The organism is Flavobacterium franklandianum (assembly GCF_007097365.1).
GTDB lineage: Bacteria > Bacteroidota > Bacteroidia > Flavobacteriales > Flavobacteriaceae > Flavobacterium > Flavobacterium franklandianum.
Genome location: NZ_VJZR01000001.1, coordinates 519,044 through 560,134 on the forward strand (window position 1 = coordinate 519,044; position 41,091 = coordinate 560,134).

Below are 41,091 nucleotides of genomic sequence, written 5' to 3' on the forward strand. Positions count from 1 at the left end.
GTTTTAAAGATCTCGTTTGGAGCTAATGAATATTCAGAAGCAAAAGGATTGATTCCGGCAATTAGTCTAAGATTTTTATTAGAATCTATTTCGAATTCAAGTTTAAAATTGCTACTCCAAGCCAATTGGCCTAACATTACTGAGCCTTCATTTTCTGATGCTGGTTTGCCAAAAGAAACCATAAAATTAGGAGATTGTGTAAGCATCGCCCGGGTTCCTAATTTTGTATCTAAAGATCTTATGCCCTGTACTAGTTTAGTTTCAACTGGTTGCATTTCTTTTAGATATTCTCCTTGAAAACTGGTGAGATAGAACTCTTTTCCTCCAAAAAATAGATTTGCTGAAGCATATTTTTGTAGTAAAACAGCTTTCTTCTCTTTGTGTATTATTTCGGTCCATTGCTCAATTACATTTTCTTTTACCCAAACTCTATAAAACAAAGTTACTTCAAACGGATAAATGGGATCTTTAAGAACGATACTGGTAGTTGAGCTATTAGCGTCGATTTTTTCAATTTTATGACTTACATATTTTAGTTCTAATGAAGTGTTTCCATCTGCATGTTTTACTTGTATTGCTGGTTCCGAAAGATTCCAAGTACCAGAGGGAGTGTATGCAGAATTATAAATTCCTTGATTAGAATAATCATAATTATATCCTGCTGAAACCGTTGCGAATTCATTTTCGTTTTCAAGGGGTTTGCCAAAATACACGTTCATTAACCGATTGTTACTGTCGGTTTGTAATAACAACATGCTATTTTCTGTAGTAACAGGTATAGTTATCGTTTGTGCCGATAAATGGGCTGTAATAATTAAACAAAAAAGGAATATGCTTTTTTTGTTAAAAAAACGGCTGATTTTTTGTTTCATATGTAAATATTTATTGTTTTTTATCGGTCATATGTAATTCGCATATCTTCATTGGTGGTTGCGACCAATATTAGGTCATGCTCATTTCATAATTTTATTTAATTTTTTATTTCTTAAGACTTATAACTGTTTTTATTCTACGGTAATCGTTTTGTTGTCAACTCCAAGTCCTATAATTTTTAGAGACTTCCATTGCTTAGGTAAAAGTCCTTTATTATATTTAAGACCCATATCTGTTTGTTCTACACCTCCAAAACCATAAATTACGGCTTGAAGCATTGCACCCGCACCAGTAGCAAAATAGGGGTTATTGCTATTAGCCGATTCTGAGAAAACCCCAAATGGAGGACGGCTGTTTGGTAAATATGATTTTACGAAATATTCGTATGCCTTTTCTCTATCTCCCAATCTTGAATACAAAACCGATAAAACTCCCGAAGCCATTGCAGGGCCATCTTTTTTATCAATTTTTTCCGCATAATAATCCAAGTCTTTTTCGATTTGAACTTTATCAGTTATAATATGTAAAGGATAAGCCAGTAAATTTACATCTGCTTGTTTTATAATCTGCCCTTTATAACCTTTATAATTCTGTGTAATTCCATTTTCTCTATGTATGACTAATTTCTCAGAAACATCCTTCCATTTAGGATCAATTGGTTCATTTAAAATAGTTGCTGCTTTAATGGTATTTTTCAAAGCTTCAATCGCTGACGCATTTGTAAATGCATTATCATCGACATGTTGGGCATATTCATCAGCTCCAACCACATTCAATATTGAATAACTACCGTCTGTATTTTTTACTACGCGACTTACCCAAAAATCGGCAGTTTCTTTTAATACTTTAAATTCACTTCGCAACCAAGATTTGTCTTGAGTTAAAGCATAATAATTCCAAAAAGCAATCGCTACGTCAGCTGTAATATGTTGTTCGAAAATACCAGTTAAAGCCCAAGTTGGTGTTGCTTCCTCTCCAGTGTCATCAGATTCCCAAGGATACATTGCGCCTTTATATCCATAAATTGATGCTTTTTGCTTGGCTTTTTGCAAACGATCAGAACGATAATCTAGACATGATTTTGCCATATCGGGTTGCAGAGCCAAAAGCGTTGGATACATCCAAAGTTCAGAATCCCAAAAAATATGACCGTTATACCCTTGAGATGACAATCCCATTGGAGCAATACTTTGTCTAGTTTCCGGACGGATGTAGGAATATAAATTATAAAGCGCAAAACGAACGCGTTGTTGGGCATCAAGATCGCCTTCGATTTGGATATCTCCTGTTTTCCATAATTCTGCCCACGCTTGTTTATGGCGACTTAACAAATTATCAATTCCTTGTTGAAGAGCATAAATAGGTTGTCTTTCGGATTCGTTCAAAGGATCAGTAAAATCTTTTGAAGTGCAAATTCCACCAGCAATGGCGAAACGATATTTTTTGCCTTTTAATAATTTTTTAGTGAAACCAACTTCATTCCCTGTATGTTTCAACTCTTCACTTGTTCCATCAAAAAGAAAAGTTGTTGCTGCAGAAACGGTATATTTTTCGTTTAGAGTTTTAGCTGTAGTTCCAAAAACAGGCATTAAATATTGATTGTCTTTTAAAACCCGAAACTGACTTTTTGCTTCTTTTAATTCGTCGGGAACAATCATATAATTGTTGGCAAGTATTTCGATATCTTTATTGGGTGTGATTTCGACAATCGCCATAGCAGAATAAGGAACTGCTCGATTTGCCAAAATGGTATAATTGATATTTGCCAAATCTTTGAATGAAAAAGTAGTGGTACTTGTTCCTTCTTTCATAGCAACAACTTGATTCCAGTTAGAAATATTGTCTGATTTTATTTCTTGGCCATCAATGTTTAAGTGCAAATTTAAAAATTCGATGCCACGAACGATTCGGCTAATTCCATTTTCAGGACTGCCTTCATAAACGCCATTTAAAATAATTTCTTTCGTTTTAAGGGGAGTGTCATCTGTGACGATTCCTATTTGACCATTAGCGATGGCTACACCAAAATAATTTTCACGAGAATTAGCCATTAAATGCCATTCGTCAGATTTTGATTGCCCAATAAAGGTAGTGCTCGTTAAGAGCAATAAAAACAATAATTTGAAATTTGAGTTCATAATATTTTAATTAATAAACCAAACCTATTCAAAATATTTCTTAATATTCATATTTATCTAATAATTATTAATAACGGGGAATCGAAATCGTTTTCGATACTTCAAAAGCTATTTAGCTAATGATTTTCAGAATAGTTTAAAAACGAATACTATTTTTATCAATCTATTCTGTTTTTAAAATGAAAATTGATAAAAAAATAACATTTCTTTTTTTACTTATTGCATTCTTTTTTTCTGTTTATACAAACGGACAAAATCTTAATTATCCTGTTATATCGAATGGAAAAATGGTTGCTGATTCAACAAGAATATATGCAGAACCATTTCGACCACAATTTCATTTTTCACCAGAAAAAAAATGGATGAACGATCCCAACGGTTTGGTGTTTTATAAAGGAATTTATCATTTATTTTATCAATATTATCCAGAAGATATTGTTTGGGGACCAATGCACTGGGGACATGCAACCAGTACTGATTTAATACATTGGAAACATCATAAAATCGCATTATTTCCTGATAAATTAGGATATATTTTCTCGGGAAGTGTGGTTATTGATGTCAATAATTCTTCAGGATTGGGTACTTTAAAAAATCCAGCAATGGTAGCGATTTTCACCTATCATAATATGGATAGTGAAAAAGCGGGAAAGATAAATACACAATCACAAGCTTTAGCATACAGTCTTGACGAAGGAGAAACTTGGTCGAAATATCAAGGAAATCCAATTATTGCGAACCTTGGTTTAAAAGATTTTAGAGATCCAAATGTCTTTTGGAACACGGAAACAAATACTTGGAATTTACTATTGGTAGCCGGTGATTACGCTCAAGTTTATACTTCGGAAAACTTGATTAATTGGAAATTGGAAAGCGAATTTGGGAAAGGAATTGGCGCTCACGGTGGTGTATGGGAATGTCCCAATCTTTTCAAAATTAAAGTTGAAAACTCGAACGAAGAAAAATGGGTTTTACTAATAAGTGTGAATCCAGGTGCGCCAAACGGAGGTTCTGGAACGCAATATTTTGTTGGAGATTTTGACGGTAAAAATTTCAAAACGAACCAAAAAGACACCAAATGGTTAGATAACGGTGCCGATAATTATGCAGGTATAACTTATAATGATGCACCGGAAAATAAGAGAATTTTTATTGGTTGGATGAGTAATTGGTTGTATGCGAGAAATACACCAACAAAAAATTGGAGAAGCGCAATGACGCTTCCTAGAGAAATTTTACTTTCTAAAATAAACAATAATTATATCTTGAAAAATGCCCCAGTTTCACAATTAAAATTACAATTTGAACACCATTTTTCTAAAGATTTAATTGTTTTAAAACCGAAACAAAAGACGACTTTGAATTATGATAATCTGAATCAATCGCAAATACAATTTAGAGCAGATGCTAAAAATTTAAAACTGGTTTTTTCAAATGATGTCAATGATACTCTAGTGCTAAATTATGATGGCAAACAAAAGACTTTTTCTATTGATCGACGACATTCTGGAATAGTGAATTTTGAACCTAGTTTTGGAAAATCAATTCATACAACTGCGACGCCAAATATCATTTCGGAAACCATAGATTACCAGATTATTTTAGATTGGTCGTCGATAGAAATTTTCTTGAATGGAGGTGTTTACAGTTTTACGGAACAAATTTTTCCTGAAAAACCATATACAAAACTTACGATTCAATCAGATGAAAATCAAGAAATAAAAAATATTTCAATATATAAAATCAAAGGAATCTGGTAACTCTTAAACTTAAAAGATGAATAACAAAAAAATACTTTATTGGTCAATTACTGTTGCTTTTGCAGGCTTTTTATTTGGTTTTGACACCGTTGTAATATCGGGAGCGGATAAACAATTGCAACAATTATGGGGTTCCTCAGATTTATTTCACGGATTAGTGGTGATGTCGTCTGCATTATGGGGAACAGTAATTGGCGCTATTTTCGGGTCTTTCCCAACGAATATATTGGGTAGGAAAAAGACATTAATTATCATTGGAATACTGTTTTTTGTATCTTCACTTGGTACCGCATTTGCAAATGATCCAATCTTCTTTTCGATTTTTCGATTTATTGGTGGAATTGGAATTGGAGCTTCAACGATTGCTGCTCCAACATATGTTTCTGAAATAGCTCCAGCTAAAGATAGAGGGAAATTAGTTGCTTTATACCAATTTAATATTGTTTTTGGGATTCTTATTGCCTTTACATCTAACTATTATTTGAGAGATGTAGGCGAAAATGCTTGGCGATGGATGCTAGGAATACAAGCTTTCCCTTCTTTTGTTTATATGCTTTTGGTATTTAAAATTCCAGAAAGTCCGCGTTGGATATTAGAATATAAAAAAGATAGAGAAAAAGCAATTTCTATATTAAAACAAATCCGTACAGAAGCCGAAATTGAGTCTGAAATTCACGCTATAGTCAATGAAATGTCTCATGAAGTGAAAGAGGAATCCATTTTTATGAAAAAGTATAGGAAACCATTATTGTTGGCTTTTTTCATTGCTTTTTTCAATCAACTTTCTGGAATTAATGCCTTTTTATATTATGCTCCGAGAATTTTTGAATTGGCTGGATTAGAGAAATCGGCCTCGTTTTTGAGTAGTATTGGCATTGGAATTATCAATCTAGTATTTACAATGATTGGGATTTCATTAATAGATAAATTTGGACGAAAAACTTTAATGTATATTGGTTCTGTAGGTTATATTATTTCTTTGGGATTAGTCACCACTGCATTTTATTTTGAATGGAAAGGTATAGCAATTCCCTTGTTTTTCTTCTTGTTTATTGCCTCTCACGCAATAGGTCAAGGAGCTGTAATTTGGGTATTTATTTCTGAATTATTCCCCAATAAACTTCGTGCGGCAGGAACTTCTTTCGGAACATCTGTTCATTGGGTTTTGGCGGCTTTAATTCCCTCATTTATCCCGTTTTTATTTAAACAAATTGGGACAACCACAGTTTTTAGCATTTTCTGTATTATGATGGTTTTTCAATTGCTTTGGGTTTACTTTAAAATGCCCGAGACTAAAGGAAGAACATTAGAAGAATTGTCAGAAAGTCTGTCGAATAATAAATAAATATGAAAACGAATATAGTCTGTTTTGGAGAAGTTTTATTTGATATTTTCCCAACTCATAGAAAAATTGGTGGGGCACCTTTGAACGTGGCTTTGCGATTAGCATCATTAGGAATTAATGCCCAAATTATCAGCCGAGTTGGGAATGATGAAATTGGAAAAGAATTAGTAGCATTTATTCAAGCAAATAATGTTCCTACTGATACAATTCAAATAGATGAAACCTATACTACAGGAGAAGTTCTAGTTCAATTAGACAAAAAAGGATCGGCAACTTTTACCATTAATTATCCGGTGGCATGGGATGAAATCGAAATTTCCGCTGATGCTAAAAAGGCTGTAAAAAATTCAGATGCTTTAGTTTTCGGAAGCTTAGTTTGCAGAGATGAGACTTCGTATAATACCTTGTTAAGCCTCATTAAAATTGCAAAATATAAAATATTTGATGTTAATTTGCGCGCGCCTTTTTATGGTATAGAATTGCTTAATAATCTAATGTTGAAGTCTGATTTTATTAAATTTAATGATGATGAATTATATGAAATAAGCGAATATCTTAATTCACCATTTCATTCATTGGAACAAAATATACTTTTTATTGCTAAACAAACTAAAACAGAAAGCATTTGTGTAACTAAAGGAAATCATGGAGCTGTTTTATATTATAAAGGCAAAATGTATTATAATAGTGGTTATAAAATTAATGTTGTCGATACGGTTGGAGCCGGAGATTCTTTTCTAGCAGGTTTATTAAGTAAATTATTGACTAATGAAAAACCCCAAAAAGCCATTGACTTTGCTTGTGCATTAGGTGCTTTGGTAGCAAGTAGTGAAGGTGCAAATCCAAAAATCACAAACGAAGAAATAGTAAAATTGATGAATTATCCGAGTTAAGGTTTAAAAGATTAATTCTCTAAAAATTTAGCAATTTTGCCCAAATAATGAATTTTAAAAACTTAACGGCTCTATGAAAGTTAGTTTTTGAATAACCTATAAATATGGAACTTGTAAAAGGTAATAATAAAAAATTGCGTTCCTATTTTACAATATAATTCAAACCCATTCAAAATTTCATTCAAAAATTAATTTGTTCTACAAGTTTGATAATAGGGAATCGAAAACGTTTTCGGGGCTTCAAATGCTTTTTCGACATCAAAAATTCAAGATATTAGAAAACGAATTCTATTTTTATAGCTAATTCTTTCTTAAAGAAATAAAAACAATAAAGGCAATAAAACCATCATAAAAAAGCACAAATGAAATATTTAAAAGCAAAAAACACAATTATTATTATAATTTTAATGATTATAACAAGTGACAGTTTGCTAATTGCTCAGGAAAAATTGGTGGAAAAAGATCCTAAAATTGAAAGAAAATGGTGGAAAGAAGCTGTTGTTTATCAAATTTATCCAAGAAGTTTCAAGGATACAGATGGTGATGGCGTAGGCGATTTAAAAGGGATTATTTCTAAACTGGATTACATCAAGAGTTTAGGAATTGAAGTGGTTTGGTTGAACCCAATTTATGGTTCTCCAAATGCGGATAACGGTTACGATATTTCGGATTATCAAGCTATTATGAATGAATTTGGAACCATGGAAGATTTTGATGTATTGCTAAAAGGAATGCATGAAAGAGGTTTGAAGTTAGTTATGGATTTAGTTGTCAATCACAGTTCTGATGAACATAAATGGTTTCAGGAAAGTAGAAAATCACGAGACAATCCGTACAGAGATTACTACCACTGGTGGCCAGCCGAAAAAGGAAAACCAGCTTTTCGTCCAGGTGCTTTTGAAGCTGATGGAAGCGGTTGGAGATACGATAAACAAACCGATTCATACTATTTGCATTATTTCAATTACAAGCAGCCCGATTTGAATTGGGAAAACCCAAAATTGCGTCAAGAAATTTTCAGTATGATGAATTGGTGGTTCCAAAAAGGAATTGATGGTTTCCGTATGGATGTAATTCCGTTTATCGCAAAAGACACAACTTTTCCGGTAATTACTCAAGAAGAATTGGATAAAAATTACCAAGGGCGTTGGGATATTTTTATGGCTAGTGGACCACATTTGCACGATTATTTGAAAGAAATGAACAAAGAAGTTTTGAGTAAATACGATTGTATGACACTAGCCGAAGGTGCAGGAATGACGCTGAAATCGGCTCTCGATTTTGTAGATGCTGACCGAAAAGAATTGGATATGGGCTATCATTTTGAAGGAACAAACTTGGGATATGTTCCTGGTTATTTTAAAAAAATGGGTAACTATTCATTAGTAGATTTCAAAAAAATATATTCAGATTGGGACAATGTATATGCCAAAAAAGGCTGGGGAACCATTTATTTAGGCAATCACGATCAACCCAGAATGACTTCGCGTTGGGGTAATGATGCACCAGAATTTAGAGTGTTATCCTCTAAAATGTTGACTACATTTTTGTTAACTATGGGCGGAACTCCTTATTATTACAATGGTGACGAGATCGGAATGATTAATGTTAAATTCAATAAAATTGAAGATTATCGCGACATCGAAACCCTAGCTGAATATGAAAAGGTAAAAATTGCTGGTGGCGATTTGAAACAATTTATTGAAGATCAGAAAACGGGAGGAGCTAGAGATAACGGAAGAACCCCTTTTCAATGGAACACTTCCAAAAATGGCGGATTTTCGTTGGGTGAGCCTTGGTTGAAAGTAAATGACAATCACATTTTTTTGAATGCTGAAGCACAAGAAAAAGATCCAAATTCTAACTTGAATTATTTCAGAAAAATGACCAAATTAAGAAAATCAAATCTTGCGTTGGTTTACGGAAAATATACGCTTTTAGACGTAGAAAACCCAAATGTTTATTCCTATACAAGAGAATTTGAAGGTAAAAAACTATTGGTTATGTTAAACTTTACTTCTAAAAAGGCAACTGCAAACATAGGAATTAACACTGCAAATGCTAAAGTATTAATTAACAATTATCCTACAGTTTCAAAAAGTCTGGAACTCAGACCTTACGAAGCTGTTGTTTTGGAATTAAAATAATTTTTATGTCTCTAAAATTAAAACATATTGCGATTGTTGTTAAAGACTACGATGAGGCAATATTGTATTATACTCAAAAGTTAAATTTTGTTATTATTGAAGACGCAAAAATATCCGAAGAAAAACGTTGGGTTGTAGTAGCTCCCTCTAATTCTTCTGAATGTTCTTTTTTACTTGCTAAAGCTGTAAATGAGAAACAAAAAAACAGCATTGGTAACCAAGCAGGTGGTCGTGTATTTTTATTTTTAAATACAAATAATTTTGAAAAGGAGTATCAAAATTTGATTAATAATGGTGTCAAAATTATTCGGGAACCAAAAAATGAAGTCTATGGGAAGGTTGCTGTTTTTGAAGACTTTTCTGGGAATTTATGGGATTTAATAGAGCCTATAACAAATAAATTATTTTACTCAACAGCTATCTTAAATATTATTGATAATAATAATGTCAGTTTTGCCATTACAGAGATAATAAAATTAAAAGTTGCAACAAGCAAAGAACAAGGAAATATGTTGTTTAATGTTCATCAATCTAAAGAAGATAATTTAAAAATAATTATATGGGAATGTTATAAAAATAAAGCAGCTTTTGAAGAACATTTAAGTTCCAAACATCTTCAAGATTTTCTGAATCTTAATGATGTAGAAATAGAAAATGGATATGTTACACAACTAATCGAATAATATATGAAAATTTTTAAATCACTAATTATAATACTATTATTAATGTTTATTACAGCCCAATCCCAAGAAACAAAAACTTCAACCGATAAAAAATGGTGGAAAGAAGCTGTTGTTTATCAAATTTATCCTCGAAGCTTTAAGGATAGCGATGGTGATGGAGTAGGCGATTTAAAAGGGATTATTTCAAAACTAGATTATTTAAGAAGTATTGGCATCGATGCGGTTTGGTTGAACCCAATTTACGAATCACCGAATGATGATAATGGTTATGATATTAGCAATTATCGGGAAATTATGAAGGATTTCGGAACGATGCAAGATTTCGATTTGCTTTTGAAAGGAATGCACGAACGTGGAATTAAATTGATTATGGACTTGGTAGTAAATCACAGTTCAGATGAAAATTATTGGTTTCAAGAAAGTAGGAAATCTAGAGATAATAAATATAGAAATTACTATTATTGGTGGCCTGCGGAAAAAGGAACACCTCCATATCGCTGGAGTTTCTTTGATGTGAATAGCAATGCCTGGAAATATGATGCTCAAACGGATTCGTACTATCTACACTATTTTTCTGTAAAGCAACCAGACCTTAATTGGAATAACCCAGAAGTTCGTAATGAAATTTACGATATGATGAAGTTTTGGTTAGATAAAGGTATTGATGGGTTTAGATTAGATGCTTTTCAATTTGCTTCAAAAGACCCAAGTTTTCCTGAATTGCCCAAAGAAATTGTTGGAAAACCACTTGAAATCATAAAATATTATGGGAATGGCTCACATTTGCACGATTATCTTCAAGAAATGAATCGCGAGGTTTTGAGCAAATATCCCAATGCAATGACGGTTGCAGAGGGTGCTGGAGATTCTCCAAAAGCAGCAATGAAATTTGTTGATCCCGACCGAAAAGAATTAAATATTGCCTATCATTTTGAAAGTGTAGATATTGGAAAACACCTTTCTGATTTTGGTTTGGTAAAATACAAAGATATTTTTTCTCGATACGACGAAACGTTTAAAGACAAAGGCTGGCTTTCTATTTTTATGGCTAATCACGATCAACCTCGGATGGTTTCTAAATTTGGAAATGACACCGAAAAATACAGAGAACTTTCGTCAAAGATGCTGACCACTTTTGTGATGACAATGCGTGGTACTACTTTTTATTATCAAGGGGATGAATTAGGAATGAGTAACATTCGATTTGACAATATTGAAGATTATAACGATGTTGACACCAGAAATAAACACCAATTTTTAAAAGAAAACAACGGCGACCTAAAAGCATTTTTAGAAGGTCAAAAACAAACTTCAAGAGAAAATGGAAGAACACCAATTCAATGGAATGCAGATGCGAATGCTGGATTTACAGTTGGAAAACCTTGGTTAAAAGTCAATCCAAACTATACTAAAGTGAATGTTGAAACATTAGAAAAAGATCCGAATTCTACGTTGAATTACTTTAGAAAATTAGTACAACTACGAAAAAACAATCCAGTTTTAATTTATGGAAAATATACGCTTTTAGATAAAGAAAATCCAAAAGTATTCGCATTTACTAGAGAATTAGAAGGTAAAAAAACACTTGTTTTGTTGAATTTTTCGGCTGATAATGCAACAGTTAACACCGGAATAAACTTAAATAATTCCAAAATTATAAGTAGTAATTATCAGGAAATGCGTTCCAACAAAAGTATATTGCGTCCTTATGAAGCTTTAATTATTGAAATAAATTAATTCAAAAAATAGTTACATTCGATTTTTTGAGTCAGATAATTGAGTATGAGAAAAAAGGTGTCTACATTATTACTCTTAATTATAACAACAACATTTTTATATAATGTTGTTGGTTTTCATTTGTTGTTTACACTTCAAAAAGAGCATTCTTGGGTAGTAGCGATGCAAAACATTCCAGATTCAGAATTTAAAGTAATAAAATTAAACGCTACTTTATATACTTTTACCGAAGATACCGAGATGGAATATGTTAATGAGAATATGACCATTAACAATAAAGTCTATCACATTTTTAAAAGAAAAATCCAAGATAATATTATTAGTTTGTATTATTTGCCAAACAAACAGCAATCTACCACAGATGTAAATCTAAAAAAAATAGTGGATAACGATGAACTTGATAATGCTCCTTTAAGTAAAAAACCAATGGAGAAATTACTCAAATCGGTTATAAAAGATTATTTTCCACACAGTTCAAATGCTTTTGTCTTTGTTTATAAATCAAAAGAATGTCCTTTAAAATTTGATTTTCATCCACAAGGAATTCTTCATTCAGGCTATTTATCTCTAGCCGATTCTCCTCCAGACTTAGTTTAGTTTTAATTTAGTTTTAAAAATTAGAAAACGATATTCGTCTTAAATAGTTATATACTTTTTAGGATGCTCTATATGTTTACTACTATTTAGAACATTGTATTTACCAATACGAGGCAATGATTCACTTGAATTTTTGTATAAAATTAATGACTAATCAAAGTATTATAAATGAAAAAAATATATATAATCTGCCTTTTAATGGCAGCTCAGCATTTTTATGCACAAACAGAAATAGATGGCATAATGATGGCTAAAAACAACTTTTGTGCTGGAGCTATTTATGAATATAGCAGCTGGAATAAGTATTGGGAAGGTACTTATAAACGTGAGAATTTAAATTTTGGAACAGTTTCTACCCAAAAAATCGCCTTTAACGGAAACTATGGAATAACGGATAATTTAAATGTTATTTTCAGTATTCCTTATGTTACTACTAATGCAACAGCAGGAACAATGGCAGGTCAAAAAGGATTTCAAGACCTATCATTAACCTTAAAAAGTTTAGTTTACGAAAAAGAGATTAAAGGGAATTGGCTTTCATTCTATGTTTTAGGAGGACTTTCGGTTCCAACATCAAATTACGTTGCCGATTATTTGCCTTTAAGTATTGGATTACATAGCAAAACCGCATCAGTCCGATTGATGAGTGATTATCAATATGGAAATTTATTTGCAACAGTTTCTGGAGCTTATGTAAAACGTTCTAATATAAAAATCGATAGAAATGTTTATTTTACAGATGTGATGCATTATACCAATGAAGTAGATATGCCAGATGGAATTTCTTTTAATGCAAGAGTAGGGTATCGTACTTCAAGATTAATTGCCGAAGCTGTTTTTGATAATTGGACTACACAAAAAGGAGGATTTGATATTACAACTAACAATATGCCTTTTCCAAGCAACACTATGAATATGACCAAAATTGGGTTTAACGGGAAGTATAATTTAAAACAAATTTCGGGTCTAGCCATTATTGGAGGCCTAAACCACGTAATTACAGGAAGGAATGTTGGGCAATCTGATTCATTTTATGGAGGTTTATTCTATGTTCTCGATTTTACTAAAAAAACTAAAACTACTACAACAGATGAAAAATAATATATATATCACTCTAGAAAAGTGTTGTTTGTTTGCACTTCTATTACTGAATTTTTCTTGTACTAATGATATTGAAGAAAGCAATCAACAATATCCACAATTAAATCCAGTAAATCCAGATCTATTGGCAGGAACTTGGAAACCAATTTTATTAACAGCCCCAGATGAATTTGCAATAGATGCTCCGCTAGCTGTGACAACAGCTGCTTATAAAGCTGAAATTAATGAAATTAAAAGTTATCAATCTAACATAACTGCTGACCAAGAAAGGATTATAAAGTATTGGAGTGTTGGAGGTGTTTTGCGTTGGAACGAAATTATGCAGACTTTGGTAGCTAGACATAATCGTCCTCCATATCAAAATCCTGATGGAACTTATCCAGCGCCTTCGGCTGCAAATCCTTTTGCAAATCCTCAATTTCCATTTTCAAATCCACCATTTGCAGCTCGAGCTTATGCTTATGTTAGTGCGGCTCAGTATGATGCAATGGTAGCGACTTGGCATTACAAACAATTATACAATCGGGCATCACCATTTGTTGTAGATAACAGTATTCAAGTTTTAGTGCCAAAAAGCACTTTGCCTTCCTATCCTTCAGAAGATGGAGCTTTGGCTGGTGTAACGGTTGAAATTTTAAAATTACTTTTCCCAACGGAAATTGCATACATCCAAGAAAAAGCAGACGAGCAAAAACTTTACAGAATAATTTCTGGTGCCAATGTTAGAAGTGATGTTGAAGCAGGAGTGGCATTAGGTAAAAAAATTGCAGCTAAATTCACAGTAAGAGCTACAACAGATGGTGCTGGAGCTGCAATAGGAAACCAAGCACTTTGGACACAATTAGAGACTAATGCCATTGCAAAGGGAGAAACTCCGTGGCGTTCTTTGGATTTACCTGCTAGACCTCCAATGTTACCTTTGTTTGGAAGTGTAAAATCATTTTTAATGACACCAGATAACGTTGTTGCCAATCGTCCTTTGCCTCCACCTTCAACAAACTCTCCACAATTTTTGACCGAATTGAATGAAGTAAAGCGATATAGTCAAGATGATTCAAAAGAGAATATGAAAATTGTTGCTTTTTGGGCCGATGGTGTTGGAACTTATACGCCCCCTGGACATTGGAATGCCATTGCCGATGCAGCATTTGTTGAACAAAATTATAGCGAAGTTCGTTGGGCTAGAAATTTGGCTCTACTAAATTTGGCTATGATGGATGCGGCAATTTGTTGCTGGGATGCAAAATATTTTTATTTCAATCCAAGACCTTGCCAAGCAGATGCGTCTATAAAAACATTGACAGGAGTTCCTAATTTTCCAGCTTATGTTTCGGGACATTCTACTTTTAGTGGAGCAGCATCGACCGTATTATCTCATTTAATACCTTCAAAAACATCAGAATTTAGTGCTATGGCAACTGAAGCTTCTAATTCAAGATTGTTTGGAGCAATTCATTACAGAAGTGATTGCGAAAATGGGTTGTTGCTAGGTAAAGCAGTGGGCAATTTTGCAGTAAATAGAGCCGCAACTGATGGTGCAAAATAACATTTGAAACTAATATCATGATAAAAAAATTCAATACTTTATATTTTAATTTTAGTAACTCAATAGAAAAACACAGCATATTAATTATGCGAATTTCTCTTGCCATTGTCTATATTTGGTTTGGAGCGCTAAAAATTTTCGGAATGAGCCCTGCAGGGGAATTGGTCGAAAAAACAGTTTATTGGCTTAGACCAGAAATATTTATTCCCATTCTTGGTATCTGCGAAGTTATAATTGGTCTTGGGTTACTTGTTAAACGGTTTATCCCAATTACAATTTTGTTGCTATTATTGCATATGATTGTAACATTTTTTCCTGTGTTTATTTTGCAAACTGCTTGTTTTGACTCGTTTCCATATTGTCCAACATTGGTAGGGCAATACATTATTAAAAACCTAGTTTTAATCTCGGGAGCACTAGTGATTGCTGGAAAATTTAATAAAAAATATTTTAATGAAGCAGTTTAGTTGCTTTAAAATTCGTCTGTCTAAGGGTTTTCGAATGTACTAGATTAGCTTTGAAACACAACTGTTTCTTGAAAATAAACACCTCATTAGAATTGTAAATTTTATTTTCAGAAACAGTTTTTTAATAGAATCAATTCCAGATAAAAAAACAATTTATATACCAAATTTCCAAAAAATGAAAGTCTCGAATTTTAATAATCTTAAATTCAAGTAAAAAATATAAATCTAGATTAGCATAGATGCTTTCGATACTTGTTTTGAAGAAATTTTGAGGCTAATAGTAAATAAAATGGAACGGAGAAATTGCCACAATGAAAGATCTAAGCCTTAATTATATAGAAATTTTAATTTTTTTGAAAATAAATAGAGATTTAACAATAAAAATGAATACTTTGGTAAAAAAAAATAGCTTTTTTTAAACTACTAAAATTTATATGAAAGCCACCACCCTCAAAGAAATTGCCAATTTGTTAGGGATTTCAATAACTACGGTTTCTAAAGCATTAAAAGATTATCCCGACGTTAGTGCCAAAACTAAAAAGGCAGTAATAGATTTGGCTGAGCAGCTTAATTTTACTCCTAATAGTTTTGCTGTAAATCTTAGAACCAAAGAGTCTAAAACCATTGGGTTAATTATACCCGAAGTAGTTCACCATTTTTTTTCGAATGTAATTAATGGAATAATTGAGGAGGCTGATAAATATGGTTATATGGTGATAATTCTTCAATCAAACGAATCATTGGAACTTGAAAAAAAACAGGTAAATCTTTTGTTTAACAAGCGTGTTGATGGGATTTTAATGTCTTTGTCCAATGAGTCTAATGATGATAATCATTTGAAAAATATAATTTCTAATGGCATACCTTTTGTTCAATTTGATAAGATTTCAAAGTTAATACCAAGTTCAAAAGTAATTATCAATGATCAAAAAGCTGCCTCTGAAGCAGTGCAACATTTGATAGATATTGGATGCAAAAAAATTGCCCATATAAGAGGTCCTGAAAATCCGCAAAATGCAATTGATCGTTTTCTTGGATATAAAAAAACACTTGAAAAAAACGGAATACTTTTCGATTCTAAATTGGTTTACACTTGTGAAAATGTAACTTTTGATGAAGGATTAGAATTCGCAAAACAAATTGTAAACGATCATCCAGATGTTGATGGTATTTTTGCCGTTACAGATTTAGTGGCCGTTGGAGTTTTAGCTTATTTTAATGAGAAAGGCATTCAAGTACCGGATCAAATTGCTGTTATTGGTTTTAGTAATTGGTTTATGGCGCAAGTAATAACGCCAAAATTAAGCACTGTAGATCAACCAAGTTATGAAATGGGAGTTGCTGCTTTTTCTTTATTAGTCGAAGAGATGATTTGCCATAAGGAAGGAAAAGTGTTCCACCCGAGAACAATCGAATTGGAGACGAGTATTATAGTAAGAGAATCAAGTGCCAAGACGAATTGAATTCTATCCTGTTTTAATAAAAATAAAATTTTGTTTATAGCAAAAAGCCTCCAAATCGTGTCAACTCTTTGAAGGCTTTTTATGTATTTGCAATGATTAATTTTTGCTGATATTTACCACCATCCTACAACATTATAAGTCACATTTTTTGGCTGGCCGTTACCATAGGAAACACCTACATCTCGATATGCTTTAATCAAATCTTTTTGCAAACCAACTTCTTTTTCATAGTTTAGACTCCATTCTCTTTTGTCAATTTCAAGAACCCTTTTCCCTATTTTATTGGAAAGTGTTTTTACTTCATTAAAACAAGCCGAGCTAGGATCAATTGAGTTTAAGATTTCACCAACTGAAACTGCCGTGTCATAACTTTGGTTTGCATTCCATAGATTATTTGCTTCGGCTAATTTTACAGTACAATTTCTATTAATTGTTTTTTTGTAAATAGCGGGTATTATAGCCATTGTTTTGTTGTAACAATCAGTACATTCAACAGGAACTGAAGTCAATTTGAAAATTGCTTCTTCGTACATGTTTTGCTTTTCAAGCATTTGAACTTCTTTGATCAATTGGTTACAAGTTGTGTTGTAATAGTCAATAATCTTGTTTTTTGCTTTGCTTACAAACGATTGAATTCCGGTATCGTTTTGATTAATAGATTTCATTGCGTCAATGTAGGCCTTCGCTTCATTTGTCCCTACACCTTTTACAGTCATCGATTTACTTGCAAATTTTTTGCCGTCAATTCCATCACCTATGTATAATGTAAGATCTAATGTCAAAGCTGTCATTGGAGGAGCAGATGCTAATAAATCTTTAGTTAAAACATTAGCATTTGCAGTGATGATAAACCTAGAATTAAAGCTAGAATTAGCGATGCCGTTTGTACTAATAATTTGGTCCAACTTATTGGCAAGCATATTTGTAGCATGTTCTGGCATACTTTCTTGTGATGGAATGTATGTTGCCAAAGCTATTTTTCCTAACTCACCTGATATAGCTGCTTCTTGAGCACTTGTAATAGTAGTGAAGCTAAGGATTGCTACAAAACTATATATGAATTTATTAATTGATTTTTTCATGTTTTATATTTTGATTATTTTTCACCTAAAACTATTACTGCCTGTCCTAATCCTTTCATCATTAATTTATTTGGAATGACATAAGGTGATTTTTTTAAAAAATCTTGTAAATTTTTGGCAAAACCTCTTGCATCTATAGCTTTTCCGTTTGCATCAAAAAGAGGAATTCTTACTTGTTCGAAAAGCATCATATTTTCTGTAGCATCACTAGTGTTGTAGCGTCCTTTTACTGAATTTGCAGCCATCCAATCTTCTAGAATAGTACTTAATTCTTTTCCATCATATTCTTTTTCTAAATCACCAGTCCAAGAATCGAATTTTTTCACTCTAATGATTATTTCTCTTCCATTTTCAAACATATCGTCAAAATGTTTTTGAATAGAAACATTAAAATTATCAATGTGTGCTAATACTGATTCCTCTAACAAAACAGGTAATTCAACTGAAAATGACGGAGCGCCTGTGCCTGTGGCTGTTGCGATTTGTTTGTCTGTGTAGGAATCAAGTCCTTGTAAGTTGAAAGTTATAGATTTTTTTGGCCCTGTCGAGTTTAGCGTCCATGTTAATTGAATAATAATATCAGCTTTAGCTACTTTTTTCAATTTGTCGATTGGGCTTTCTACAACTCCAGCTCCAGATTTTGAAGTTAGCATAGCATTTTCAGCACTTTCAGATTCTAACGTTTTTACAACAGATTCCATATTTTTTAATGGAAAACCTCTTTCTGCCATTAAACCGTTTATTTTACTTATAACAGCTAGTAAGTCGGAGTTTTCTTGAAATGCTCTTTTATAATCGGGTATTTTTACGGTTGTACCCTGATTGTCAAAAACCATCATATATCCATTTTGATTACACCAAACATCACTTGGAACAACCATAATTGTTGGTTTTTTTGCTTGAGCATATGATAAACTAACTATAAGTATAGCTAGTATAGCGAATATTTTTGTTGTTATTTTTCTCATTATTTTAATTTCTTTATTGTTTAATAATTCCGTCAGCAATTAATTTGCTTTTTAATTCAGAGCGTAGAACGCGTACCAATAATCCATAGGTAACACTTTCTCTGGCTTTCTTTCTATCACGGTCTATTTTTTGTCCAATTCTTTCATCTTTTAAAGAGATAAAATTATTGAATTCACCTCCGTCAGCGAAAAATTTATTGAAATAGGCTTCGTATTTTTCTTCAGCGTTTACTTCAGTTATCAGCGGTTTTTTAGCACAATCTTGTTTTCCTTCTAAAATGCTTTGAAAGATAACGTCACTAACTGCATTCTTTTTAGCTTGTGCAACAGCATCAAATCTGTTTCTTCCATTTCCCCATGCTTTTAAAGTCATTGAGCCGTCAAGTTCTAAACCCATACATTCTGTTTTGTAAATATAATTTCCAGCTATTTTTTTCTGGGCATTGATAGATGTCAAAGCTATAAGACAGATGATTATTATTAATTTAAGTTTCATTTTTTCATTTTTTTTTAAGGTTAAAAACCAGACGAAAGTCCTCTAATTATTCCTGCAGCTTCTAAGTCTCTTCTCAATGCATCTTTTGATACCGATACGATTACTCCAATTTTATATTCTTTGCCAACTTTCATTCTATCACTAGCATCGACATTTCCGTCGGACGATTCTGAAACGAATTTCATATATTTTCCGCCATCTTCAAAAAACAGATCAAAGAAATCAGCTTTTTCAGCTTCAATATTTGTGTTTGTTGCCATTGGTTTTTGAGAAGTACAGCCTCTTCCATCACCAGAAAATCCTTTAAAAATGATTCCATGAACGGCGTTCTTTTTAGCTTGGGTAATTGCAATAATTGGTTTTTTCGAATAAGACCAAACTTTAATTAAATAAGTTCCGTCAGTACCTACGCCTGCACATTCAATTTCATATCTCCATTCTTCAGTTGCTTTGTCTGCTTGCTTTTGTTTTCCAGATTGGGCAAAAGTAGCGACTGATGCAATAAGTAATAATAATGTTGTAATTATTTGTTTTCTCATTTTTTTTGGTTTTTATTTTCCTTTTTTCTGTACAATTAACATTCCTGGGTAGAATTCTTTTCCACTTACTTTTTTGAAATATGTTCTATCTATTTTACTATTAGGATTTTCTTCTTCTGCTCCGAAACGATTATCCCAAATAGGAAAATTTTCGTCAACTTTTACGGAGCCGACTACTGCATAACTAGTTTTGCCATTTTCGCTAATTTGTTGTTCTAAAACTTCAAATTTAGATTTGTTGGTTACACCTTCTTTTGTTCCAATTTTTGCTGTGATTGGTTCACCTGTATAAAGAGGGGTTTTTGTTTTGAATTCCTCATGATTTTTTTGAAGTTCTATAATAACTGCATCAACCGCTTTTATCGTTGCTCTTTGTACTAATTCTTCTTCTCTTTTATTGGTAAAAATAGAGGATTGTACATCTGCCCATGAGTTGTCAGAACCTACATATACTAATTTAAAAATATCTGAATCGTCAAAAGCTTGTTTCTTTTCATTTGTGATGGTGTTGTCTTCAGCCCAATATTCATTATAGAATTTTGTTGCTACTTCTTCATTCCAATCCAATCGGTATAAATGCGCATTTGTTTTAACGATATAACCTTTTCCGGCAACAGTTACTCCTACTGCAACTGCATTTGTGATTAAAGAAGCATTGGAAATTCCGGCATAATCACCAATTGTCCCAAGTGCATTTAACCATCCGCTGGCTTTTTTAGCAATTTCTTCTTTTGAGGTATATTTAAATTCATTAACCAATACAAATGTGTTTTTGATTAATTCTTCACCTGCATCAGCCAACATGTCTAGACCTCTTTTGCTTGCTTTTGCTGTAGCTATGTCTAGTACAGAGGCATCATAGCTGCCTCTAGATCTGATTAGTTCCATATTAAATCCTCCTTTTTCCGAACGATTGAACCATTTGGAAACTGCTTCTTTTGCAATACTTTTTAATAGAATTTCGTTGTCTGTTATGGAATTTGCGTTTGTTGGTGAAGTAATTGTTCCAACACGCTTTAATAGCAATTCGTTCCCTTTTATGGGATCTGCGTTTGTTGGTGAAGTAAAATTTGTAAAAACTCGATTTCCTAAATTATGGTCGTTAAATTTTTCAGGAATTGTACTGTTAATGAAGAATTTCTTTATAGAATCGGCATACGGTAAATTTGGTGCATCGACCATAACTGTGTATAGGGAGCTTCTGCGGTATTTCACAGATTTTTCTTTGTTCTCTTGTGCGTAGAGTGCCGTGAAGAACGTAATTGCTATTAAGCTTAAGATAATTTTTTTCATTTAATTTTATTTTGATTGTTAATATTTAGTTGTTTTGATTTTTTTATAATATTTATATTGTTAATATTTTAAAGAAAAAATTAGCCATATAATAATGCATTTACATTACTTGTTTTATATAGATTTTAAAATGAATAAAGAAAAGTCCATACGTCTTTATGGTGTTATTTTCCTTTTTTTTGAACCAAGAGCATTCCTGGGTAAAAATCTTTACCACTAACTTTTTTAAAGTATGTTTTGTCAGTTGTTGTAATTGGATTTTCAACATCGGCACCATAACGATTGTCCCAAATTGGAAATGCAGTATCTACTTTTAATACACCTACGTTAACATATTTTGGGATTCCATTTTCATCGATTTGCTGTTCTAACACATCAAAAACAGATTTTTCATTCAATCCTTCTTTTAATCCAATTTTTGCAGTGAGTGGCTCATTTGTATATATTGGTGTTTTCGTTTTGAATTCATCGTGATTTTTTTGAAGTTTTACAACTACTGCATCCATTGCTTTCAATGTGGCTCTTTCAACTAATTTTAGATCTGTTTTATTGGTAAAAATTGAAGATTGTACATCTGCCCACGAATCGTCAGAACCTATATAAACAAGATTAAAAATATCAGTTTCATCAAACGCTTTTTTCATTTCGGGAGTTATACTTTTGTCTGTTGCCCAAAAGTCGTTATAGAATTTTGTAGAGACCTCTTCATTCCAATCCAATCGATACAAATGCGCTTTTGTTTTAACAATATAACCTTTGCCAGCAATAGTTACGCCCACCGAGAGAGCTGTTGCTACTGTGGCAATTGTATTGGCTTGAGGAACACCTGCGTAACTTGCTGCAGTTGCGGCAATATTTAGCCATTTGTTAGTTTTTTTAGCTATTACTTCTTTATCAGTATATTTGAATTCGTTTATTAACACAAAAGTGTTTTTAATTAAATCTTCACCTGCGTCGCCCAGCATAGTTATACCTCTTTTACTTGCTCTAGCTTTTGCGATGTCAAGTACTGAGGCATCATAATTTCCTCTTGATTTAATCAGATTCATATTGAATCCTCCTTTTGGCGAGCGGCCGAACCATTTTGCAACTAATTCTCTTGCAATGTCATTTGTGCCTTTTTGGGTTTCTTTAATCTGGTCTTTAAGTTCTTGAGGCATAAGGTCTACAAGTTCCTTTTGATATCTTTGGCTATCAAATTGTAATCTTTTGTCTATGTATTCTGTTATTTTATTTTTTTTAGTAACTCCAATTTCCTTTGCTTCATCTGTAAGTTTTTTTCTTTCGGCTTGATATTCTTTTAGGTATGGTGACGATGTGGTATTCAATAAAAGGGCTGTGTTTGAACTTGAAGATGCCATTCTAAATAAAGCGGCGTTGCCAGAATATTGAGCAGGGGGTGAGGCGGGGATGCTGCCTGGCAAGTTTTCTAAAACTCTTTTGTCTAAATTATGGTTGTTAAATTTGTCTGGAATTTTGCTTGTTATAAAGTATTTTTTTATCGAATCGGCAAAAGGTATGTTTGGTGTTTCAATCATAACAGTGTATAAAGAACTTCTTCTATACTTGATTTTTAACGGATTTGATTCAGGTGCTTCCTCTATAATTGGAGCATCTATAAATTCAGGCTCTTCTTTAATTTCGGTTTTCACCAAGGTTTTTTTAACGGTTTTTTTGTAGGTAGTTCCTTTTTTTACTTTTGACTGCGCACTTAAAGTAGCGATTGTTAAAAATAATAAGAAGGCGGTTAGTATTTTTTTTTTCATATATGCTTATTTTTTTCTTTTTACAAATAAATTTGCTTGCTTTCAAAGAAAGATTGTTTTTTTTAAACATACAATACCTACTTTTAGGTATATTTTAATAAAAAAAAAGTACAATAAAACTTGTTATTTTATAAATTAGTTTTCAATATTAGGATGGTTATTTACTAAAAAGTCAAGAATTATATTAAAGTGTTGGGATTAGAATTCTATATAAATTCTAAATAAATGATATATTTTATCACTGGTTTTTTGACCTTGTAGCACTTTGATAAGATTTCAAAGTTAATACCAAGTTCAAAAGTAATTATCAATGATCAAAAAGCTGCCTCTGAAGCAGTGCAACATTTGATAGATATTGGATGCAAAAAAATTGCCCATATAAGAGGTCCTGAAAATCCGCAAAATGCAATTGATCGTTTTCTTGGATATAAAAAAACACTTGAAAAAAACGGAATACTTTTCGATTCTAAATTGGTTTACACTTGTGAAAATGTAACTTTTGATGAAGGATTAGAATTCGCAAAACAAATTGTAAACGATCATCCAGATGTTGATGGTATTTTTGCCGTTACATATTTAGTGGCCGTTGGAGTTTTAGCTTATTTTAATGAGAAAGGCATTCAAGTACCTGATCAAATTGCTGTTATTGGTTTTAGTAATTGGTTTATGGCGCAAGTAATAACGCCAAAATTAAGCACTGTAGATCAACCAAGTTATGAAATGGGAGTTGCTGCTTTTTCTTTATTACTCGAAGAGATGATTTGCCATAAGGAAGGAAAAGTGTTCCACCCGAGAACAATCGAATTGGAGACGAGTATTATAGTAAGAGAATCGAGTTTAAGGGGCGCAAAGTGATTTTTATTACCCAATCTTTCCTGGCTAGAGATTAAATAAAAGAAAATCAAACAGCACCACCTTTTTTTTAAGAATTGATGTTTTTGTAATCCAATACAATTAATAAATCAATCAATTTAAAAATTTTGAAGCTCTAAAAACTCCTTTTTACTGTTTTCTAGTTTAGATTTTACAACCACAAAAGTTTTAGAAAGTTCATCGTGCCAACCCAGTTTTCGTCCTCTAAAAAAAGTAAAATATTCAAAAGGAATTATTCTTACCAACGTCCTTCCTAAAATATCGATTGGTTTAGGTTTTGAACCGTCAATCCTAACAACTATTGTTTTTGTGAAATATTTAGATATAGTTCTGGCAAATACTATTTCGAATGTAGCATAATATAAAAACATTAGTATTGTCCAAAATAAAAAATTTTGGGCTTTATCAAATGAATTTAACCAATCTAATAAAGAACTATACGCATCAAACGCAATAAATGCTGCTATAAAATAAAGTATAGAGTTGATAATATTCATAAAAACTATATCTATCGCAAAGTTCAAAGCGCGAGTAGTTTTTGGGCTAGAATATAATTGGGTATCGTGAATTTAGTTTCCATTTAATTGCAAAAAAAAAACAGTGACCAAAATGATAACTGTTTCAAAAGTAAGATTATTTTTCGAAATTATGAACCACACATTTCACAATCTTCTGGTCTAGCTTTTATGGGTTGTTTACAAACAATAAATTAAAATCATATCAAATTGACAATGCTGTACTATTCTTGATTTCTCCCATTACAAAAACACTGTGTGTATTTCCAATATTTTCGATGGTGGATAATTTATTCATTACAAAATCCTGATAACTAGACATGTCTTCGACCAAAATCTTCAGCATAAAATCATAATCGCCCGCAATATTGTAGCATTCGATGATTTCTTGAAGTGCCACGATGTCTTTTACAAAATTGCTTCCCACATTTTTAGCGTGTTCTTTTAGTCGGACATTACAAAAAACAGTCATCCCAAGATTCAATTTTTTCTTGTCTAATAAAGCGACATACTTCATAATATAACCATCGCGTTCCAGTCTTTTGATGCGCTCATAAACTGGTGTAACCGTCAAGAATAATTTACTTGCTAGCTCTTTTGTGTTGATATTGGAGTTCTCTTGCAGCTGTTTTAAGATCTGCAAATCGATGTTGTCTAAGTTTTCCATAGTTTTTTTTACTGTTTGAATTCAATTGCAAAGTTTTATTCCATACAAATTACTGTAAAATTTACAAAACACACATCATTTTACTTAGTTATAATGCAAATTAAAGTTTAAAAACCCATTACAATACCTTTGTATAGTAAAAAATACTTCAAAAAAATATGAAAACAAATAATTTGGGCTACCCAAGAATTGGCAGCAACAGAGAACTTAAAAGAGCGAGTGAATTATACTGGGCTGGAATAATTACTACAGATGAATTGCTTACGGTCGGAAAAAACATTCGTGCAGCAAACTGGCAATTGCAAGCCAAAACAGGAATCGATTTAATTCCTTCCAATGACTTTTCGTTCTACGACCAGGTTTTGGATCTAAGCCTTACATTGGGAGCTATCCCCAAAAGATATAGTGAAATTGCCAAGACAAACTCCGCTTTGGATTTGTATTTTGCAATGGCAAGAGGTTCACAAAAAGAAGAACAAGACGTTGTGGCTATGGAAATGACGAAATGGTTTGATACCAACTACCATTATATCGTTCCAGAATTTACAAAAAATCAAAAATTCGAATTGTTTTCAACCAAAATCATCGATGAATTTGTAGAATCTAAAAAAATAGGAATCACTACAAAGCCCGTACTTATTAGCCCTGTATCTTATTTATTACTCGGAAAAGAAAAAGAAGCGGGTTTTCATAGAATTGATTTAATCGAAAAAGTATTGCCTGTCTATTTCGAAATTTTTAATGAATTAGAAAAAGAAGGAGCGGAATACATTCAGCTAGACGAACCTTTTTTGGCCTTGAACCTAACCGATAAAGAACGCAATGCAATTACCTTTGCGTACAACGAAATCAACAAAAACTTCCCTTCTCTAAAAATTATTTTGACCAATTATTTTGATTGCTTTGGCGAAAATCTAGACACTGTTTTAGCTTTGCCAGTTGATACTTTGCATTTAGATTTGGTAAGTTGTTCTTCGCAATTGAATGATATTTTAGAATCAGGGAAATTGGCGAGTAATGTGAATCTTTCTCTTGGAGTAGTTGACGGAAGAAACATCTGGAAAAATGATTTCAAAAAATCTTTGGCTTTAATAGAGAAAGCAACCAATGCAATTGGTAAAAACCGAATTTTTATTGCTCCGTCTTGTTCGCTTATTCACAGTCCGTGCGACTTGGATTTAGAAATCAATGATGATAACTTGACGCCAGAAATCAAGCAATGGTTAGCTTTTTCCAAACAAAAAATTGAAGAAATCGTATTGCTTCAAAACTTTGCTTTAGACGAAGTAAGTCTGGTGGATTCGGTTTCATTTCAACAAAATACTATTGCCAATGATAACCGTAAAACTTCAAAATTAATCCATAACGATAGTGTAAAAAATAGAGTTGCGAGCATTACCACTGGCGATTACGAAAGACAAAACACTTTTGCTACAAGAAGAAAAAGTCAAATTGACGCCCTGAATCTTCCTTTGTTTCCAACGACAACAATCGGTTCTTTTCCACAAACTACCGAAGTAAGAAGTTGGAGAGCCAAGTTCAAAAAAGGCGAATTGAGTCAACAACAATACGACGATTTACTTCAAAAAGAAACCGAAGAAACCATCCGTTTTCAGGAAGAAACCGGAATCGATGTCTTAGTTCACGGAGAATTTGAACGCAACGATATGGTGGAATATTTCGGGGAACAATTGGACGGATTTACGTTTACCAAAAATGGTTGGGTGCAGAGTTATGGTAGCCGTTGTGTGAAACCTCCAGTTATTTATGGTGATGTTTCCCGTCCCAATCCAATGACGGTAAAATGGGCTGAATTTGCACAATCGCTTACGCAAAAATGGGTAAAAGGAATGTTGACTGGTCCAGTTACTATTTTGCAATGGTCTTTTGTTCGTAACGATCAATCGCGTTCTGAAACCTGCACGCAAATTGCTTTGGCGATACGTGACGAAGTAGTCGATTTAGAAAAAGCAGGAATCAAAATCATCCAAATTGACGAACCTGCCATTCGTGAAGGATTACCCTTGCGTAAAGAGGAATGGGCAAACTATTTAGATTGGGCAATAAAAGCCTTTCGAATTTCAGCTTCTGGTGTAAAAGATGACACCCAAATTCATACGCATATGTGTTACAGTGAATTCAATGACATTATCCAAAATATTGCCGATATGGATGCCGATGTTATCACTATCGAATGTTCGCGTTCGCAAATGGAATTATTGGATGTTTTTGCTGATTTTAAATACCCGAATGAAATCGGACCAGGAGTTTATGACATTCACTCGCCACGAGTTCCATCACGAAATGAAATGGTCCATTTATTAGAAAAAGCTGCTGCTGTAGTTCCTGCAGATCAACTTTGGGTGAATCCTGATTGTGGATTGAAAACCAGACATTGGGACGAAACTAAAAAAGCATTAATCGAAATGGTCGCTGCTGCAAAAGAAATGAGGGTGGCTGTCGAGAATATTGCAACGGTTTAATACCTATTTCATAACTGAAAAACCCTAGTAAATTTTAAATTTATTAGGGGTTGTGTTATCAAAAATTAAAAAATCACCATATTGTTGACGTCAACAAAATGGTGATTTTTTAATTTTATGGATTATTGTCAAATTGATTATGAACCACACATTTCGCAATCTTCCGGTCCGGCATTTTTTGCCAATTCGATCATTGCTCTGTATTCTTCGGCTGACATTTCAACAGCATCGTTTAAAACAGCAATAGGTTGTAGTACCTGTTCTGCGGATGGCTCTTTAACTTCTAATGGCTCCGCTTTTTTGTCATTATTCAAAGTAAATTTAATTGCATCAACTGCTGCTTTTGTTCTCAAATAATACATTCCAGTTTTCAAACCCGACTGCCAAGCATAAAAGTGCATTGAAGTCAATTTAGAATAATTTGCATCTTGCATAAACAAGTTCAAGGATTGCGATTGATCTACAAAATACCCTCTTTGACGAGACATATCGATAATGTCTTTCATAGACAGTTCCCAAACTGTTTTATATAACTCTTTCAAATCCTGTGGAATTTCAAGATTTTGAACTGAACCGTTGTTTCGCATTAATTCTTGCTTCAAGGTTTCGTTCCAAAGACCACGTTCTACCAAGTCATTCAATAAATGTTTGTTGACTACAATAAATTCTCCTGATAAAACTCTTCTGGTATAGATGTTGGAAGTATACGGTTCGAAAGCTTCATTATTCCCTAAAATTTGTGAAGTCGAAGCTGTTGGCATTGGCGCCACCAAAAGTGAATTTCTAACTCCGTTTTTCATTACTTCTTTTCTCAAAGATGCCCAATCCCAACGTCCTGAAAGCTCCTCGTCTTTCATTCCCCAAAGATTGTGTTGGAATTCACCTTGTGAAATTGGAGAGCCTTCAAAAGTAGAATAAGGTCCTTCTTCTATTGCCATTTCCATTGAAGCAGTAACTGCGGCAAAGTATAATGTTTCGAAAATTTCTTGGTTTAATTTTTTTGCTTCGTCACTAGTAAAAGGTAAACGCAACATAATAAAGGCATCGGCAAGACCCTGAACACCAAGGCCAATAGGGCGATGACGTAAATTTGAGTTTTCAGCTTCAACAACTGGATAAAAATTTCTATCTATTACTTTGTTCAAATTACGAGTCACTCGTTTCGTAACTGTGTATAGTAATTCGTGATCAAATTTTCCATTGTCAACAAACATTGGTAACGAAATAGAAGCAAGATTACATACCGCAATTTCATCCTTTGATGTAAATTCCATAATCTCGGTACACAAATTCGATGAACGGATGGTTCCAAGATTTTTTTGGTTCGATTTTCTGTTTGCTGCATCTTTATACAACATATAAGGTGTTCCCGTCTCGATTTGAGATTCCAGAATTTTTTCCCACAATTCACGCGCTTTGATGGTTTTACGACCTTTTCCACGAGTCTCATAATCTATGTACATCGTTTCAAATTCTTCGCCGTAAACGTCATACAAACCTGGACATTCATTAGGGCACATCAGCGTCCAATAGGTGTCTTCTTGTACGCGTTTCATAAACAAATCCGATGTCCACATAGCAAAAAACAAATCTCTGGCGCGCATTTCTTCTTTTCCAGTATTCTTTTTCAAGTCCAAAAATTCGAAAATATCAGCGTGCCAAGTTTCAATATAAATAGCAAAACTTCCTTTGCGTTTTCCACCACCTTGATCTACATAACGAGCCGTATCATTAAAAACTCTCAACATCGGAACAATTCCGTTCGATGTTCCGTTTGTACCACGAATATATGAACCCGTTGCACGAACATTATGAATAGAGAGTCCAACTCCACCAGCAGATTGTGAGATTTTGGCCGTTTGTTTCAGTGTATCATAAATTCCGTCGATGCTGTCGTCTTGCATGGCCAGAAGGAAACAAGAAGACATTTGGGGTTTTGGAGTTCCTGCGTTGAATAATGTTGGCGTGGCGTGTGTAAAGAATTTTTTCGACATTAAGTCATACGTTTCAATCACCGATTCCAAATCACCCAAGTGAATTCCAACCGAAACACGCATTAACATATGTTGCGGACGCTCCACAATTTTTCCGTTTATTCTCAACAAATAGGATCGTTCCAAAGTTTTGAAACCAAAATAATCGTAGTTAAAATCTCTATTGTATATAATGTGCGAATCCAAGAATTCAGCATTGTCCATAATCACTTTATGCACTTCTTCGGATAGTAATGGAGCTTCAAGATTCGTTCTTGGATTTACATAATGAAACATTTCGTTCATTGTTTCCGAGAAAGATTTTTTGGTATTGGAATGTAAATTCGAAATTGCAATTCGAGCTGCAAGTTGAGCATAATCAGGATGCGCAATCGTCATCGAAGCTGCAGTTTCGGCTGCTAGATTATCTAATTCAGATGTCGAGACTCCGTCATACAATCCTTCTATCACTCGCATCGCCACCTTTACAGGTTCTACTAAACCATTAAGTCCGTAGCATAGTTTTTTAATTCTATCTGTTATCTTGTCAAACATTACTGGCTCTTTGTGGCCATCTCTTTTTACTACGTACATAATTTTTAGTTTTGTGAAATAGACAATCCCTTCTCTATTTCGGGGTATTTGTGATTAATTTTGGGAAGCTAATCCCGGTAATTTTATCTGGAGCTTTATCCCGCTATACGTTACAATCTTTTGTTTTTTAAAGGAAAAAACAAAAGGATTTCCACTGCAATCGGGGCTAAAAACAGTTAAGATTTGAGAATCTATAATTTAAACCATTAAGACATTAAGTTTCATTAAGTCTTAATGGTTTGTATTTGTAAAGCATCAAAAATCCGCGTCGAAGCTAATTTTTTGAGCATCAGAATCAGTATTCATCACTCCTGATTTTTGATATTCGGCAACTTTCTTTTCGAAGAAATTGGTTTTTCCTTGAAGTGAAATCATATCCATAAAATCAAAAGGGTTTGCCGTGTTGTATTCTCTTTTGCAACCCAATTCTACCAATAATCTGTCGGTAACAAATTCTAAATATTGAGTCATTAAGACAGCGTTCATCCCAATCAAACTCACTGGGATCGACTCCGTTATAAATTCTCTTTCTATGTTCAAAGCATCCACTATTATTTCTCGGATACGTGCTTTTGACACTTTGTTTTTAAGGTGATGGTTGTGTAAATGCACAGCGAAGTCACAGTGAACTCCTTCGTCACGAGAAATTAATTCATTCGAAAAGGTTAAACCTGGCATCAATCCACGTTTTTTTAACCAAAAAATAGAGCAAAAACTTCCTGAGAAGAAAATACCTTCAACGGCTGCAAAAGCAATTAATCTTTCGGCAAACGAATCTGATTCGATCCATTTCAAAGCCCATTGTGCTTTTTTCTGAATAGCTGGAAATCTTTCGATGGCATTGAATAATTCGTCTTTCTCAGCTTCGTCTTTCACATAAGTGTCAATCAAAAGAGAGTAGGTTTCGCTATGAATGTTTTCCATCATAATCTGGAAGCCGTAGAAGAATTTAGCTTCGGCATATTGTACTTCGTTTACGAAATTTTGAGCTAAATTCTCGTTTACAATTCCGTCAGAAGCGGCGAAAAATGCTAGAATATGTTTTACAAAATACTTTTCGTCTTCGCTTAATTTATTGTTCCAATCGTTTAAATCTTGAGCCAAATCAATTTCTTCGGCAGTCCAAATACTGGCTTCTGTTTTTTTGTAAAATTCCCAAATATCGTGGTGTTTGATAGGGAAAATCACGAATCGATTTTTGTTTTCTTGTAAGATTGGTTCAAGTTTTGACATTGCTATTTTTATTTTTTTTTGAAATTTTAACGAATTTTTATGCTTTTCGTAGATTACAAAGATTGTGAATTCTTGCGGTTATAAAAAGCCAAACTTATTCACAATCGGGATGAGTTTTTAACAAATAGAAGCGATTGGAATATTTTTCATACAAATTATAATATGCTAAAAGCCAATATTTTAAAAGTAAAATGTAACGTAAGACACTGTAGAATATAGGATTTAAAAAAATACTAAATATGGGAATTATAATTTTTTAAAAATTATTTTTTCAGATCCTGGGCGACTTTTTCGAGTTCTAAATACCAGTCTTCGCCAAATCTTCGGATGAGGGCTTCTTTGACAAATTTATAAACTGGAACTTCGAGTTCTTTGCCTAAAGAACAGGCATCATCGCAAATCTCCCACTTATCATAATTCACGGCGAAAAATTCAGTGAAATCTTTCACACGAATAGGATACAAATGACAGGAAACTGGTTTTTTGAAACTAACTTCCCCTTGATTGTAGGCTTGCTCGATTCCACAAAGCGCCGTTTTTCCATCATAAATGACGTAAGCGCAATCCTTATTATTAATTAAAGGGGTTTCGAGATCGCCATCGGTGCCTTTTGTCCAAGCTCCTTGAGCTTCTATTGCTGCAATGCCTTCTTTGCGAAGAAAGGGTTTTACTTTTGGATAAATTTCCTCCAAAATCTTGGTTTCGGCTTCGTTTAGAGGCGCCCCAGCATCACCATCGACGCAACAAGCGCCTTTGCAAGCGGATAAATTACAAACAAATTCTTTTTCGAGAATATCTTCCGATACGATGGTTTTTCCTAGTTGAAACATTTTGCAAAGATACTTTGCAATTCTGAATTTCGGATGTTAAATTTTTAGTTTTTAGATTAAAAATATTTGGACTTCCATTGAGCCTCTAGTTTTTAAATTAACCCAATCAACAACTATACTCGGTGCTTTTGTCAAAAATTAACCATCATTTATGAGTTAACCGCATAGAATACACTACTTTTGCCCCATAAAGTTAAGAATTATGGAATTAGATTTTAAAGAAATAATTGCTGTCGGGATGGTGCTTTTTGCTGTGATTGATATTGTGGGCACTATTCCAATTGTTGTAGATTTGAGAACAAAACACGGGCATATTGAATCTGAGAAAGCATCGCTAGTTGCAGGAATGATTATGATTATTTTCCTTTTTGTTGGAGAAGAATTATTAAATTTAATTGGTATTGATGTGCATTCATTTGCAGTTGCAGGTTCTTTTGTCTTGTTCTTTTTGGCACTTGAAATGATTTTGGGCATTCGCATTTATCGTGATGAAGAAGCAGGTTCCGCATCCATAGTACCCATTGCTTTTCCGTTAATTGCAGGAGCGGGAACGATGACTACTTTATTGTCATTGAAAGCGCAATACCAAACCCTAAATATTATCATTGCTATTGTTTTGAATATTATTGTAGTTTATATCGTTTTGAAATCATCGGCAAAAATCGAAAAAATGTTGGGAAAAAATGGTTTAGGAGTGATAAGAAAGGCTTTTGGAGTGGTTCTTTTGGCAATTGCTGTTAAATTATTTGCTGGTAATGTTAAAGATTTGTTCCTGTAAATTAAATTTTTATAAATTTACCCATCATTTTTACATAATACTATTTTTATGAAATGAGCATAACGCAAATGCGATGCAAACATTGACAAAAATATATGCGACCCGAGTTTACGAACTGGCGAAGCAATTCCATATTCCTTTAAAAAATAAATAATATCTACATATGAAACTTTTCACTAACATATTGGTCGTTTTGGCAATCGGGCTAATTATATTCAATATTAGTTTGCTTGACTTTGAACATCCTCTCGAAGGCAACAGTATGATTGCTTTTATTGGAATTGCGGCTTCATTTTGTGCTATTTTAATTCTATTGATTTTTAGAATGTCAAAAAGCATTGAAGAAAAAATGAATGATAAATTCTAATGTTTGATGTTTTAATTCTAGGCGGAGGCGTTTCAGGAATGTCTTGTGCTTTAGTATTGGGTTCTGCCAAAAACAAACCTTTTGTTACCGAAAAAGCCATTGGCGTTATTGCCCATCAAAAAAATTCTAATCTTCAGGAAGCGATTATAAACAATGCTTACGGAATTCCTCCCGGCAAATTAGGAGCCGATTTATTGTATGAAAGTATCCAACATTTATCAAAAACGTATCCTCATATTATTCAGATTCCAAATGAAAAAGTTCTAAAAATTGAAGGCGAATCCCCTGAATTTACAATTACTACCAATACAAATACTTATAAATCCAAAATGGTTGTTGTGGGAATTGGTGCTGCCAATACTTTTGCCATCGAAGGTTTGATGCACTACGTAGAACCACATCAAAAAACACTTCCCGAAAAACAAAGAATCCAACTCAAAAACAACGACCACAAAGTTGCGGAGGGTATTTATGTCACCGGAACATTAGCGGGTTCGAGAAGCCAAGTAGCCATTGCTGCAGGAAGTGGGGCTGCTGTTGCAACCGATATTCTGACTTTATGGAATGGAGGAATGCAAACGCAAGTTCATGATAGTATTAAGAAGTAATTCTGTAGAAAAAGAAAATTTATCCTCTATTAATTCTCCTATTTTTTTTCTGAAATTTCCTTTTTTATTATATTAACTTCTTTTATTAATAATGGAAAAGCGGGCTCAGCCATAGCTCCATGATTAAAACCCTCAAGTTTATATATTGTGGTGCGTTTATGTCCAGCTAGTTTCATCATCCTCCACATATAGGCGTTTTCTTCATAACGTCCGAGCAATTCCATTTCGGGATCTCCAGTAATAAGAACCAAAGGCGGAGCATCTGGACGAACAAAATAAAGTGGTGCATATTCGTCTATCAAAGGCTGTATTTCGTTCATCCCCATTTCTTTTCTAATGGTAAAATGCGTTATAGTATGTCCGCTAAACGGAATATTTCCAGCAATGCTGTTGGCATCAATTTCATGTTTAGCCAAATACTTTTTATCAAGCCCCACCATCATTGTTAAATAACCTCCTGCGGAATGTCCCGACAAAAAAATCATATCGGATCTACCACCATAATTATCAATATGTTGAAAAGTCCAAGCAATTGCAGCAGCAGCATCTTCTATGTATGCAGGCGCTTTTACTTTTGGCGAAAGCCTGTAGCCAACCCCAATTACGGCAAAACCTTTTTCTAGTAAAGCATTCGGAATTTCTTTATTCCCTCCAGAAAGTCCGCCTCCATGAAACCAAATAATTGTGGCAAAGTTTTTAGATTTTTTAGGATAATAAATATCCAAAGAACACTGAGAATCGATGTATTTATCACTTTTATTAATAGCATCGGGGTAATAATGTATGTCTTTCTCGATAGCATATTGCTGTTGCGCACTCACAAAAAATGAAGTGGTCAATAACAATAAAAATATAATTTTTTTCATGTTTTTTCTAATATAATCTCGTTACATTCTTAAATTTAACATCAAATCTGAATCGATTTCGAATTAGTCTATTTCAAAACCGCATCAATCATCGTATCCTCTTTCAACACAATTTCATAAAATTTACCTTCATTGAATAATTGACGGGCAAATTCTGCTGCCAAATAGCGTTTTACCAATGATTTGTTTTTGTCTAAACTCATATTGATACCATTCTTGAAAAGGTGTTTTTGAAAAGCGTTGAAATACGAATCCGTTCCCTCCATTTTGACTTTAAATTGTTCGAAAGTCAATCCTTTAAAAGCGTTTCGGTTGTGATCCAATTGTTCAAAAATAAATTGACCTAGAACTCCCGTTTGCAATAAATAAGCTGTGTGTTCTTTGCTTGGTTCCAATTCAAGCGGAACGAAAACATCGGGAACAATTCCGCCGCCTCCATAAACGATTTTGCCTTTTGGCGTTTTGAATTTGGGTGTATTGGGTGTTTTTATGCTGTCTTTATGATACAATTCTCCGCTTTTAAAACGCGATTCCGATTCTTTCAAATAATCTTCGGAGCCCTTTGTATAGGGTTTTTGTATCGAACGTCCCGTTGGAGTGTAGTATCTGGCAATGGTCAATCGAACGGCCGAACCATCGTCAAAATCCATTTCTCGTTGTACCAATCCTTTGCCAAAAGAACGGCGTCCCACAATGGTTCCTCTGTCATTGTCCTGAATCGCTCCCGCTAATATTTCGCTCGCAGATGCGCTGTTTTCGTTGATTAAAATAAATAGTTTTCCGTTTTCGAAACTACCCGTTTTAGTTGCAAAAGTTTTATTGGTTGTTCCGTTTTTGTCTTTTGTAAAAACAATTAATTGTTTGTCTTTTAGAAACTCATCGGCAATAGCCACAGCTTGCTCTAGGTAGCCGCCACCGTTGTCACGAAGGTCAATTACAAGGGATTTTATTCCTTTTTCTTTTAATTTGGTTAAACCAGTTTTGAACTCCTTGAAAGTGCTTTCGGCAAATCGATTGATTTTGATGTATCCCGTTGTTGGGTTCAATAGCAAGGCGGCATCAACGCTTTTTATAGGGATAATACCTCGTTTAATTTTAATATCTAATTTTTTGTTTTCGGATTTTCTATAAACGGTAACAAGAATTTCGGAACCTTCTTTTCCTTTAAGTTTTGAAAACAGACTGTCTGTTGGTAGTTTTCGTCCAAATAATTTTGTTTTGTCAGCAAACAAAATTCGGTCTCCCGATTGAATTCCCGCTTTTTCCGAAGGGCCATTTTCGATTGTTTTTATGATGGCCAAAGAATCTTTGTACATATAAAAATTCACTCCGATTCCGACAAACTCACCTTGCATACTTTCGGCAACTTGTGCTTGCTCGCTTGGCGGAATATAGACCGAATGCGGGTCTAGTTGTGCCAAAATATTGTCGATGGCACGATTGGTAATCGAATCGGCGTTTACTTTATCGACATATTCGTTGTCGATAAAATCAAGCAATTTGTTGAGTTTGTTTTTTGAATTGTTTTTGGTCAAAAATTGATTTTGCTCCGGAAAGTTGAGCCATCCGCCCAGAAGAATTCCAAAGGCAAGTGCTCCAAAAATAAGAATTGGAAAGTATTTAGGATTGATTTTCATTTTAATCTAAAATTTCAATTTGTTCTACGATTACGCCAGCTTTTACTAAAAAATCTAAACCAGAAGTATCTCTATAGCCTAGTTGGTAAACCACTCTTTTTATCCCAGATTGATGTATTAATTTGCTACATTCTTTGCAAGGTGAAAGGGTAATATAGAGTGTGGCTCCTTCGCAAGTTTGGGTAGATTTGGCCACTTTTAGAATGGCGTTGGCTTCAGCGTGAAGCACATACCAATTGGTTAGTCCAGCTTCATCTTCGCAACAATTTTCAAACCCAGAAGGCGTTCCGTTATATCCGTCGGAAATTATCATTTTATCTCGAACGATTATGGCGCCCACTTGTTTGCGTTTGCAATAGGACAAGCGGCTCCATTCTTTAGCAATTCGAAGATAGGCTTTGTCGTATTTATTTAATTTTTTCTTTTCCATTTTTAATTTATCTCTTCCAAATTTCGCTTTGAATAATCATTGGCAAAACAACTCCAATTACAAAAGACGACATCACTAATGTCCAATCGCGTTTTGAAAATCGGAAGAAAGTTTGGACAATATACGAAAGTATCAACACAATAAAAACTACTACTATTTGAGATGTTTCAATTCCAAGTGAATATTCAGACAATGGCAATAATTTTGATTGAGGAGAACCGCCAACTAAGGTCTTAAAATGCCCGGCAAAACTCAATCCGTGTATGATTCCGAAAAACAAAGTTACAAATCCAATAACGCTAATACTTTCTTGTTTTGAAGATTTTCCGGCAGTGAAAAGATTAAAAAAAGCGATGATTAGAATGGTTATTGGAATTAAAAATTCGACCAAATTGACTTTAATAATCACGACACCAAAAACCGATAACAGCAACGCTACTGTGTGACCAATGGTGAAAATGGTAACTAAAAGTAGCAATCTTTTCCAATCTTTGAAGGCATAAGGAATTGTCAATGCTATTAAGAATAAAAAGTGGTCATAAGCTGATAGGTCTAGAATATGCCTCAAGCCTTTTTCGAAATAATTCCAAAATTCTGACATTATAAATAAGTATTATGATTAGGGGTTGTCAAACTTACAATTAATTTTGAAAACTATTGTTTGGATTTAACATTTTAGAAGAATTCCATTAACAAATTATAAAAAATACTATTTAAAATATAGTATCAATTAATATTGGAAATTTAACAAAAATCAAATAATTATGAAGCTTCTTAATTTCTTGATATTTAAGATAATAGTGCCATTTTTATTTATAGATTATTACTATTTATCGTATATTTGTTATCATCTTTTTCTTTTCTAAATGTTATTCGTTATGAAATATATAATAAGTTTTTTTTGCCTTTTAACATTCTCAATTGCTTGCTCCAATTCCGAAAATTCACCAACTCAACAACTGCCAGTTAATCCAACGCCGGTCATTCCTCCAACTCCCGTTACTATGCCAAATCCAACCAATTCTGTTATAACCAATTATGTAGGTTATACACTAATTTGGAATGACGAGTTTAACACCTCTCAACTGGAGTTAACGAAATGGAATTATGAAACTGGAACGGGAGTCAACGGCGATTTTGGAACAGGACAATTAGATAGAGCCACCGATAGGACATCTAATGTAAGTATGCTTGCAGGCACGGATAATGATGGCTCGCTAGCCATAACAACACTCAAGGAAGCCTACATTGACAGAAAATATACCAGCGGAAGAATTAACACAAAAGATAAATATTCCTGCGGGCCAGGCTCACGAATAGAAGCTAGAATATGGGCTAGAGATGTTCAATTTAAAGGACAAGGTTTTGCCTTTTGGATGATGCCTGCCGAAATACCGGAAGGAAAAGATTACATTATGTGGCCACAAGGAGGAGAGGTTGATATAATGGAATATGTTGGCGCCATTCCGTTTGCCAATTTAGGAAGTGTGCATTATGCTTGGTCTTGGGAAAATAATCAATACCAAAGTTGGAACCACGGACATAAAGGCGCTTATTATTCTTATGCTGAAAACCAAGTTCCTGCCATTCATCCTGAATATGGAAATTGGCCAACAACAGCAAATAATCCATCTGCCGGAAGTGGCGCGTATCATTTATACCGGATCGATTGGTACAATAATCGTATTGAATTTAGTGTTGATGAACAAATATATCACATCAACTATTTTAACGACGGAACAATGTTTGGCAATGCCGCAGATGGTGAAGATGCCGATGCAACTGTAACTGTAAATAACAAAAAAGTATTTAAATCAGAATATTCACATCATTTTGAAGAATGGAAGCCTTTTGACCATAAGTTTTATTTAATTCTCTCGGCAGGAGTTGGCGGGAATGACAATCAAAGCTATGGTGGCGCTATTGTTTCACAAGCAGTATTTCCTTGCACTACATTAATCGATTATGTTAGGGTTTATAAAAGAATTTAATACAATCGGTCTTATTACAATTCTTAAATTTCACAGCTATTTTCTATGGAATTAAAGACAATTTTTGTTCTTTTTAAAATGGTTTAAATCATAATAAACTTTTCTTTTTGCAATTTTATTTCTGTGTTTATTTGAAAAATTCTTTCAATATTTTTAATAAAATTGAAATTTGTAGTATCTTTATAAGACCTTTTAAAACTTAATATTATGTCAATAGCAGAATTATTTGATAACGAATTTAAACGAAGAATGAAAGGTCGTTTTTCAGCAGTAGTTCGAGTGTTATTTGCTGATGGAAAATTTGATCCTGACGAAAAAAAGTTTTTAGATAAACTTGCCGTAAAATTAGAAATTTCTGATGAAGAGTATAAAGAAATTCTAGAAAACCCATTAAAATATGAATTAAATCCTCCTTATCTACACATCGAAAGATTGGAGAGTTTATATAATATTGCCAGAGTGGTTCATCACGATCATCATCTTGGCGATAAGCAAGAAATTCTGTTAAGAAAATTTGCTATAGCCCTTGGATTTACTACAGCCAATGTAAATTATATAGTCAATAAAGCATTAGCTTTAGTAGATAAAAAAGTAGATTTAGATACGTTTATCGATGAAATGCAAAATATGAATCGATAAAATTAAAAAACGCCCAATATTGGGCGTTTTTTAATTTTATCGGGTAATAAATACCCAACCAGATTTTGAAGTTCCATTTTTTATTTCGGCTACATAAAAATAAGTACCATCAGGAAGAGATTCTCCTTTTCTATTATTTCCACCCCATTGGTCTGAATAATTTCTAAAATCATTTACTTCAACACCATATCTATTATAAATTTGGAGTTTTACAACCTCACAACCTGTAAGATCGAAAGTGTCATTATAAGTATCATTATTTGGTGTAATTACATTTGGAATCAAACAAATAGAATTTATCGTGACCATTTTACTAATTACGCAACCATTCCAATCTAAAACTGTGATGTTATAATCGCCAGAATTCAGGTTTGAATAGATTGTATTTGTTGTAAACGAACTATTGTTGATGCTGTATTTAAATGGCGCTAAACCACTTGTTACACCAGTTATTTCAATAATCCCTTCAGGTCGTTCGTTAATAACATCGGTTGTTTTTAAGGTTATAGAAGTTGGAGATGGATAAACAACTGCACTTAAAGTCACTGTTGGTGCACATTGACCTGCATTTGGCGTAAAAATATAATTTCCAGATAAAGTATTGCTAACCGTTGCAGGATTCCAAGTTCCAGTCACGCCATTAGTTGATGTAAGTGGTAAAACGGGACTAACTTCACCCGAACATAATGGTGCTATTGGTGCAAAATTTGGAGTTACATTAGGGTTGACAGTAACATTCAAAGTTGTAACAGTTGCACATTGACCTGCAGTTGGGGTAAAAGTATAAGTTCCAGATAGAGTATTACTTATTGTTGAAGGATTCCAGTTCCCTGTAATTGCATTATTTGATGTTAATGGCAAAATTGGGCTCACTGAACCCGAGCAAATTGGAGCAATGGCTGTAAATGTTGGAGTAACATTTTGATTTACAGTAAAGTTCAAAGTGGTTGTTGTAGCACATTGACCTGTATTGGGTGTGAAAATATAGGTAGCCGAAGCTGTATTGCTAATTGTATCAGGATTCCAAGTTCCAGTAATTCCATTTGTTGAGGTTGATGGCAAAATAGGAGCAGTTGCGTTGGCACAAATTGGAGTGATAGTAAATAATGGTGTGATTGCATTTATATTTATCGTTAATGTCGCCGTAGTTGCGCAAATTCCATCAGTTGGAGTAAAGGTGTAAATGGCAGAAATGGTATTACTAACAGTTGGTGGATTCCAAGTTCCAGTAATTCCATTTGTTGAAGTTAGGGGTAAGCTAGGCGTTGTTGAATCATAGCAGACATCGGCAATTGGGTCAAACAACGGAATTATTCGTGGAATAATTGTTACCTCTAAAGTTGTTGTTGTCGCGCATTGACCTGCTGTTGGTGTAAAAGTATAGGTGTTCGAATTAAGATTGCTAACAATTGCGGGATTCCAAGTTCCTAGAATTGTATTATTTGACATCGTGGGAAGCACAGGACTTTCTGAACCAGAACAAAACGGAGCAATAGTAGTAAAAGTTGGAACTACAATCGGATTGACCACAATGGTCATAGTAGCAGGATTAACAGTACATTGACCAGCAGTAGGAGTAAAAGTATAAGTTGTTGTTGCAGTATTATTCATTGCTGGCGACCAAGTTCCAGTCACACCATTATCAGATGTAGTTGGCAAAGGAGCTAACGTTTGACCCGAACAAATTGGTGCTACTTGCGTAAAAACTGCGGC

General features: G+C 33.5%; 36 protein-coding genes (1 of these 36 running past the window's edge). 18 read left to right on the top strand and 18 right to left on the bottom strand.

Features of this window, described 5'->3' with window-relative positions:
• Positions 1–872 carry the beginning of an alpha-galactosidase gene (locus tag FNW17_RS02330; protein ID WP_144070774.1) on the bottom strand. Its footprint begins 1,348 nt before the window's first position, so only the first 872 of its 2,220 coding nucleotides appear in the window; the start codon lies at positions 870–872; the stop codon falls past the left edge of the window.
• A 132-nt stretch (positions 873–1,004) separates the two neighbouring features.
• Positions 1,005–3,011 carry a glycosyl hydrolase family 95 catalytic domain-containing protein gene (locus tag FNW17_RS02335; protein ID WP_143390855.1) on the bottom strand — a complete coding sequence of 669 codons (2,007 nt, stop codon included), beginning with the start codon at positions 3,009–3,011 and terminating at the stop codon, positions 1,005–1,007.
• Between the two features lie 179 nt (positions 3,012–3,190).
• On the opposite strand from FNW17_RS02335, the gene FNW17_RS02340 reads away from it, so the two are divergent.
• The 11 genes from FNW17_RS02340 to FNW17_RS02390 all read left to right on the top strand — a co-directional run bounded on the left by FNW17_RS02340 (position 3,191) and on the right by FNW17_RS02390 (position 16,750).
• Positions 3,191–4,771 (top strand): glycoside hydrolase family 32 protein, encoded by a 1,581-nt coding sequence (locus tag FNW17_RS02340; protein WP_143390856.1) that lies wholly within the window; start codon positions 3,191–3,193, stop codon positions 4,769–4,771.
• A gap of 16 nt (positions 4,772–4,787) precedes the next feature.
• Positions 4,788–6,116, top strand: coding sequence for a sugar porter family MFS transporter (locus tag FNW17_RS02345; protein ID WP_144070775.1), 1,329 nt, complete (start codon positions 4,788–4,790; stop codon positions 6,114–6,116).
• 2 nt (positions 6,117–6,118) lie between these two features.
• Positions 6,119–7,009 carry a carbohydrate kinase family protein gene (locus tag FNW17_RS02350; RefSeq protein ID WP_143390858.1) on the top strand — a complete coding sequence of 297 codons (891 nt, stop codon included), beginning with the start codon at positions 6,119–6,121 and terminating at the stop codon, positions 7,007–7,009.
• A gap of 362 nt (positions 7,010–7,371) precedes the next feature.
• Positions 7,372–9,156: a glycoside hydrolase family 13 protein gene (locus FNW17_RS02355; RefSeq protein WP_317129762.1), complete on the top strand. Its 1,785-nt coding sequence runs from the start codon at positions 7,372–7,374 to the stop codon at positions 9,154–9,156.
• A gap of 5 nt (positions 9,157–9,161) precedes the next feature.
• A complete protein-coding gene (locus tag FNW17_RS02360) occupies positions 9,162–9,839 on the top strand; it encodes a VOC family protein (protein ID WP_144070776.1) in 678 nt (225 codons plus the stop codon).
• 3 nt (positions 9,840–9,842) lie between these two features.
• The gene (locus FNW17_RS02365) at positions 9,843–11,576 is read left to right on the top strand and encodes a glycoside hydrolase family 13 protein (protein WP_218043776.1); all 1,734 of its coding nucleotides are present in this window, start codon (positions 9,843–9,845) and stop codon (positions 11,574–11,576) included.
• A gap of 45 nt (positions 11,577–11,621) precedes the next feature.
• A complete protein-coding gene (locus tag FNW17_RS02370; protein ID WP_143390860.1) occupies positions 11,622–12,173 on the top strand; it encodes a hypothetical protein in 552 nt (183 codons plus the stop codon).
• Between the two features lie 168 nt (positions 12,174–12,341).
• Entirely contained in the window at positions 12,342–13,274 is a 933-nt protein-coding gene (locus FNW17_RS02375) for a transporter family protein (RefSeq protein ID WP_144070777.1), read from the top strand.
• On the top strand, positions 13,264–14,820 hold the full coding sequence (locus FNW17_RS02380) for a phosphatase PAP2 family protein (protein ID WP_144070778.1): 1,557 nt from the start codon (positions 13,264–13,266) through the stop codon (positions 14,818–14,820). The genes FNW17_RS02375 and FNW17_RS02380 overlap by 11 nt, the downstream gene beginning before the upstream one ends.
• 17 nt (positions 14,821–14,837) lie before the next feature.
• Positions 14,838–15,287 (top strand): DoxX family membrane protein, encoded by a 450-nt coding sequence (locus FNW17_RS02385; protein ID WP_143390863.1) that lies wholly within the window; start codon positions 14,838–14,840, stop codon positions 15,285–15,287.
• A 434-nt stretch (positions 15,288–15,721) separates the two neighbouring features.
• The gene (locus tag FNW17_RS02390) at positions 15,722–16,750 is read left to right on the top strand and encodes a LacI family DNA-binding transcriptional regulator (protein WP_143390864.1); all 1,029 of its coding nucleotides are present in this window, start codon (positions 15,722–15,724) and stop codon (positions 16,748–16,750) included.
• Positions 16,751–16,863: 113 nt separating this feature from the next.
• On the opposite strand, the gene FNW17_RS02395 is transcribed toward FNW17_RS02390, so the two are convergent.
• The 6 genes from FNW17_RS02395 to FNW17_RS02420 form a co-directional block, all read right to left on the bottom strand.
• On the bottom strand, positions 16,864–17,832 hold the full coding sequence (locus tag FNW17_RS02395) for a hypothetical protein (protein WP_144070779.1): 969 nt from the start codon (positions 17,830–17,832) through the stop codon (positions 16,864–16,866).
• A gap of 14 nt (positions 17,833–17,846) precedes the next feature.
• Complete coding sequence (locus tag FNW17_RS02400) at positions 17,847–18,800, bottom strand: DUF6175 family protein (protein ID WP_143390866.1); 954 nt, start codon at positions 18,798–18,800, stop codon at positions 17,847–17,849.
• A 13-nt stretch (positions 18,801–18,813) separates the two neighbouring features.
• Entirely contained in the window at positions 18,814–19,296 is a 483-nt protein-coding gene (locus tag FNW17_RS02405; RefSeq protein WP_143390867.1) for a hypothetical protein, read from the bottom strand.
• A 20-nt stretch (positions 19,297–19,316) separates the two neighbouring features.
• A complete protein-coding gene (locus FNW17_RS02410) occupies positions 19,317–19,835 on the bottom strand; it encodes a hypothetical protein (RefSeq protein ID WP_143390868.1) in 519 nt (172 codons plus the stop codon).
• A 12-nt stretch (positions 19,836–19,847) separates the two neighbouring features.
• Positions 19,848–21,128: a hypothetical protein gene (locus FNW17_RS02415; protein ID WP_144070780.1), complete on the bottom strand. Its 1,281-nt coding sequence runs from the start codon at positions 21,126–21,128 to the stop codon at positions 19,848–19,850.
• 164 nt (positions 21,129–21,292) lie between these two features.
• Positions 21,293–22,894 carry a hypothetical protein gene (locus FNW17_RS02420; protein ID WP_144070781.1) on the bottom strand — a complete coding sequence of 534 codons (1,602 nt, stop codon included), beginning with the start codon at positions 22,892–22,894 and terminating at the stop codon, positions 21,293–21,295.
• Between the two features lie 306 nt (positions 22,895–23,200).
• Between FNW17_RS02420 and FNW17_RS02425 the strand changes: the two genes are divergently transcribed.
• Positions 23,201–23,749 carry a LacI family DNA-binding transcriptional regulator gene (locus tag FNW17_RS02425; protein ID WP_262710829.1) on the top strand — a complete coding sequence of 183 codons (549 nt, stop codon included), beginning with the start codon at positions 23,201–23,203 and terminating at the stop codon, positions 23,747–23,749.
• Between the two features lie 116 nt (positions 23,750–23,865).
• Here FNW17_RS02425 and FNW17_RS02430 read toward each other — a convergent pair whose 3' ends face one another.
• Together FNW17_RS02430 and FNW17_RS02435 are read right to left on the bottom strand one after the other, a co-directional pair.
• Positions 23,866–24,291: an RDD family protein gene (locus FNW17_RS02430; RefSeq protein ID WP_262710826.1), complete on the bottom strand. Its 426-nt coding sequence runs from the start codon at positions 24,289–24,291 to the stop codon at positions 23,866–23,868.
• Between the two features lie 196 nt (positions 24,292–24,487).
• Positions 24,488–24,949 (bottom strand): Lrp/AsnC family transcriptional regulator, encoded by a 462-nt coding sequence (locus tag FNW17_RS02435; RefSeq protein ID WP_143390873.1) that lies wholly within the window; start codon positions 24,947–24,949, stop codon positions 24,488–24,490.
• 158 nt (positions 24,950–25,107) lie between these two features.
• Between FNW17_RS02435 and metE the strand changes: the two genes are divergently transcribed.
• Positions 25,108–27,432, top strand: coding sequence for a 5-methyltetrahydropteroyltriglutamate--homocysteine S-methyltransferase (metE, locus tag FNW17_RS02440; RefSeq protein WP_143390874.1), 2,325 nt, complete (start codon positions 25,108–25,110; stop codon positions 27,430–27,432).
• 137 nt (positions 27,433–27,569) lie between these two features.
• Here the strand turns inward: metE and FNW17_RS02445 are convergent, their stop codons facing one another.
• The 3 genes from FNW17_RS02445 to FNW17_RS02455 all read right to left on the bottom strand — a co-directional run bounded on the left by FNW17_RS02445 (position 27,570) and on the right by FNW17_RS02455 (position 32,062).
• On the bottom strand, positions 27,570–29,999 hold the full coding sequence (locus tag FNW17_RS02445) for a ribonucleoside-diphosphate reductase subunit alpha (protein ID WP_144070783.1): 2,430 nt from the start codon (positions 29,997–29,999) through the stop codon (positions 27,570–27,572).
• 255 nt (positions 30,000–30,254) lie between these two features.
• The gene (locus FNW17_RS02450) at positions 30,255–31,232 is read right to left on the bottom strand and encodes a ribonucleotide-diphosphate reductase subunit beta (protein WP_143390876.1); all 978 of its coding nucleotides are present in this window, start codon (positions 31,230–31,232) and stop codon (positions 30,255–30,257) included.
• Between the two features lie 263 nt (positions 31,233–31,495).
• Positions 31,496–32,062 (bottom strand): DUF3109 family protein, encoded by a 567-nt coding sequence (locus FNW17_RS02455; RefSeq protein WP_143390877.1) that lies wholly within the window; start codon positions 32,060–32,062, stop codon positions 31,496–31,498.
• Positions 32,063–32,261: 199 nt separating this feature from the next.
• Here FNW17_RS02455 and FNW17_RS02460 point away from each other — a divergent pair, with 199 nt between their 5' ends.
• From FNW17_RS02460 to FNW17_RS02470, 3 genes are all read left to right on the top strand, one after another.
• Positions 32,262–32,840 (top strand): MarC family protein, encoded by a 579-nt coding sequence (locus tag FNW17_RS02460; protein WP_143390878.1) that lies wholly within the window; start codon positions 32,262–32,264, stop codon positions 32,838–32,840.
• A 163-nt stretch (positions 32,841–33,003) separates the two neighbouring features.
• Entirely contained in the window at positions 33,004–33,207 is a 204-nt protein-coding gene (locus tag FNW17_RS02465) for a hypothetical protein (protein ID WP_143390879.1), read from the top strand.
• Positions 33,207–33,815 (top strand): FAD-dependent oxidoreductase, encoded by a 609-nt coding sequence (locus FNW17_RS02470; RefSeq protein WP_143390880.1) that lies wholly within the window; start codon positions 33,207–33,209, stop codon positions 33,813–33,815. The genes FNW17_RS02465 and FNW17_RS02470 overlap by 1 nt, the downstream gene beginning before the upstream one ends.
• Before the next feature lie 38 nt (positions 33,816–33,853).
• On the opposite strand, the gene FNW17_RS02475 is transcribed toward FNW17_RS02470, so the two are convergent.
• From FNW17_RS02475 to FNW17_RS02490, 4 genes are all read right to left on the bottom strand, one after another.
• The gene (locus tag FNW17_RS02475; RefSeq protein ID WP_143390881.1) at positions 33,854–34,681 is read right to left on the bottom strand and encodes an alpha/beta hydrolase; all 828 of its coding nucleotides are present in this window, start codon (positions 34,679–34,681) and stop codon (positions 33,854–33,856) included.
• A gap of 68 nt (positions 34,682–34,749) precedes the next feature.
• Positions 34,750–36,318: a S41 family peptidase gene (locus tag FNW17_RS02480; protein WP_143390882.1), complete on the bottom strand. Its 1,569-nt coding sequence runs from the start codon at positions 36,316–36,318 to the stop codon at positions 34,750–34,752.
• A 1-nt stretch (position 36,319) separates the two neighbouring features.
• Positions 36,320–36,748, bottom strand: a complete 429-nt coding sequence (locus FNW17_RS02485; RefSeq protein ID WP_143390883.1) for a deoxycytidylate deaminase — start codon at positions 36,746–36,748, stop codon at positions 36,320–36,322.
• A gap of 7 nt (positions 36,749–36,755) precedes the next feature.
• Positions 36,756–37,349 carry a HupE/UreJ family protein gene (locus tag FNW17_RS02490; RefSeq protein WP_143390884.1) on the bottom strand — a complete coding sequence of 198 codons (594 nt, stop codon included), beginning with the start codon at positions 37,347–37,349 and terminating at the stop codon, positions 36,756–36,758.
• A 277-nt stretch (positions 37,350–37,626) separates the two neighbouring features.
• Between FNW17_RS02490 and FNW17_RS02495 the strand changes: the two genes are divergently transcribed.
• A complete protein-coding gene (locus tag FNW17_RS02495) occupies positions 37,627–38,739 on the top strand; it encodes a glycoside hydrolase family 16 protein (RefSeq protein WP_218043852.1) in 1,113 nt (370 codons plus the stop codon).
• 207 nt (positions 38,740–38,946) lie between these two features.
• The gene (locus FNW17_RS02500; protein WP_144070785.1) at positions 38,947–39,378 is read left to right on the top strand and encodes a tellurite resistance TerB family protein; all 432 of its coding nucleotides are present in this window, start codon (positions 38,947–38,949) and stop codon (positions 39,376–39,378) included.
• Between the two features lie 36 nt (positions 39,379–39,414).
• Here the strand turns inward: FNW17_RS02500 and FNW17_RS02505 are convergent.
• Positions 39,415–41,091 (bottom strand): gliding motility-associated C-terminal domain-containing protein (locus FNW17_RS02505; RefSeq protein WP_144070786.1); only part of this gene is annotated, 1,677 nt, incomplete at its 5' end.

What these genes read in the sequence shown, in the direction of transcription:
- FNW17_RS02335 (WP_143390855.1), bottom strand. Translation starts at nt 3,011, where the DNA reads ATGAACTCAAATTTCAAATTATTGTTTTTATTGCTCTTAACGAGCACT.
- FNW17_RS02340 (WP_143390856.1), top strand. Translation starts at nt 3,191, where the DNA reads ATGAAAATTGATAAAAAAATAACATTTCTTTTTTTACTTATTGCATTC.
- FNW17_RS02345 (WP_144070775.1), top strand. Translation starts at nt 4,788, where the DNA reads ATGAATAACAAAAAAATACTTTATTGGTCAATTACTGTTGCTTTTGCA.
- FNW17_RS02350 (WP_143390858.1), top strand. Translation starts at nt 6,119, where the DNA reads ATGAAAACGAATATAGTCTGTTTTGGAGAAGTTTTATTTGATATTTTC.
- FNW17_RS02355 (WP_317129762.1), top strand. Translation starts at nt 7,372, where the DNA reads ATGAAATATTTAAAAGCAAAAAACACAATTATTATTATAATTTTAATG.
- FNW17_RS02360 (WP_144070776.1), top strand. Translation starts at nt 9,162, where the DNA reads ATGTCTCTAAAATTAAAACATATTGCGATTGTTGTTAAAGACTACGAT.
- FNW17_RS02365 (WP_218043776.1), top strand. Translation starts at nt 9,843, where the DNA reads ATGAAAATTTTTAAATCACTAATTATAATACTATTATTAATGTTTATT.
- FNW17_RS02370 (WP_143390860.1), top strand. Translation starts at nt 11,622, where the DNA reads ATGAGAAAAAAGGTGTCTACATTATTACTCTTAATTATAACAACAACA.
- FNW17_RS02375 (WP_144070777.1), top strand. Translation starts at nt 12,342, where the DNA reads ATGAAAAAAATATATATAATCTGCCTTTTAATGGCAGCTCAGCATTTT.
- FNW17_RS02380 (WP_144070778.1), top strand. Translation starts at nt 13,264, where the DNA reads ATGAAAAATAATATATATATCACTCTAGAAAAGTGTTGTTTGTTTGCA.
- FNW17_RS02385 (WP_143390863.1), top strand. Translation starts at nt 14,838, where the DNA reads ATGATAAAAAAATTCAATACTTTATATTTTAATTTTAGTAACTCAATA.
- FNW17_RS02390 (WP_143390864.1), top strand. Translation starts at nt 15,722, where the DNA reads ATGAAAGCCACCACCCTCAAAGAAATTGCCAATTTGTTAGGGATTTCA.
- FNW17_RS02395 (WP_144070779.1), bottom strand. Translation starts at nt 17,832, where the DNA reads ATGAAAAAATCAATTAATAAATTCATATATAGTTTTGTAGCAATCCTT.
- FNW17_RS02400 (WP_143390866.1), bottom strand. Translation starts at nt 18,800, where the DNA reads ATGAGAAAAATAACAACAAAAATATTCGCTATACTAGCTATACTTATA.
- FNW17_RS02405 (WP_143390867.1), bottom strand. Translation starts at nt 19,296, where the DNA reads ATGAAACTTAAATTAATAATAATCATCTGTCTTATAGCTTTGACATCT.
- FNW17_RS02410 (WP_143390868.1), bottom strand. Translation starts at nt 19,835, where the DNA reads ATGAGAAAACAAATAATTACAACATTATTATTACTTATTGCATCAGTC.
- FNW17_RS02415 (WP_144070780.1), bottom strand. Translation starts at nt 21,128, where the DNA reads ATGAAAAAAATTATCTTAAGCTTAATAGCAATTACGTTCTTCACGGCA.
- FNW17_RS02420 (WP_144070781.1), bottom strand. Translation starts at nt 22,894, where the DNA reads ATGAAAAAAAAAATACTAACCGCCTTCTTATTATTTTTAACAATCGCT.
- FNW17_RS02435 (WP_143390873.1), bottom strand. Translation starts at nt 24,949, where the DNA reads ATGGAAAACTTAGACAACATCGATTTGCAGATCTTAAAACAGCTGCAA.
- metE (WP_143390874.1), top strand. Translation starts at nt 25,108, where the DNA reads ATGAAAACAAATAATTTGGGCTACCCAAGAATTGGCAGCAACAGAGAA.
- FNW17_RS02445 (WP_144070783.1), bottom strand. Translation starts at nt 29,999, where the DNA reads ATGTACGTAGTAAAAAGAGATGGCCACAAAGAGCCAGTAATGTTTGAC.
- FNW17_RS02450 (WP_143390876.1), bottom strand. Translation starts at nt 31,232, where the DNA reads ATGTCAAAACTTGAACCAATCTTACAAGAAAACAAAAATCGATTCGTG.
- FNW17_RS02455 (WP_143390877.1), bottom strand. Translation starts at nt 32,062, where the DNA reads ATGTTTCAACTAGGAAAAACCATCGTATCGGAAGATATTCTCGAAAAA.
- FNW17_RS02465 (WP_143390879.1), top strand. Translation starts at nt 33,004, where the DNA reads ATGAAACTTTTCACTAACATATTGGTCGTTTTGGCAATCGGGCTAATT.
- FNW17_RS02470 (WP_143390880.1), top strand. Translation starts at nt 33,207, where the DNA reads ATGTTTGATGTTTTAATTCTAGGCGGAGGCGTTTCAGGAATGTCTTGT.
- FNW17_RS02475 (WP_143390881.1), bottom strand. Translation starts at nt 34,681, where the DNA reads ATGAAAAAAATTATATTTTTATTGTTATTGACCACTTCATTTTTTGTG.
- FNW17_RS02480 (WP_143390882.1), bottom strand. Translation starts at nt 36,318, where the DNA reads ATGAAAATCAATCCTAAATACTTTCCAATTCTTATTTTTGGAGCACTT.
- FNW17_RS02485 (WP_143390883.1), bottom strand. Translation starts at nt 36,748, where the DNA reads ATGGAAAAGAAAAAATTAAATAAATACGACAAAGCCTATCTTCGAATT.
- FNW17_RS02490 (WP_143390884.1), bottom strand. Translation starts at nt 37,349, where the DNA reads ATGTCAGAATTTTGGAATTATTTCGAAAAAGGCTTGAGGCATATTCTA.
- FNW17_RS02495 (WP_218043852.1), top strand. Translation starts at nt 37,627, where the DNA reads ATGAAATATATAATAAGTTTTTTTTGCCTTTTAACATTCTCAATTGCT.
- FNW17_RS02500 (WP_144070785.1), top strand. Translation starts at nt 38,947, where the DNA reads ATGTCAATAGCAGAATTATTTGATAACGAATTTAAACGAAGAATGAAA.